Source organism: Bradyrhizobium sp. 27S5 (genome assembly GCF_037217225.1).
GTDB lineage: Bacteria > Pseudomonadota > Alphaproteobacteria > Rhizobiales > Xanthobacteraceae > Bradyrhizobium > Bradyrhizobium septentrionale.
On record NZ_CP147714.1, the window covers coordinates 4,223,268 to 4,277,270 of the forward strand.

Consider the following 54,003-nt stretch of genomic DNA (forward strand, 5'->3'; position numbering starts at 1 on the left):
CGGCGTCGTGCTGGTCGGCACCTACACCTCGATCTTCATCGCGGCGCCAATCCTGATCTATCTTGGTGTTCACACCACGCGGGGCGAGGCGCAGGATGCGCCGGCCAAGAAGCCGGACGCGGCGGCAGCCAAGAAGTAGCCGGTCATGAACAACTCCTCGGACGCTCCCCATCTTCCGAGGTCGGCGCCGATCGAGGCTTACGGCAAGGGCGGCTTCGCGTTCGCCGATATGTCGCACCGCGGCTCGCTGCTGTGCCTGCCTGACGCGATCTGGGCCTGGCCGGTGACCAGGCCGCAGGAGATCGACGAATATTCGCTGCAGAAGGTGTTCGCATCAGCCAATGCGATCGACACGCTGATCGTCGGCACCGGCACCGAGGTCTGGGTACCGCCAAAGGGCCTGCGCGAGGCCCTGCGCGCGGTGCGGGTGGTGCTCGACCCGATGCAGACGGGGCCTGCGATCCGCACCTACAACATCATGCTTGGCGAGCGGCGCCGCGTCGCGGCGGCGCTGATCGCGGTGCCATGAGCGCGGCGGAGGCGCCAAAGGACGGCGCGGCCTTCTGCGCCGATCTGGTGCGCACCCATGACTTCGTGCGCTACGCGTCGACCCTGTTCATGCCGGGTCCGGAACGCCGGGCGCTGCTTGCGCTCTACGCCTTCAACATCGAGGTCTCGCGCGTGCACGAGCAGGTCAGCCAGCCGCTGCCCGGCGAGATGCGGCTGCAATGGTGGACCGACATGCTGGCCGGGGCGGGGCATGGCGGTGTCGAAGGCAATCCGGTCGCAGCCGAACTGCTGCAGGCGATCCGCAATCACCGCCTGCCGGTCTCGCCGTTGTCGCAGCTGGTCGAGGAGCACCAGTTCGATCTATACAACGACCCGATGCCGTCGCTGGCCGCGCTCGAGGGCTATCTTGACGCTACGGCGTCTGCGCTGTTCTCGGAGGCCACGCGCATCGTGGCGCGGCCATCGGAGGCGATCGATCACCTGGCCCGTCATGCCGGCCTTGCCCAGGGCATGGCGCAGGTCATCGCGGCGCTGGGCCGCGACGCCTTGCGGCAACAGCTGTTTCTGCCGCTACCGCTGCTTCAGCAGCACGGCAGCAGCAAGGAAGAGGTGTTTCTCGGCAAGCCGACGCCGAACATCCGTGCGGCGATCGATCAGCTCGCGGACGAGGCGCAGGCCCATCTCAAGACCGCATTCGGGCTGCTTGCGGATGTCCCGTCGGGCGTGCGGCCGATCTTTCTGCCGCTCGCTCATGTCAGGCGCGAGCTGAACCGGGCGAAGAGGGCCGACAACGATCCGTTCCTGCCGCAGCCGGTCTCGCGCCTGCGCACGCTCTGGACCTTGTGGCGAGCTGCGCGCACCGAGGAATTCGGTCGCTAAAGCATCATCCCGAAAAGTGTGAAGCGGTTGCGCGGAGGTGATGCTCAACTTTGCTCTTTCGCGATGTGCTTGGTGAAGATCCGGATCGTTGCGCCCCTGACCACCGGACCGCTTTCAAAGATGTCGGACGCGATCATCTCGATGGCGTCGCGCAGCGCAACGAATTGCGCCTGCCGGGCCAGGCTCGGTGTTCCGCGCGTGCCGGCCAGCTCGTCCATTGCGGCATCGCTGATCTGGCATTCAATTTCCTGATCGCCGTGCATCATGGTGAATCCGAACGCCAGGCGTTCGGAATTATATCCCCCGATACGGCCACGGGTGAGTGGCATTAAGCTTGTTCCTTGAGGCGCGCTAGCCCCGCAAGATTGGCGCGTCGAGCTGCGTTTGTCGAGAGTGTGCGCGCTAAAGCGCGATGAGATTGGGTTGGATCGTCGTCGCGCTTTAGCTTGTTGTTTGAGCATGATCTTTTCGGAAAACCGCTTCGCACTTTTCCGGATCATGCTTTAGCGCGCCGGCCGATCCATCTCGGCTACTTCAAAATTGAAGCGATCGCGCAGATTCTTGCGCTGCTCGAGGATGTCCTTGAGGAACTCGCGATCGGCGTCGCTGCGCATCATCGGCTCGATCAGGTCGATCTGGTTCATGGCGACGAGCTGCAGGATTTCGGTGCGCGGCTTGCCGGCCGCATCGCGCGGCAGCGCATGCACGATCTGGATGTGTTCGGGCGGCTTGACGCCCTTGGCTGCAGCAAGCTCGCTGCGCAGCGTCCGTTCCAGCGCGGACTGGTCGGCCTCGACGAAGGCGTAGAGCCCGACGCCGACGCGCCGGTCGGCAAAGGCGACGATCGCGGTGTCGCGCACATCAGGATTCCTGCGGATCAGATCGACCAGCACCGGGGCGTCGTTCACCAGCCGCCGGCCGCCGCCCTCGCGGTCGGTGAAATTGAAGATGCCGCGGGTCACAGCCTGATAGACCTTCTTGCCGGTCCTGAGCCAGATTCTGGCGACCGCCGACTTCTTGGCGAGCACCTTGCGCTCCTTCGGCGTCAACGCCTCCGGCGCGTAGCTACGCTTGTGCTTCAAGAGATGCCGCAGATCCTCATAGGCCGCGATGCGGAACAGCCGGCTTCGGCTCTTGAAGCAGGCGGCGAGCTGGAAGTCGGTGAGGTAGGCGCGGCCGTCGCGGCCGACCAGCCAGTTCTGCTCTTTGGCGAGGTCGTTGTGGCAGATGCCGGCGCGATGCAGTTTGCGCAACGCGGCCTTGGCGGAGCGGAAATAGGCAACGTCGCCGTGCGGCTTCGCCAGATGCAGCGCCGCGCCGTCGATGAAGCCGCGCACCAGCGCGCGCTTGCCGGCCCACAGCAACTTGGGGCCGACGTCGAGGTCGCACGCCAGCGTCAGCGCGCGGCGTTCGCGCGAGAACAGATGCAGCGCCACGAGGAACGACCAGAACGGCACCTGATCGAGCCGGCGCAGCACGCCGTCGACCTCGCCGTCATCGGCGCGGAAGCGGCCGCGCTCGACGGTCGAGAACACATCGCGCTTGAGCAGGACACCCTGGCGCCATCGCGCCGACAGCGTCGCGTCGTCGTCTTTCGGCAAGCTCATGATGGTCAGGCCGCCGCTGCAATGCGCAGGTGCTCTGCGATCCAATGGTCGAGGTCGGCGAGCGCCCGCGCGCTGATCGCCTGCTTCTTGGCGACCGTCTTCTCGTTGCCGCGCAGTCGCGAGCCGTCCGGCTTCTTGGTCGGAGGACTGGCCAGCGGCGGGAACAGACCGAAATTGATGTTCATCGGCTGGAACGAGCGCGGGCCGGATTCGATGGTTTCGATATGGCCGCCGGTGATGTGGCCGAGCAACGCGCCGAGTGCGGTCGTGGCCGGCGGCGGCGTCAGCGCGGCGCCGCGCGTGTCGGCGGCGGCGCAGAGCCCGGCAATCAGGCCGACGCTGGCCGACTCAACGTAGCCCTCGCAGCCCGTCATCTGCCCGGCGAAGCGCAGCCGCGGCTGCGCGCGCAGCCGCAATTGCCCGTCGAGCAACTTTGGCGAATTGAGGAAGGTGTTGCGATGCAGGCCGCCGAGGCGGGCGAACTCCGCCTGCTCGAGGCCCGGGATGGTGCGGAACACACGCTGCTGCGCGCCGTGCTTCAGCTTGGTCTGGAAGCCGACGATGTTGTAGAGCGTGCCGAGCTTGTTGTCCTGCCGCAGCTGGACGATCGCATAGGGCTTGACCGTCGGATTGTTCGGATTGGTCAATCCGACCGGCTTCATCGGCCCGTGGCGCAGCGTTTCGTGACCGCGTTCGGCCATCACCTCGACCGGCAGGCAGCCGTCGAAATAGGGCGTGTTGGTCTCCCAATCCTTGAAGTCGACCTTCTCGCCATCGAGCAGCGCCGCGACGAAGGCGTCATACTGCTCCTTGGTCATCGGACAGTTGATGTAGTCGGCGCCGGTGCCGCCCGGGCCGACCTTGTCGTAGCGCGACTGAAACCAGGCCACCGACATATCGATGGAATCCTTGTGCACGATCGGCGCGATCGCGTCGAAGAACGCGAGCGCGCTCTCGTCGGTCAGCTGCCTGATGGCGTCGGCGAGCGGCGCCGAGGTGAGGGGACCGGTGGCGATGATGACGTTGCTCCAGTCGGCCGGCGGCAGGCCGGCGACTTCCTCGCGGCTGATCTCGATCAGCGGATGTTCGTTCAGCGCCTTGGTAACGGCGGCGGAAAAGCCGTCGCGGTCGACCGCCAGCGCGCCGCCGGCGGGCACCTGGTTGGCGTCGGCCGAACGCATGATCAGCGACCCCAGCCGCCGCATCTCGGCGTGCAGCAGCCCGACCGCGTTGTTGGCGGCATCGTCGGAGCGGAAGGAGTTCGAGCAGACCAGTTCGGCGCAGCCTTCGGTCCTGTGCGCCTCGGTCATCCGGTGCGGGCGCATTTCATGCAGGACGGCGCGGATGCCGGCATTGGCGACCTGCCAGGCGGCTTCCGAGCCGGCGAGCCCCGCGCCCACGATGTGCACGGGTTGGGAAGAGGATTGATGCGGTGTCATCGCGCAGCGTTAGCGCGTTTTGATTCCATATGCATCTGAAACCGCGCCAAAAACGATAACGCCCGCTGCAGGAGCGGGCGTTATCCGTTCATCAGATGGCTTGCGGCCGATTAGCCGTTGTAGGTACCGGCGGCAACGCGCGGAATGTCCGAGCGGTCGAGGCCGATATCGGCCAGTTCGCGATCGCTGAGCTGGGACAGTTCGCTGACATTGCGCTGATAATCCCGGAAAGCCTGGATCATGCGGATGAGCGAGAGCAACATGGTAGTCTCCTAGTAGTTCCGATTCAGCTTTTCAACGCCTCATCGTTGAAGTGAATATAGATGATATGGTGCAGCGCGGTAGTTCCAATGGTGCGATGCAGCTAAGCTCAAAACGCATGGCGGAGGTAAGCTTCGATTAACCGTTCCGGGTATCGCGGGCCGCTCTCCGGACGGACGTTCCCTAGGAGCTGTATCTCCCGGAGAAATATTCCTGAGATCAGTAGGTTAAGAGAATTTCAGCATATCTAAAGACTTTGCTTATGTGGTAATTAAGGACCGTTCAATCAACTTCTGGCGCACCCATTAGAGACGGATCACTTCGATGTGTTCCATGCGTGATTCGCATGCAGAATCGTGACGTAAGAATGATCGTCAGTTCATTGTATTATCTCGACGGCGCTGAATGATTGCAGCGTCAATCGGTCGCATTGATTCGAGAGGTAATTCGATCCTGTGGCTGCCTCATATTTGGCTTTCGGTCGGCATGTTGCGCAGATCGACTTGCTGATTACCGGAAACGCGCTTCGGTTGAAGTGAACAGCTGCAGCAAAGCTAATGCGGCGGCGCTTCCTTACGGGCATGTAATCAAAACACTATGCAACGCATGCGCGATCCGCGCGCAACGCTCATCACATTTGGATCGCACGAAGTTCATTCTGAACGCTGCCGGGAACAGCGATAAATCGTTCTGCAGATTCCGCAATCACGCTGGTTTCTGTTCAAGAACAAAAGATGGAACATCTCATGATCAAGACATTGATCGCAGCAGCCACCGTAGCTGCCGTTGCTTACGCCGTCGCTCCCGCTCAGGCCGCACATCATCATCATGCGGGCCTCGGCTGCAGCGGTGACAACCTCGGCAAGACCGAAGCCGCTGTCGAAGCTATGGCCGACAACGAGGTCAAATTCGCGGCGGAGAAGGAAGTCTCGCTCGCCCAGGACGCGATGCTGAACAACAAGTGGGGCGCTTGCGGCGCGCACCTCAGCAAGGCTGCAGAAGCCAGCATGGCGAAGTAAGCTTTTGATCGTGGCGATAAGGGCCGATTGCCTGGGGCGATCGGCCCTTTTTGATTCATCCGGGCAGGATCAGCGCTGATCGAACCAGCGCCGAAGTTCGGGCTTCTCGTCTTGGCTGTCGTTCCTGGCTCGCCGCCACGCAAGCCGGTCCGAGCTCCAAAGCGCTATGGCGCCTTGGCGAGTTGGGTCGCGAAGTAGCCGATCGTCCGAGCGTAAATCTCGCTCTTGTTCCACTGCTGGATCACCGCAAAATTATCGCTGCCCGGCTCCCAGCCCTTGCCCTGCTTCCAGCCATGGCTCTTCAGGAAATTCGCCGTCGACGCCAGCACGTCGGGCACGTTGCGCAGGAGATCGCGCTTGCCGTTGCCGTCGAAGTCGACCGCGAACTTGATGTAGGACGACGGCATGAACTGGGTCTGGCCGAGCTCGCCAGCCCAGGCGCCGCGCATCTCCTGCGGCGCAAGATCGCCGCGCTCGACGATGCGCAACGCATCCATCAGCTCGGCCTTGAACATGTCGGAACGGCGGCAATCATAGGCGAGCGTCGCCAGCGAGCGCATGGTCGCAAACTTGCCGGTGTTGACGCCGAAATCGGTCTCCAGCCCCCAGATCGCGACCAGGATTTCGCCCGGCACGCCATAGGCCTCCTCGATTCGCGACAGCACCGAGCCGTAGCGCTTCATCATGTCGGAGCCGCGGTTGAGCCGGGGCGGCACCATGCGGCCGGAGAACTGCTCGAACGTCTGGCTGAACACCTGCTGCGAATGGTCGCGCGCCAGGATCGCCTTGTCCTGCGTGACGCCATTCAGTCCGGCCTGGATCGCGTTCTGCGAAATGCCCTTCGCCGCAGCCTCCTTCCCGAAATCATCGAGCCAGGATTCGAACGTGCCCGTGCCGCACGGGGCGGCGAGCGCAGACGCCGTCGAGGTCACGAGCCACGCGCCGATGGCGAGCGTGCGAAAGGAAAGGTGAGAGGTCATCGGGCAATTCACTCCGGAGTCTGCGATGTCATCGATTGGTCGCGGAATCCGGCGGTATGTTCGCGGCAACAGCGGCCAAAACAAGGCTCTTGATCGATCGATTTATCTCAGATGGCGCTGCAAATGCCACGCCAATCTCAAATCCATTTGACGGTCAGGACAACAAAACCGCCGGCCAAGCATCGGCCGGCGGTTGCTTTGACGTTCACGAGTTCACATTCGGCCAGCGCTTACCCGCGATCGCTGCGTCGCCACGGGAACAGGTTGGCGGGGAAGTCCGCGGCGGGCTTGCGCTCGCGCGGCTCGGGAATCACCGGCCGCGCATTCGGGTCCTTGACGATGACCTCGCGATAGAGATGCCAGGTGGCGTGACCAAGCAGCGGGATCACGACGGCAAGCCCGAGGAAGAACGGGATCGAGCCCAGCAACAGTAGCACCGCGACGATCAGGCCCCAGGCGGCCATCGGCACCGGGTTCTGTGCCACGGCGCGCATCGACGTCACCATCGCTTCGCCGGCGCTTGCCTGGCGGTCCAGCATCATCGGGAAGGCGACCACGCTGATGCACAGCGCCACGAGCGCGAACAGGAAGCCGACGCTGCAGCCGACCACGATCAGCCACCAGCCTTGCTGGGTGGTCAGCACGCGCGCGGCAAAATCGGGGATGTTGGCCGCGGTCTCATAGCCGAACACCGCCGTGTAGATCGCTTGGGCGGTCGCGATCCAGGTCACGAACAGCGCGAACAGCAGCGTTCCGACCCCGAGCATCGCGCCGAACGACGGCGACCGGAATACCTCCAGGGCGTCCCACGCGGACGCTTCCCCGCCGTCCTCGCGGCGGCGGCTCATCTCGTACAGACCGATCGCGGCAAACGGGCCGAGCAGGGCAAAGCCCGCGGCCAGCGGAAACAGCAGGGGCAGCACGGAATAACCGTGCACCGTGCGCGCCAGCACGAGGCCGAGCACGGGATAGATCAGACACAGGATGATGGCGTGGCTTGGCACCGCCTTGAAGTCTTCCCAGCCGAGACGCAGCGCATGATGCAAATCGGACAGGCCGATGGTGCGGATCACAGGCGCAGACGCGGTGCCTTGTCCGCTCGGCGTCATCGATGTGACATTGCCTTGGTATTGACTGGCCATGGTCGTTGTCTCCCTCTGGACGGTCGCATTTTGCGCCCGGCACGCGGGCACAAACGTACCGCCTCTCGAAACGATCACGAGTAAGCCAGACGCGAAAGACAAAGCAGGGAACTGGCCGTGTCGCGAACTGTGCATTGAGGCTACTCCCAAACCGCGCCAAAAGCACTCACGCTTAAGTGAAATGTCGCATTGGCAGGCTATGGTGGGGGCGATACACTTTATCGGCGACCTCGGTCAGGCGTCCCAGCGCCGTCTGGCCTTCACATCTCAACTCTCTTGGGAGCGAACGATGAGCATTTTCGGAAAAATCATGGGCGCGATCTTCGGCAGCAGCGCGAGTGCCGCGCCCGCCGGCGGCACCACCTCAGCTCCCGCCGGAGGATCCGGCAGCACGTCGCCGTCTCCCGCCGCAGTGCCCGCCGGTGCGGCGCCCGCCCAGTCCGTTGACGTCGCCCCGATCCTCGACAAGGCGGTCGCCGCGAAGGGCGAGAAGCTCGAGTGGCGGACCTCGATCGTCGACCTGATGAAGGCGCTCGACATCGATTCCAGCCTGTCGGCCCGCAAGGAGCTCGCCAAGGAGCTCGGCTATTCCGGCGACACCAGCGATTCCGCCAGCATGAACATCTGGCTGCACAAGCAGGTGATGGGTAAGCTCGCCGCCAATGGCGGCAAGCTGCCTCCTGATATCAAGCACTGACGGGACAGCGATCCCGCACACGGCCAGGGCCCGCGCCAGCGCGGGCCCTTTTTTATGCGGCGGCGAACATCTATAGATCGGCCAACAACAAGGAGAACGCTCATGACTGATCTCGACCGCCGGACCATGCTTGCGACCGGCGCCTTTGCACTGGTCGGCGCCGCCGCGCAATCCGCGCCGGTCCACGCGCAGGCCGGACCGAAGGCGATATTTCCGGTGCCGGCGGTGACGATCCCGATCGTCGGCGAGGCCGAGGTGTTCCAGGTCCGCCGCATCTACTGCATCGGCCGCAACTATGCGGCGCACGCGATCGAGCGCGGCTCCGATCCGACGCGCGAGCCGCCGTTCTTCTTCCAGAAGCCGACCGACGCGATCCAGAACGTCGCCGTTGGTACCGTCGCCGATCATCCCTATCCCTCGCTGACCAAGAACTACCACCACGAGGTCGAGCTGGTCGCGGCGCTGAAATCCGGCGGCACCAATATCCCTGCCGAGAAGGCGCTCGATCACGTCTATGGCTACGCGCTCGGGCTCGACATGACGCGGCGCGATCTGCAGAACGGCATGGCCGCGGAGAAGAAGCCGTGGGAGATCGGCAAGAGCTTTGACCACGCGGCGGTGCTTGGGCCGATCCACCCGGCTGATAAGACCGGCCACTTCACGCAAGGCGCGATCTCGCTCGCGATCAACGGTACGGTGCGGCAGAGCTCGGATCTGAAGAACATGATCTGGAGCGTCGCCGAGCAGATCGCGAAGCTGTCCGAGGCGTTCGAGCTGAAGGCCGGCGACATCATCTATTCCGGCACGCCGGAGAATGTCGGCCCGGTCGTCAAGGGCGACGTGCTGCTCTGCAAGCTCGAGGGCTTGCCGGACATGTCGATCAAGATCGTCTGACGGACAAGGCGCTAGCCCGCGAGATCCGCATATTCCGGATGCTTGCCGAGATAGTCCACCACGAAGCCGCAGCCGGCGATCACCTTGTGGCCGTCGGCGCGGATCAGCTCCAGCGCCCCCTTGACCAGCTCCGAGGCGATGCCGCGGCCGCGCAGGGCGCGGGGCGTCTCGGTATGGGTGATGATCACGGCCGACGGCGTCCGCCGGTAGTTCGCAAAGGCTGTACCGCCCTCGGTGTCGAGCTCGAAGCGCCTCTCGGCCTTGTTGTCGCGGACGGCAGCCATCGCAAAATCCCGGTTGATTCACAGGCCCTGATCTAAGCGCGTGAACCCGCCGGTGCAAAGCCGCGACCAACCCGCAAATTGGCATTTGTGGATTGACGATATGCGCATTTTGGCCTGCCTGACCGCCGCATTGCTCGGCGCCGCCCTGACGCTGCCAAATCCGCGGCAAGCCGCCGCCGGCGACGATCCGAACTGGCAGGCCTGCGTCGGCCTGACGACGGCGCCGGGTGACCGTGTGACGGCCTGCAACGCCGTGATCGACGGCAAGACCGAGACCGGCAAGCGGCTGGCCGGGGCCTATTGCAACCGCGGCCACGGCCTGACCGAGAAGCGCGAGCTCGACGCCGCGCTCGCCGACCTCAACGAGGCGATCAAGCTCGATCCTGCCTACGCCTGCGCCTATTCCAATCGCGGCCGCGTCTACGCCTTCAAGCGCGATCTCGATCATGCGATGGCCGACTACGACGAGGCGATCCGTATCGATCCGACCTTCGCGCTGGCCTACAACAATCGCGGCGACGCCTGGGCTACCAAGGGCGATCTCGACCGTGCGCTGGCCGATTTCAGCCTCGCCATCAAATACAATCCGCAGCTCGCCACCGCCTATGGCAATCGGGGCTTTGCCTATTTCCGCAAGCGCGATGCGGCGCATGCGATCGCCGACTACACCACTGAGATCAAGCTCGAGCCCAACGTGCTCGCCTATATCAACCGCGGCAATGTCTATCGCGACATCAATCAGCTCGACCGCGCCGCTGCCGACTATGGCGAGGCGGCGAAGATCGCGCCGACGGACGCGCGCGGCTGGCGCAACCGCGGCCTGATCCGCCTCTATCAGGACGACATCAAGGGCGGGATCGCCGATTACGACAAGGCGCTGCAATACGATCCGAATGACGCCTATTCCTGGAGCAACCGCGGGCTGGGCAAGATGCAGCTTGGCGACAAGAAGGGGGCCGCGGCCGATTTCCGCAAGGCGCTCGAGCTGCGCCCGGATCTCAAGACCGCCCAGGAGGCGCTGGAGCGCCTCGGCGCGGCGCGGTGAGGTTCGATCCGGTCGGCCGGCGCTTCTGCCGCGTCGCACACAGCCCGCCAGGGCCTTGCGGGCCGATACGGTTCGATTAGGTTTGATATCAGACATACGCCCCTGACGCGGCCGGATGGTCTGTCGGTACGGAGTGGCCGCTGACGTATGCCCCTTGTCGCAAGGAGGTTGGTCATGTCGAACAATCGTTTCTTCAACATACATCGCCCCTGGGAGGACTGGGTCGGCATGCTGCTCGGCGTGCTGATCATGGTCTCGCCCTGGTTTCCGATGCAGGTCAGCGGCGCCGTCGATATCGAGCGCAGTCATCTCGTCCTCAACAGCTTCATGGTCGGGATGCTGGTGCTGGGCGTCTCCCAGCTCGAATATGTCGCGCTGCATCGCTGGGAGGAGGTGGCGAGCATCCTGCTCGGCCTCTGGCTGATGGCATCGCCGTTGGTCTTTGGCTACTCCGAAGACCAGGCGCTGCAGTTCTGGCACATCCTGCTCGGCGCGCTGGTCGCCATGATCGGCGCGTTGCAGCTCTGGCAGGACTGGAACCTGAGCGAGCAGGAACTGGCCAGGCATCCGCAGTAGCGGTCCGGTCCAAGACCAACGGATTGACCGCCGCCGCGGTATCATGGCGCTGCGGCGGTCGGGCCTTGCCGAAGGCCGCGGCTTGGCGATAAACCGGACAGCACCATCCCTTTGCCATCCCCTTGCGGCGCTTGAAGACGCCCGGTTCTGACCGAGGAAATACCCGATGACCGTCCTGATCCTGCCCAGTCTGTTGTGCGTGTTGGCGGGGCAGCAATGAGCGGGGAGGCTTCGACCGCGCCGCGCGGCGGGATCGCGCGGGTGTCGCGCCGGGTGATGAACCTGGCCTACATCCTGACCCAGAACGCCCGCCGCCACGGCGATCGCCCCGGCTTCATCTGGAACGAGAAGGCCTGGTCGTGGCGCCATATCGACCAGAACGTCTCGGCGCTGGCGGCGGCGCTCGCCGCGCGCGGCATCGTCAAGGGCGACCGTATCCTGGTGCATTCCAAGAACTGCGACGAGATGTTCTGGTCGATGTTCGCGGCCTTCCGGCTCGGCGCGGTCTGGGTGCCGACCAATTTCCGCCTGATGCCGGACGAGGTCGCCTATCTGGCGGCAGCCTCCGGCGCCAAGGCGTTTCTGTGCCACAGCGATTTCCCCGAGCACGCCAAGGCGGCCGCCAATCCCGCGCTCGAATTCGTCTGGCGGATCGGTGAGGAGGGCACGTTCGGCGAGGCGACGCTCGGTGACGTCATCGCCAAACACGCCGGCGCTACGGTCGAGAACGTCGCGGTCGAGTACGACGATCCCTGCTGGTTCTTCTTCACCTCCGGCACCACCGGCCGCTCCAAGGCCGCAGTGCTGACCCATGGCCAGATGGCCTTCGTGATCACCAACCATCTCGCCGACCTGATGCCCGGCACCACCGAAGACGACGCCTCGCTGGTGGTGGCGCCGCTGTCGCATGGCGCCGGCGTGCATCAATTGGTGCAGACCGCGCGCGGCGTGCCGACCATCCTGCTGCCGTCGGAGAAATTCGACATCGCGGAGGCGTTCCGCCTGATCGCCAAGCACCGCGTCAGCAACATGTTCACGGTGCCGACCATCCTGAAAATGATGGTCGAGCATCCCGCTGTAGACCAGCACGATCATTCCTCGCTGCGCTACATCATCTACGCCGGCGCGCCGATGTATCGCGAGGACCAGAAGGCGGCGCTGAGCAAGCTCGGCGGTGTGCTGGTGCAGTATTTCGGGCTCGGCGAGGTCACCGGCAATATCACGGTGTTGCCGCCGGGCCTGCACGATCCCGAGGACGGCCCGCATGCGCGGATCGGCACCTGCGGCTTCGAGCGCACCGGCATGCAGGTCTCGATCCAGGGCGACGACGGGTGCGAGCTGAAGCCGCACGAGACCGGCGAGATCTGCGTGATCGGCCCCGGCGTGTTCGCCGGCTATTACGACAACCCAGAGGCCAATGCGAAGGCGTTTCGCGACGGCTGGTTCCGCACCGGCGATCTCGGCCACATCGATGAGGAGGGCTTTGTCTACATCACCGGCCGCGCCTCCGACATGTACATCTCCGGAGGCTCCAACATCTATCCGCGCGAGATCGAGGAGAAGCTGCTGACGCATCCTGCGGTCGGCGAGGTCGCGGTGCTCGGCGTGCCCGATCCGTTCTGGGGCGAGGTCGGCGTCGCCGTCTGCGTCGCGCGCGAGGGCACGGAGGCGGTCGCGGAGGCGGAGCTTGCGGCGTATCTCGCGCCAAAAGTGCCGCGCTACAAGATGCCGAAGCGCTTCTTCTTCTGGGAGGCGCTGCCGAAGTCCGGCTACGGCAAGGTACCGAAGCGGCTGATCCGCGACGAGCTCGAGGCGCGCGGGCTGCTCGAGGTGATCGCCAAATCGACGGGTGCGTGAGGCGATGCGCAGCATCGCCCAGCCTGGCGCTCCCACCCCCGAGCGCATCCAATGGGTCGCCGCGCGCGGCCGCGCCTTTTCATTCGTGCTGGAGGCCGGCATTCCCTTGCTCGAGGCCGTGCGCCGCGGCTTTGCGGCGGAAGGATTTGCCGGCGGCGTGCTGAGCACGAAGGCCGGCGCGCTCGGCCCGTTCGCCTATGTGATGCCGGCGCTGTCGAAGGATGGCGTCAACGCAGCGTTCTACAGCGACACATTCCGCCCTGATGGCGTGACGCGGCTCAAGCTCGCGGCGCTGACCTTCGGCGAACGAGACGGCGCACCGTTCTTTCACTGTCACGGATTGTGGACCGAGGCCTGTGGCCGCTTCAACGGCGGCCACATGCTGCCGGATGAGACCATCGTCGCCGAGCCGTTCGAGGTGAATGCGTTCGGGATCGACGGCGCGACGTTTCTGGCGGAGCCCGACAGCGAGACCAATTTCAAGCTGTTCGGTCCGGTCGCAACCGAGCCGCGCGGGGCGAAGACCACGCGCCATGCCTACGCGTTGCGGCTGCGGCCGAACCAGGATTTTGCCTGCGCGCTGGAAGGCTTTTGCCGCCAGCACGGCATCCTGCGCGCGCGAGTTCATGGTGGTGTCGGCTCGACCATCGGCGCCATCTTCACCGACGGCCACAGCGTGGTGCCGTTCGCGACCGAGCTTGCGGTGACGGCAGGCGAGATTGCGCCTGATGCGGATGGCCGGCTGCACGCCGAGCTCGACATCGCGCTGGTCGATTATCTCGGCGGCATCGCCGAGGGACATCTGGTGCGCGGCGATAATCCGGTGCTGATGACGATGGAGCTCGCACTCGAGGTGCTGGAAGAGACGGAGCGGCCTTAGGGGTGGGGTGAGCTTTCTCCCCACGGTCGTCCCGGCGAAGGCCGGGACCCATACTCCGCAGCAGTAGTTGTGAGAGGGACTCGTCCTTCCAGCGTCGCGCAACAATAGTCATTCGTGGTTATGGGTCCCGGCTCCCGTGCGCAATTGCGCACTAGGCCGGGACGACATCGAATTTGTTGCGCGGTCTGCGAGTAGAACGTTGCTTCGGAAGCGAGGTCTATTGGAATGGCGTGGGGATATGGTTTCGCTTCCGAACCGCGGGGAGTTCGAAGCTCTGGCTGAGTTTGATCCCGGCTATCTGCAACGAAAGTCGCAAACGGCGTAACCCACTTGCGCGCCGTAGCGCGCTTGAAACGAAAGCCCGCGGCCGACTAGAATTGCGAGAAAGGGGGGCGTCCTGGGGTAGGAGGCTCGTCGATGACGCCACGTTTTGCTTTGATCGTTTTTTCAATTGTATTTGGCTTGGCAGTTGCATTCGCCGCGATCACGACGTCCAGGCATATTGCGGCTTCTCAGGCTGCCACCACCGCGCGCGCAACTTGATCGCAGCGACCACAGGGCAAGCGCCGCCGCCTGGTCAACTCAGGCGACGACGCCCGTCTGAGGGCCTCAGGGCGAAGCCCGCGCTCAGCGTAGGCAGCTGTTGTGAACGGTTCGTATATCGGCGGGCGATGCGACCGTGGTTCCCCTAGAACGAAGCGTATGCGTTTCGAAACGCAATCGCGCCGGCAATTGATCGCGGCCGCGTGCGCACGGCATGGCCGTCGTTGCCGCTCTGTACGATCCACTGGCCGTTCTGCTGGCCCACGATCTTGCCAACGTGGTGACGCCAAACCACGATCGTGCCGACCGAAGGGCCACCCGCATTGCTGCCGTATCGCGCCCAGGATCGCGCCAGGTTGAACTGCGGACCCGGATCGCTACCGACCTGGGTGCGCATGAACCATCCGCACCACGCGGCTGGACGGCCGGAATGTGCATGATGCCGATGACGGTGATGGCCGCGGGCTTCGGCGGCAGAGGAAGCAAGGGCCGAAAGCACGGCAACCGCAGTCAGAAGTTTACGCATTACAAAGTCCTTCTTGTTGTTGGCAGAGGATCCTTGGTGTGGGGGGGGGGCGCAGCGACGATCTGCGTTTGGTAGCGAAGGGACCGCATCGGTCCGGCGACGCTCGCGAGGCGGGAACATGGCCCGCTCAGGCCTTTAAGAAATGGGCTATGGCCAAAATATGGCCGGGGTTCCGCGTCCGGCGCGTGTCTGCCACCGTATCGTTCCCGTTACGTTCTTGACGGTGCCTTGGCCATCTGAGACCCTGGTTGCCGCTGAGCGCTGGGAGGCAGGACGAATGGCCAGAGGACGAAACCGCCCGATCAACATGCCCGCGCCCTACCTGCGGCGGGTCTGGCTGGAGCCTACGCGGATCCCCGACCGCGAGGCTTACCCGTTCGTGCTGCCGCTGCTGCGCGACGATTTCGAGCTGAGCTTCGACAAGGCCATCACCATCATCGTCGGCGAGAACGGCACTGGCAAGTCGACGCTGCTCGAGGGGATCGCCGTGCTGGCGGGCTATGACGACGCCGGCGGCGGCAAGGGCTATCGGCCGGTCGACCACGGCAACGCGGTCGAGAAAATGGGCGGCTCGCTTGCGGCCGCGCTCCGCGCGAGCTGGCTGCCGAAAATCACCAAAGGCTGGTTCTTCCGCGCCGAGAGCTTCTTCTCGGTCGCCAGATATCTCGACTCCGTCGCCAGCCCCTATGCCGACTTCCTATCGCATTCGCATGGCGAAGGCTTTTTGCGCTTCTTCGAGGAGCGCTGCCAGCGGCAAGGCATCTTCATCTTCGATGAACCGGAATCGGCGCTGTCGCCCGCGCGCCAGATCGAGTTCCTCAAGCTGCTGCACCGGATGAACTGTAGCGGCCACTGCCAGGTGATCATGGCCACGCATTCGCCGGTCCTGATGGCCTATCCCAACGCGACGCTGTTGCGGCTGACGAAGTACGGGCTCGAGCCGGTAAACCTGAAGGATACGGATCACTACAAGGTCATGCGCGAATTCTGCGACGACCCAAAGGGGTTCGTCGACGCGGCGATCGCCGAGTGAGGGGGGCCAGGCAGGCTTGCCTCCCGGGGAAGAAGGAGCCCGCGACTTCGCTCTGGTGCTAGCAGGCGGTCCCCGATCCGGTCTAAACCTCGACCCATAAGCTTCGGCACGCGCTTGGCGGCAGACCGACAGATCAGGGAGACGACATGAGGAGAGCGATCGCGAAGGTTGGCGTCGTGGTGGCGGCATTGGCCGTGCTGGGGGCCGCCTGGGCCCACGGGCCGACCCGGCAGAAGGTGCGGGAATCCATCGAGATCGACGCGCCGCAGGCCAAGGTGTGGGCGGTGATCGGCAATTTCCAGGACATGAGCTGGCTTCCCGGCGTCAGCAAGACCGAGGGCGAGAAGGGCAACGAGATCGGCGCCACGCGGCGGCTGACCTTGGCGCCCGGCGCCACCGTCGACGAGGAGCTCTACAAATACGAGCCGGACATGATGAGCTACTCGTACCGGATCACGGCGGTCGACGTGAAGGTGCTGCCGGTCACCAATTATTCCTCGACGCTGTCGCTGTCGCCGGCGCCCGGCGGCAAGACGAAGCTGGAATGGACCGGCGCGTTTTACCGCGGCTTTCCGAACAACGACCCGCCGCCGGAACTGAGCGACGAAGCCGCGGTGAAGGCGGTGAGCGGGCTCTACCGCACCGGCCTTGAGGCGTTGAAGAAGAAGATCGAGAGCGGCAGCTGAGCATGCGGGCGATCGTTGTCGCGGCGCTGCTTGGCCTCGGCGCCGCCCATGCCGAGGAGGCGTTCGTCACCAACCAGCTCAGCGACGATCTCACGGTGGTCGATCTCGCGACGTCAAAACCGGTCGCGACCATCGCGATCGGCGGCAAGCCCGCCGGCGTCGCCGTCAGCAATGACGGCCGCTTCGCCTATGTGACGAGCCCCGACGCCAAGGCGCTGACCGTGGTCGACGCGTCAGCGCGAAAAGTGGTCGGCCGGGTCGATGTCGGCGGCGGGCCGCTCGGCATCGCGGTGTCGCCCGACGGAGCAACAGTCTATGTCGCCGACTGGTACGCTGCCGCGGTACGGGTGATCGATGCCAGGGAGCAGCGGGTCGCCGCCAGCATCGCGGTCGGTGCATCGCCATCCGGGCTCGCCGTGACGCCGGATGGCCGGCTGCTGCTCTCGGCGGACCGCGACGACGACAGCGTGTCTGTTATCGATACCTCGACGCGGGAGCGGAGAGGGATCGTGAAGGTCGGCACCCGCCCGTTCGGCGTCACCATCGATGCCGAGGGCAAGCGTGCCTACACCGCCAACGTCGGCTCCAACGACGTCTCCGTGATCGACATTGCGACCGCCCGCGAGCTCGGCCGCGTCCATGTCGGCCTGCGCCCCTATGCGGTGGGGCTGGCGCAGGGCCGCGGTTTCGTCACTGACCAGTATGACGGCAAGGTCAGCGTGTTCGACCTCGCGACCTTGCAGCCATTGAAGCGGATCACTGTCGGCGATTACCCCGAAGGCATCGAGGCGACGGCCGACGGCAAACGGATCGTGGTCGCGAACTGGGAGAGCAACACGCTCAGTGTGATCGATGCCGCCGAGCTGAAGGTGGTCGGCGAGATCAAGGTCGGCGACGGGCCAAGGGCGTTCGGGGCGTTTCTCAGGAGGACGGAGCAGGGGCTGTAGCCCGCATGAGCGAAGCGACGTGCGGGACGATTTGACGCGATCTTCCCGGATATCGCTGCGCTCATCCGGGCTACTTGTCTGCACATCCGGCGTGCGCTGGTGCTATAATCTCCGCCGAACAAGGGAAGACAGGGAGGATGCCATGCATCATACCTTGGTGCCCAGCGACCGCGTCGAGCATGTCTGCGTGTTCGGGCGCGACGGCACGAAGCTCGGATCGATCGAGCGGCTGATGCTCGACAAGGTGAGCGGAACGGTGGCCTACGCCGTGATCAAGACCGGCGGCGTGCTGAGTACCCACCACCACTATCCCGTCAGATGGACCGCGCTGCGATTTGATCCCGAGCGGCAGGCCTTCGAGGCCGAGGTGACGCTGGAGGACCTGCGCACAGGGCCGTCCGAGTTGGACGGCGACGCGTTCGACTGGGGCGACCGCTACACGCACCCGAATTACTGGGCGGTGTAGCGAGAGGCTGAGGTTGTCCGAACGTCGTAGCCCGCATGAGCGAAGCGACATGCGGGATCAGCTGTCATCGTTGACAGCAGGTCCCCGGATATCGCTTCGCTCATCCGGGCTTCTGTAACGGGCCTTTGTAAGTCAATCCCTTTTTGCGTGATCCACTCGCCGGGCACTTGCTTCTGTACGGGATCGGCGCGAAGGCCGTCGCCTGATGGGGTGCATTGAGGAGCCGGCCGGCCAATCTACGGAAGCGTGGTTGTGAGCCACTTCCCGGATGGCGGCCTGACCGGATCCATCGTCCCGGCGCAGGGACCTCGCTCAGGGAGAGCCTGGTGTCGTGGCCCGCCCAGAACCGATTGCTGCTCCTTGCTTAGGTTGCCGAGGCCTTGGCCATCGGGTTGAACGGTTTGGCGTCGGCGAGCATGCGATGCAGAACGACGGCGAGCTTGCGTGCGAGCGCCACCTTGGCCTTGCGCAGGCCTGCGCGCCGGGCGATCCGCATCGCCCAGCCTTTCAGCGCCGAGCAGTTCCTGACCGGCTTGGTCAGCATGACGTGAGCCGCCTGATAGAGCGCCTCGCGCACGGAGGCATCGCCGATCTTGCTGATGCGGCCGGTATAGTCGGTTTCGCCCGATTGGTACTTCTTCGGGGTGAGGCCAAAATGCGCTCCCGTCGCCTTCGAGGACCGGAAGCGCTTCGGGTCGTCGACCGCCGCGGCGTAGGTAAGCGCCACGATCGGGCCGACGGACGGTGTCGTCATCAGGAGGCGGGCTTGAGGGTGCGACCTGGCGAGCTTTTGGGTGTGCTTATCCAGGCCATTGAACTCGCGCCGCAGCACGGCGTGGGCTTCGAGCAGCGCCTGTGCCACGATCTCAAGTCCGGGATGGCCCGCTACGAGCTCCCGGATGCGTTCGGCGAACGTGCGCTCGGTGGTCGTGCCGACCTTCAGACCGAAGCCGCGGAGCACGCCGCGCAGGCTGTTCTCGATGTCGCGCAGCTTGGACTGCAGCAGCTTGCGTGCCGTCAGAACCGCCCGCGTCTCCTGCGCTTCGATCGACTTGCAGTGCACCGGCCGGAACCAGCCCAGCCGCATCAGTTGCGCGATCCCGCGGGCATCGTTGCGGTCCGACTTCACCGGCATCGCCTTGAAGGCATCGCGGACGTGCCGCGTCTCCAACAGTTCGACTGCCAGGCCCGCATCCCGCATCGCTGCGTAGAGCCATTGCGACAGCGGACCAGCCTCCAGCCCGATCCGTTCCAGCACCAACCCCAGCGACCGCAACCAGGTGATCAAGGCCTCCGGCTCACTCGCAACCCTCGCCTCGCGCAAAATCTTACCTGTCCCATCGACAAGGCAGACGCTCGAGCATTCCAAAGACACGTCGATTCCTGCATAGTGGTACATGGTCGTCCCTTAATGATGCTTGGAGCGGGCTTGCCCGACTCCGTTTATTGACACCATCAGTTTGAGGGACGACCGCCTTCCAACCAACAGGCCGCTCGCGAGCGCGCTTCCAAATCGCGCCGTAGCGAGCGGGCGGCCGGCCCGTTACCCCATCTACTTGCTTGCTATACGATCGCGGCAAGTCGTTCCCTGATGTCGCGGTAACTTGACCCTATGACGCCGAGCTTCGGATGATACCGCAGTCCGGATACCTCTTTGTCCGCGGCAGCAAGAGCCGTGCGTGCGGCGTTCCTGGCCGAGTCGGTCAGTCCGCAAGCACTCTGAATGAGGGCGCGGCTGCCGTAGAAGCGGAACGCAGTAACTGGAAACAATGGTGGTTGACTTCCGAACTCATCAAGTATCGCGAGGGCCGTCTCGTAGTAGTTCGAGAGTTCGTTTGTCGCGACGATCCACACAAAATCAAGCCATGCCCATGTCTGATTATTTGGCTTGATGCGCATCGTCTGGATCGCGCGTTCATAGTACGCGAGGGCGCCCTCAATGTCCCCCGACGCGGCAAGACAGTCGGCTTTTGCGGAGAGCGCTTGTACGAATCTGATCGAATCTGAGTAACGATCGATCACGTAGTCGAAAAGCTCTATCGCGCTGGCGTAGTATTGAGGGCCTGTCTCCAATAGCGTGAAGCCTTGGATAAAGACATACTGCGGCCGATTTTGTTCTCGCGCTTTGCGCAAGCGGTGCCAAAATTCGGTCTGATCTTCTTGCGACCAAGATTGCCTTCGGAACCAGTCAACACCCATTGAAAGACCAGTCAGAAGTGTATTGACGCGTCGGGGACGTCAGGGATCCCCAAACTACTCCGCCGCCTCGCTCGCGCTGCTCTTCCTCGGCTTGCTGTTCGCCTTCTTCAGCACCGGTGCCAGGAATTTGCCGGTGTAGCTCCTCGGCGCCTTGACGATGTCCTCCGGCGGGCCCCAGGCGACGATCTCGCCGCCGCCGTCGCCGCCTTCGGGGCCGAGGTCGATCACCCAGTCGGCGGTCTTGATGACCTCGAGATTGTGCTCGATCACGACGACCGTGTTGCCCTGGGCGACCAGCTCGTGCAGCACCTCGAGCAGCTTTGCCACATCGTGGAAGTGCAGGCCGGTGGTCGGCTCGTCCAGGATGTAGAGCGTGCGGCCGGTGGCGCGCTTTGACAGCTCCTTTGCCAGCTTGACGCGCTGGGCTTCGCCGCCGGACAGCGTGGTGGCCTGCTGGCCGACATGGATGTAGTCGAGGCCGACGCGGTGCAGGGTCTGGAAGGTCTCGCGCACGCGCGGCACCGCCTTGAAGAATTCGGCGGCTTCCTCGACCGTCATGTCGAGCACGTCGGCGATGCTCTTGCCCTTGAACAGCACCTCCAGGGTCTCGCGGTTGTAGCGCTTGCCCTTGCAGGTGTCGCAGGTGACGTAGACGTCGGGCAGGAAGTGCATCTCGATCTTGATGACGCCGTCGCCCTGGCAGGCCTCGCAGCGGCCGCCCTTGACGTTGAAGGAGAAGCGCCCGGGCTCGTAGCCGCGCGCCTTCGCCTCCGGCAGGCCGGCGAACCATTCGCGGATCGGCGTGAAGGCGCCGGTATAGGTCGCGGGGTTCGAGCGCGGCGTGCGGCCGATCGGCGACTGATCGATGTCGATGATCTTGTCGATGTGCTCGAGGCCCTCGATACGGTCGTGCGGTGCGGCGCCTTCGCTGGCGTTGTTGAGCTTGCGGGCGATCGCGCGGTACAGCGTGTCGATCAGCAATGTCGACTTGCCGCCGCCGGAGACGCCGGTGACACAGGTGAACAGGCCGAGCGGGATCTCGGCCGAGACGTTCTTCAGATTGTTGCCGCGGGCGTTGATCACCTTGATGGTGCGCCGGTGGTTCGGCGGCCGCCGGTCCGGGATCGCAACCGACAGCTCGCCGGTCAGGTATTTGCCGGTCAGCGATTTCGGGTTGCGCATGATCTGGTCGGGCGTGCCTTCGGCCACGATGTGGCCGCCATGCATGCCGGCGCCGGGGCCGATGTCGAGCACATAATCGGCGAGGCGGATCGCGTCCTCGTCATGCTCGACCACGACGACCGTGTTGCCGAGGTCGCGCAGCCGCTTCAACGTGTCGAGCAGGCGGGCATTGTCGCGCTGGTGCAGGCCGATCGAGGGTTCGTCCAGCACGTAGAGCACGCCAGTCAGTCCCGAGCCGATCTGCGACGCCAGGCGGATGCGCTGGCTCTCGCCGCCCGACAGCGTGCCGGAGGAGCGCGACAGCGTCAGGTAGTTCAGGCCGACGTCGAGCAGGAAGGTCAGGCGCTCGCGGATCTCCTTGAGGATACGCGCGGCGATTTCGTTCTGCTGCGCGTTGAGTGCCGCCGGCACCGTCTCGAACCATTCGCCGGCGCGCCTGACTGAGAGCTCCGAGATCTCGCCGATGTGCTTAGCCCCGATCTTGACGCACAGCGCCTCCGGCTTCAGCCGGTAGCCGTTGCAGCCGGCGCAGGGCACGTCGGAGAAATACTTGCCGAGCTCCTCGCGCGCCCACTCGCTCTCGGTCTCGCGGTAGCGGCGGTTGATGTTGGTGATGACGCCCTCGAACGGCTTCTTGGTGTCGTAGGAGCGGACGCCATCCTCATAGGAGAACTTGATCTCGTCGTCGCCGGAGCCGTGCAGCAGCGCGGCCTGCACCTTCTTGGGCAGGTCCTTCCACTTGGTGTCGAGCGTGAACTTGTAGTGCTTGCCGAGCGCGGTCAGGGTCTGGATGTAATAGGGCGAGGAGGATTTCGCCCAGGGCGCGATCGCGCCCTTGCGCAAGGTCAGCTCCTTGTCGGGGATGACGAGATCCTCGTCGATATGCTGTTCGACGCCGAGGCCGCCGCAGGCCGGGCACGCGCCATAGGGATTGTTGAACGAAAAGAGTCTGGGCTCGATCTCGGGGATCGTGAAGCCCGAAACCGGACAGGCGAATTTTTCCGAGAACAGGATTCGTTCGGGGCCGCTCTTGTCGTGGATCTTTGCGGTCTTCTTCTTGTCCTCTTTCTTCTCGTCCTGCGCAGCCGCCGCCGGCGCGTCGGCGTATTCGATCACGGCGAGGCCTTCGGCGAGCTTCAGCGCGGTCTCAAAACTTTCCGCGAGGCGCTGCGAAAGGTCGGGGCGCACCACGATGCGGTCGACCACGACGTCGATGTCGTGCGGGAATTTCTTGTCGAGCGCGGGCGCCTCCGACAGCTCGTAGAAGGTGCCGTCGATCTTGACGCGCTGAAAGCCCTTCTTGAGGTACTCGGCGAGCTCCTTCTTGTACTCGCCCTTGCGGCCGCGCACGACCGGCGCCAGCAGATAGAGGCGGGTGCCCTCGGGGAGCGCCAGCACGCGGTCGACCATCTGCGAGACGATCTGGCTCTCGATCGGCAGCCCAGTGGCCGGCGAATAGGGCACGCCGACGCGGGCCCACAACAGGCGCATGTAGTCGTAGATCTCGGTGACGGTGCCGACGGTGGAGCGCGGGTTCTTCGACGTCGTCTTCTGCTCGATCGAGATCGCAGGAGATAAGCCGTCGATCTGGTCGACGTCGGGCTTCTGCATCATCTCGAGGAACTGGCGCGCATAGGCCGACAGCGACTCGACGTAGCGGCGCTGGCCCTCGGCATAGATGGTGTCGAATGCGAGCGACGACTTGCCGGAGCCGGACAGACCGGTGAACACGACCAGTCTGTCGCGCGGAATCTCGACGTCGATGTTCTTCAGATTGTGTTCGCGCGCGCCGCGGATCGTGATGGCGCGCGATGAGGAGCCGGCGTTCTGTTGGCGCTTCGCCTTGAGCACTTCATCCATTGCGACAATTCCGGGCGCATGATCGGGCGCCTTTTGGGCGCGCATCGCCGGTGATGCCGGGACCTTGCGCCGATGGGTGAGAAGACTGGAACGTAGGAAGAACGGCGGCAGATTTCCAGTGCTGAGTCGTCTCCATCAACGGATAGTTTGCCTGATGGCAGCAGCCGTCAGCAGGGCTGGTTCCCAGGCGCAAAAAAGGCCGGCGCGAGGCCGGCCTTTCCGAGACCTTGCGGTCTGTCGTTCACTCAGTACTTGGCGACGATCGGGCCGCCGAAGTGATAGTTCACGCCGAACTGGACGCTATGCAGGTTGAGGTCGCCGGAGGGCACGCCGAAATAGTCCTCGCTGCTCAGGCTGCGATACAGGTACTCGCCCTTGATCGACCACTGCGGAGCGATGAAGGCCTCGATGCCCGCGCCGACGGTCCAGCCGGAGTGGAAGTGGCTCTGCGAGGTGGTCAGGCCAAAGCCGCTAAGGGTGAGCTTGTTGTCGATCCAGGCGTAGCCGCCGGTGCCGTAGAACAGCACCTTGTCGCGAAGCCGAGGCGGCCACGCACGGTGCCGAGCGCGTCGGTCTTGCTCGTCGCGGTGATGCCGAATCCGGTGGCGGAAGCACTGACGTCAGCCCAGCCACCGTCGGCCTCGAGGCCGTACACGATGTTGCTGGTCTGCCAGTTGTAGCCGATGGTGCCGCCGGCGAAGCCGCCTTCCATCTTCGGATTGCCGGAATCCTCGCTGGCATAGCCACCGAAGCCGCCGATGTAGAAGCCGGTCCAGTTGTAGATCGCGGCCGGCGGCGGAGCCTTCACGTAGGGGGCGCGTGCAGCCATGTCGGCGGCCATCGCGGGTGCAAGAGCGCTCAGTGCGAGCATGCCGGCCGATGCCAGCAAAACATTCCTGATTTTCAAAGTCCGAGTCCCGTTTTCTTGCCCATTTTCTTGTGGTCACTTCAAACATTCGAAGAGAGCGTCACAGCATTGCGTGACGATCACATGTTTCTACACAGAGATCGCGGAGGTTGTGTAACCAGGAAACCACAATGCACGGAAAACGAGCGCGCGAGGTGCGCACGTACCAATAGGAGAGTTGGCACGAGGCTGGCTCGATGGAAATCAACCGTCGCGCGGACGGTATCCGGCTCAGTATTTGAATCGATCGCGCAAACAAAAAGGCCGGCGCAACGCCGGCCTTTCGTCTGGATCAGATCCGCTGCGTGCGATCAGTAGCGCGCAACGACCGGGCCACCCCACTTGTAGTTCACGCGGACGGTGACGAGGTCGACGTCCTGGCGGTCGCGGATGGTGCTGAACAGCGCGCCATTCGGGGTGGTGAGGTTGTAGGTTTTGTCCTGCATGAACAGGTGGTCGTATTCGATACCGGCGGTCCAGTTCGGCGCGAAGCCGACTTCGATGCCGGCGCCGATGGTGCCACCCCAGCGGGTGTCGGTGGCGCGGCCGCCGAGCGCGCCGGTCGGCGTGAAGTAGGTGCTGAAGCGGTTGTCGGTCAGCGCCGCACCGCCCTTGGCGTAGAGCAGCACGTTGTTGACCGCGTAGCCGATCTGGCCGGTGAACAGGCCGAACGCGTCGATCTTGCTCTGGTTGGTGAACAGGCCCGGGAAGATCGCGCTGCCGTTGCTGCCCTTCAGGTCAGCCCAGTCGCCCTGCGCTTCGAGGCCGAACACCCAGGTGCCCGCCTGCCAGCGATAGCCGATCTGGCCACCGGCGACGCCGCCCGTCGCATCGTGGCAACCATCCGATCCGATGAAAGTGCCGCCCGGGAGCTGATCCCAGCAATTGTGGCTCGAACCCCAACCGCCGTTGGCGCCGATATAGAAGCCGCTCCAGTCATAGACGGCGGCGATCATCGGCGGCGCCTTGGTGTAGGGGCGGGCTGCCAGATCGGCTGCCGCCGCAGGCGCGGCGAACGCAATCAGAGCAACGGTCGCGAGCAAAAACTTCTTCATCATCAATCCCCAGCTTCCCAAATCGGCTTCCAACTGGTCCCGAAGCACGATCTCAGACGCGAGCGCCCGCGCCATGGTTGGAATCTATACGCTGATTCAACCGGAAGCGCCGTCTCCCAAATGCAACACTCGCGGAAGAAGTGCCGACAGAACAAGATACTGATTTTATTGCAATTAGTCTGAGTGATCGCCGCGAGGCGACCGCTGATCCCGTGACCGGCGGCCGCGCCAACGCCGTCGCCGGCTGCTACGGCAGGTTGTGGTGAACAAAACTGGAACAATGCCGGCGGCGGTGCTATATCTCGATCTCAATAATCGTGGATAACCGCGCGACGGCAAAGGCGTCGGGCCGGCGCCGGCGTATAGGGTCATCCACGACGCCTGCAATGTAAGTGGCGAAGGTTGAGAGTGGCGGCCGATGTCCGGCGCCCGGTTTTTGAGTGGAGATGATGCGATGGCGGGAAGCGTGAACAAGGTGATCCTGGTTGGGAACCTCGGCAAGGATCCGGAAATCCGGCGGACGCAGGACGGCCGTCCGATCGCAAATCTGTCGATCGCCACTTCGGAAACCTGGCGCGACAAGGGCACCGGCGAGCGCAAGGAAAAGACCGAGTGGCACCGCGTCGTGATCTTCAACGAAGGTCTCTGCAAGGTCGCCGAGCAGTATCTGAAGAAGGGCGCCAAGGTGTACATCGAGGGTCAGTTGCAGACCCGCAAATGGACCGACCAGAGCGGCGTCGAGAAGTACTCGACCGAGGTCGTGCTGCAGGGCTTCAACTCCAACCTGACGATGCTCGACGGGCGCAGCGGCGGAGGCGGTAGCTTCTCCGATGATGGCGGCAGCGATTTCGGCTCGGCCGGACCGGTCAGCTCGGCGCCGCGCCGTGCAGTCGCCGCAGGTGGCCGCAACAGCGATATGGACGACGACATCCCGTTCTGACGGGATCGCGCCTCCCACATTCTGTCAGGCGTCACCCCCGTGAAGATCATTTCCCGGGGCGGCGGTACGACGCGCGAGGGAGGTCCTTTGTGTGGATTATGAGGATAACCTCGTATCAATCTGATATTACGTGATTGTCGGAAGAGGCCTTCGGGGGTTCCCCGTGCTTTGACACAGGCTGATGTGAATGATATTTACATCGGCCTGCGGCGAGCGATGCCTGGCCGCGCGCATCACCCGAGGGCCGCTATCATGAGCCTCGCGCCATTGCTCGACGCTGCGCCTGCGATCCCGCTCCATGCCTTCGCGGCGATGGCCGCCTTCGTGCTCGGCTCGATTCAGCTCGCCGCACCGAAGGGCACGCTGCCGCACCGGACGCTCGGCTGGATCTGGGTGATCCTGATGCTGATCGTCGCCGGGAGCTCGTTCTGGATCCACCAGATCCGGCTGCTGGGCCCGTGGAGCCCGATCCACCTGCTGTCGATCTTCTCGCTGGCGATGCTGGTGCTCGGCGTGACGGCGGCACGGAGCCACAATGTCCGCCGCCACAAGTTCACGATGATCGGCATTTTCTTCGGCGCGCTGGTCATTGCCGGGCTGTTCACCTTCATGCCCGGGCGGATCATGCATGCCGTGATCTTCGGCCAGTAACTGAGCGAAAAAGGGCATTGCGAAGCCGTTCCGCCCGGTCTTCGTCAGCTCGCATTCGCCACGCAGAGCGGGCCCGCCGGGAACCTGCAATGTCGCCGGTAAGTGCATGAAAAAACGAAGGGAAAAACGGCTTGCCGGAGCCGCGTAAGGGTGGTTATCAGGCCCTCGATACGCTATATGATTCCCCAGCAGAACTGACCGGATTTCCCCTTTGTCCGAACCCGAAGACGACAAGCCCGGCGAGCCGCCGGTGCCCTCAGATATTCGTCCCGTTTCCATTCTCGACGAGATGAAGAAGTCCTACCTCGATTACGCGATGAGCGTGATCGTGTCGCGTGCGCTGCCCGATGCGCGCGACGGGCTGAAGCCGGTGCACCGGCGCATTCTCTACTCGATGCATGAGCAGGGACATACGCCGGACAAGAAGTACGTAAAATCCGCGCGCGTCGTCGGCGACGTGATCGGTAAATATCACCCGCACGGCGACCAGTCGATTTACGACGCGATGGTCCGGATGGCGCAGGACTTCTCGCTGCGCGTGCCGCTGATCGACGGACAGGGCAATTTCGGCTCGGTCGACGGCGATCCGCCTGCGGCCTATCGATATACCGAGGCACGGCTGACGAAGGCGGCGCTCGCCGTTCTCGCCGACATCGACATGGAAACCGTCGATTTCCAGCCGAACTACGACAATTCCGAGCAGGAGCCGTCGGTTCTGCCGGCCAGGTTCCCGAACCTTCTGGTCAACGGCGCGGGCGGCATCGCGGTCGGCATGGCGACCAACATCCCGCCGCACAATCTCGGCGAGGTCGTCGACGCCTGTGTGGCGCTGATCGACAACCCGGCGCTTTCGATCGACGAGCTCATCAACATCATTCCGGGACCGGATTTCCCAACCGGTGGCGTCATCCTGGGACGCCAGGGCATCCGCTCGGCCTATCACCTCGGCCGCGGCTCGATCGTAATGCGCGGCAAGGTGGCGATCGACACCATCCGCAAGGACCGTGAAGCGATCATCATCACCGAAATTCCCTATCAGGTGAACAAGGCGACGATGGTCGAGCGTATCGCCGACCTGGTGAAAGAGAAGAAGATCGAGGGCATTGGCGATCTGCGCGACGAGTCCGACCGCGACGGCTATCGCGTCGTCATCGAGCTGAAGCGCGAAGCGGTGCCCGATGTGGTGCTCAACCAGCTCTATCGGTTCACGCCGCTGCAGTCGAACTTCCCCGCCAACATGCTGGCGCTGGATTCCGGTCGTCCGCAGACGATGAATCTGAAGGACCTGCTCACCATCTTCGTCGCGTTCCGCGAGCAGGTGGTGACCCGGCGGACCAAATTCCTGCTCGGCAAGGCGCGCGACCGCGCCCATATCCTGGTCGGCCTTGCGATCGCGGTCGCCAATATCGATGAAATGATCCGCGTCATCAGAACCTCGCCCGATCCGAACACGGCGCGCGAGTCCCTGATGTCGCGCGACTGGCCGGCGCGCGACGTCGAGGCGATGATCACGCTGATCGACGATCCCCGGCATCGCATCAATGACGACGGTACGCTCCGGCTGTCGATGGAGCAGGCCAAGGCCATCCTCGACCTGCGGCTGCAGCGCCTGACCGCTCTGGGGCGGGACGAGATCTCCGAAGAGCTCGACAAGCTCGCGGCGGAGATCGCCGACTATCTCGACATCCTGCGGTCTCGCGCCCGCGTTCAGGCGATCATCAAGACCGAACTGGCCGAGGTGAAGCAGCAGTTCGCAACCCCGCGCAAGACCGTGATCATCGAGCAGGAAGGCGAGGTCGAGGACGAGGACCTGATCCAGCGCGAGGACATGGTCGTGACGGTGTCGCACGCCGGCTATGTCAAGCGCGTGCCGCTCTCGGCCTACCGGGCGCAGCGCCGCGGCGGCAAGGGCCGCGCCGGCATGCAGACCCGCGACGAGGATTTCGTCTCGCGCCTGTTCGTGGCCTCCACCCACACGCCGGTGCTGTTCTTCTCCTCGCGCGGCCAGGTCTACAAGGAGAAGGTCTGGCGGCTGCCGATGGCAGCGCCGAACGCGCGCGGCAAGGCGCTGATCAACATCCTGCCGCTGGAGCAGGGCGAGCGTATCACCACGATCATGCCGTTGCCGGAGGATGAATCCTCCTGGGGCAATCTCGACGTGATGTTCGCGACCACCAGCGGCACCGTTCGCCGCAACAAGCTGTCCGACTTCGTCGATGTCCGCCGCTCCGGCATCATTGCCATGAAGCTCGGGGAGGGCGAGGCGATCGTCGACGTGCAGATCTGCACCGAACGTGACGACGTGCTGCTGACCGCCGCGGGCGGGCAGTGCATCCGTTTCCCGGTCACCGATGTGCGCGTCTTCACCGGCCGCACCTCGATGGGCGTGCGCGGCATTGCACTGGCCGACGCCGACAAGCTGATCTCGCTCTCGATCCTGCGCCATGTCGAGACGACCTCGGACGAGCGCTCGGCGTACTTGAAGATGCGCCGCGCGGTGGCCGGCGAGACTGGGGCCGAGGAGCCGGTCGAGGCGGAAGGCGAAGAGGCGGCGAATGCGATCCAGCTGTCGCAGGAGCGCTATGCCGAGCTGTCGGCGGCCGAGCAGGTGGTGCTCACGGTCTCCGTCAACGGCTTCGGCAAGCGGACCTCGTCCTACGAGTACCGCACCACCGGCCGCGGCGGCAAAGGCATCGTCGCGATGAGCGTCAACAACCGCAACGGCAATTTGGTGGCGTCGTTCCCGGTCGAGGACGCCGACCAGATCATGCTGGTCACCGACAAGGGCCAGCTGATCCGCTGCCCGGTGGCCGACATCCGCGTCGCCGGCCGCTCCACCCAGGGCGTGATCGTGTTCGACACCGCCGAGGACGAGCACGTGGTCTCGGTCGAGCATATTCCAGAAGAGGAAAACGGCGCGAACGGCAACGGCGAGTAAGGCCGTTCTCGAACGTGGTTCGTTGCATGCGGCTCGAGGTCAGGCCCCCGCCGCGGGTTGATACATGCCTGATTGCCTGGGCGGGCCGGGCTGCGCCTGTGCGTCGTTTCGCCGAGCTTGAGGCACTTGCTTCTCTGTTCGTCGAAAAGCGACCCGCTCAGGGCGTTTGGGAGGCAGATAGCATTGTGAACAGTGCGTTATCGCCGTCTCTTTGCGCTGTTTCGCGTGACGTCGCGTAGCCGTGCACGAGCTCAAGACCGCCTTCGGAAATATACCATTTCCAGCGCGTGGGCTCGTTCTGCGCAATCACGGTAACCTCAAGGAGGCGAACGCGGCTTTGTTTGGCCATCTTGCCGATATGCGTCCTGGGCGGCCCGTCTGCCAGTGCGGCCGATTTGGTCGAGCAGGGGTTATCTCTTCTTCTTCGGCGGCGGCGGTGGCGGATCGATCTCGGCGATTTTACGCAGGCAATCGGCTTCGGTGTCATGCGGGCCCGTCACGAATGTTCCGCTGACCTTTGTGGAGTACCAACCGGAAATCACGCCGAGGCGGACGGACTCTTCAGTCTTGACGTGGCGAGGCGAGAGATTTTGCATCAGGGTCTTTCGGTGAGCGCGTTCCGAAACTGTGTCGAACGCACGGAGGAGGCTTTCAAGCATCCGACTCGAACATTCGTCGGGTTCGAGTCGCGCTGGCAAGCCGCGCCAGCTCGGCAAGCGCTGCCGTTCCTGCGCGCTATTGCGGCAAATAGCCATCATTTTCTCGCGCGATGCGGGTATTTGTCCGACGAGGCAGATCGTACCTTGTATTCGCCCGCTTCGTAGCCATGTCGGTGGTGCAAAGAGGATGTATTTCGGATGAAGCTTCGCGTCGGATTCGAAATGCACTACGAGTTCCCGCAGCCGACGCCCATCATCATGGTGCTGGGCACGCACTTCACGCGCGCGTCCGACATCATCGTCCCCGACTACCTGACCACTACCCCCTCAGTGCCGATCACGCCGTATCGCGACGGATTCGGCAATTGGTGCAGCCGTATCGTTGCGCCGGCCGGTCCGATGCGGCTGGCGGCCGATGGCGTCGTGCGCGACAGCGGCGAGCCTGATCCGGTGTTTGCTTCGGCCGGCCAGCACGCGGTCGAGGACCTGCCGTCGGACACGCTGGTCTATCTGCTTGGCAGCCGCTATTGCGAGACCGACCGGCTGTCGGAAATCGCATGGAAGCTGTTCGAGGCCACGCCGCCGGGCTGGCCGCGGGTCCAGGCCATTTGCGATTTCGTCCATCGCCACATCACTTTCGGCTACGAGCACGCCCGCGCCACCAAGACGGCGTGGGAGGCCTTCAACGAATGCAAGGGCGTGTGCCGCGACTACGCGCATCTCGCTATTGCCTTCTGCCGCTGCATGAACATTCCGGCGCGCTATTGCACCGGCTATCTCAGCGACATCGGCACCCCGCTGCCTTGGGCAGCCGGTGATTTCGCCGGCTGGTTCGAGGCCTATATCGGCGGGCGTTGGCATATGTTCGATCCGCGCAACAACGTGCCGCGGATCGGCCGGGTTCTGATCGCACATGGACGGGATGCGTCCGACGTTCCGATCACGCAGACGTTTGGGCCAAACACGCTGATTTCGTTCAAGGTCTGGACCGACGAGGCCGCGTCGTGACGGATCATCCCCAAGCCCTCAGTTCGGACGAGTTCGCCTCCCTGGTCGAGGTCGGCAAGGGCGAAGCGCAACGGGAGATTCCCCAGTTGCACTGGGAGCGCCTTGTCGGTCTCGGCTACGCAGTCAGACGGCTCGGTGAACTCGGCCTGACTGCATCCGGCATTCGTCGTCTCGCGGCGGGCGAATAGACCTTCAGGCCCTTCGATGTCGACGTCCGATTTGGGTCAATGAGCCAAGCCCTGACCGGCCGAATTCTCGAGTTCTCTGGTGAGGCCGGAGAGCGCGTCCGCCCGGCCGATCTGGGCGAACCAGCACCAGAGCTCGAGCGTGCAGGCGAGCCGGTAGAGCGCGATCGTGGCTTCCCAGTCGGGGCGGTCGCGGGTGCCGTGGCCCGCGAGCAATCCGTCGCGCTTGGGCGCATCCTTCGGCGTGAAGTAATAGAGCGCCTTGGCGATATCCATCAGGGGATCGCCGGCGGTGGCATTCTCGAAATCGACGATGCCTGAGAGTTGCGGTGTGCCTTCCGGCGTCACCAGCATGTTTCCGGCATGGAGATCGTAGTGGCACAGGCGGGGCCGGTCGGCGGCGTCGAACAGGTCGCTGCGTGCGGCAATGCTGTGCCGGAGCCGCCCGGCCAGCGCCGGGTCGCCGCCGCGCGTGCAAAACTCCGTCAGCTTTCGCTCGAACTGGGCGGACATGTAGGCGCGGTTGGTCGGGTGCGGCGTCCAGACCCCGCGCGGGCCGATATAGCCGAAGCTGTCGAGCGTGACGTCGTTGATGCGGCGGAGCGCTTCGCCCATGGCGGCGTAGATCACAAACAGTTGCTGATCAGTCAGGGCCGGCTCGCGGCCGCCGAGCACCACGCCGTCGAGCTTCGTCATCAGCACGAAGCTGAGGTCGATCACCGAGCGCGTGTCGTCGGCGACGAGAATACGGGGAACAGGGATGTCGACCGCGCGCAACAGCCCTAGGACGTGGACCTCCTTCGCCATCTTCCATTGCAGCTGCGCCGGGTAGACCTTGAGGATGCAGCCCGGCGCGTCCGCCAGCACGATCTCGAGGATCGTGCTGATCTCGCCGCCGCGCAGCTCGATGACGTCGCGCACCGTTGCGCCCGGCGCGACTCGGTTGATGATGGCCTGCGCCTGGTCGATCGAGACCGCCAGCCGCGGCTTCAGCTGAAGGGGCGGATCGTCTGACATTCCCGGAGATCACTCGTAGATGGGGTAACGGGCCGGCCGCCCGCTCGCTACGGCGCGATTTGGAAGCGCGCTCGCGAGCGGCCTGTTGGTTGGAAGGCGGTCGTCCCTCAAACTGATGGTGTCAATAAACGGAGTCGGGCAAGCCCGCTCCAAGCATCATTAAGGGACGACCATGTACCACTATGCAGGAATCGACGTGTCTTTGGAATGCTCGAGCGTCTGCCTTGTCGATGGGACAGGTAAGATTTTGCGCGAGGCGAGGGTTGCGAGTGAGCCGGAGGCCTTGATCACCTGGTTGCGGTCGCTGGGGTTGGTGCTGGAACGGATCGGGCTGGAGGCTGGTCCGCTGTCGCAATGGCTCTACGCAGCGATGCGGGATGCGGGCCTGGCAGTCGAACTGTTGGAGACGCGGCACGTCCGCGATGCCTTCAAGGCGATGCCGGTGAAGTCGGACCGCAACGATGCCCGCGGGATCGCGCAACTGATGCGGCTGGGCTGGTTCCGGCCGGTGCACTGCAAGTCGATCGAAGCGCAGGAGACGCGGGCGGTTCTGACGGCACGCAAGCTGCTGCAGTCCAAGCTGCGCGACATCGAGAACAGCCTGCGCGGCGTGCTCCGCGGCTTCGGTCTGAAGGTCGGCACGACCACCGAGCGCACGTTCGCCGAACGCATCCGGGAGCTCGTAGCGGGCCATCCCGGACTTGAGATCGTGGCACAGGCGCTGCTCGAAGCCCACGCCGTGCTGCGGCGCGAGTTCAATGGCCTGGATAAGCACACCCAAAAGCTCGCCAGGTCGCACCCTCAAGCCCGCCTCCTGATGACGACACCGTCCGTCGGCCCGATCGTGGCGCTTACCTACGCCGCGGCGGTCGACGACCCGAAGCGCTTCCGGTCCTCGAAGGCGACGGGAGCGCATTTTGGCCTCACCCCGAAGAAGTACCAATCGGGCGAAACCGACTATACCGGCCGCATCAGCAAGATCGGCGATGCCTCCGTGCGCGAGGCGCTCTATCAGGCGGCTCACGTCATGCTGACCAAGCCGGTCAGGAACTGCTCGGCGCTGAAAGGCTGGGCGATGCGGATCGCCCGGCGCGCAGGCCTGCGCAAGGCCAAGGTGGCGCTCGCACGCAAGCTCGCCGTCGTTCTGCATCGCATGCTCGCCGACGCCAAACCGTTCAACCCGATGGCCAAGGCCTCGGCAACCTAAGCAAGGAGCAGCAATCGGTTCTGGGCGGGCCACGACACCAGGCTCTCCCTGAGCGAGGTCCCTGCGCCGGGACGATGGATCCGGTCAGGCCGCCATCCGGGAAGTGGCTCACAACCACGCTTCCGTAGATTGGCCGGCCGGCTCCTCAATGCACCCCATCAGGCGACGGCCTTCGCGCCGATCCCGTACAGAAGCAAGTGCCCGGCGAGTGGATCACGCAAAAAGGGATTGACTTACAAAGGCCCGTTACAGAAGCCCGGATGCAGCGAAGCGAAATCCGGGGGCTTGCGATACGGCCGTCACTTGTCCCAGATTGCGCTTCGCTGCATCCGGGCTACGCAGAAGTTGAAATCAGATCTCGATCTCCGTGCCGAACTCCACGACCTGACCGGTCGGCACGCCGAAGAATGCCGCCGTCCGCTCCGCATTGCGCTGCAGGAAGGCGAACAGCGATTCCCGCCACACCCACATGCCCGGAACGTCCTCGCGCGGGATGATGGTCTCGCGGCCGATGTAATAGGTCACGTCGGAAAGATCGATGCCAGGCAACTTGCTCTGCTGGCAGGCGAGCTTCAGCCCCTCATAGATCGTCGGATACTGCATGAAGCCATAATGCAGGATGATCCGCGTGATGCCCGGGACGATCTCGACCACCTCGGCGCGCTCCTCATCGGAAATCCTCGGCCGCTCCTCGATCAGCACGGTGACCAGCAGCACGCGCTGATGCAGCACGTGGTTGTGCTTGACGAACTGGGTCAGCGCGAGCGGCACGCCGTTGGGGGCCGACGCCAGGAACACGGCGGTGCCGGGCAGGCGGGCGCTGCATTTGTTGACGGCGGTTTCGATCAGATCCTCTTCAGGCTGCCGCAGCTTGCCGCGCGCCTTCTCGACCAGCTTCACGCCGCTGCGCCAGGTCAGCATCAGGAACGCCACCGCGGCCGCGAGCAGCAGCGGGAACCAGCCGCCCTCGAACAGCTTGGTCGAGTTTGCCGCAAAGAAGATCGCGTCGATGATGAAGAAGAAGCCGTTCACCGCGATCACGATGATCGGCGAATAGCCCCACTGGATCGCGACCAGCGCGGCGAGCAGGGTGGTGATCGCCATCAGCAGCGACACCGCGATGCCGTAGGCGCCGGCCAGCGCGTCCGAGGTGCCGAACGCCAGCACCGCGCCGAGCGTCCCGGCCGCGAGCAGCCAGTTCACCAGCGGCACGTAGATCTGGCCGATCGCATCGCTCGTGGTGTGCTCGATATGCATGCGCGGCAGGAAGCCGAGCTGGATCGACTGCTGGGTCAGCGAGAACACGCCGGAGATGATGGCCTGCGAGGCGATCACGGTGGCGATGGTCGCGAGCAGGACGAGCGGGTAATGCGCCCAGTCGGGCGACAGCTGGAAGAACGGGTTGTCGATCGCGGTCGGGTCGGTGATCAGGAGCCCGGCCTGGCCGAAATAATTCAGCACCAGCGCGGGCAGGCAGATGGCGAACCAGGCGAGCCGGATTGGAAAGCGGCCGAAATGCCCCATGTCGGCATACATCGCCTCACCGCCGGTGACCGCGAGGAAGGCGGCGCCGAGAATGGCAAAGCTGACGTGAAAATCCTGATGGATCAGGAAATCGAATGCGTAGAAGGGGCTCAGCGCAACCAGCACGCCGGGCGCCTTGACGATGCCGTGAATGCCCAGCACTGCGAGCACCCCGAACCAGAACAGCATCACCGGGCCAAATATCTTGCCGATGAAGCCCGTGCCCTGCTTCTGCATCATGAACAGGCCGATCAGGATGACGACGGTGACCGGCACCACGGCCGGCGCCAGCGATGGCGCGTCGACCTTCAGGCCCTCGATCGCCGACAGCACCGAGATCGCCGGCGTGATCGCGCCGTCGCCGTAGAGCAGCGCGGCGCCGATCAGGCCTACGACCAGAAGATGGGCGCGCCAGGTGCCGGGCGCCGCGTTGCGCGCCGACAGCAGCGCCAGCAGGGCGACGATGCCGCCTTCGCCGCGGTTGTCCGCGCGCAGGATCAGCAACGCATATTTGACCGAGATGATGAGGATCAGCGCCCACAGGATCAGCGAGACCACGCCGAGCACCGCGCTCTCGGTGAGCGGTCCGCCATGGGTGGCGGCCTTGGCGGCTTCCTTGAGGGCGTAGAGGGGGCTGGTTCCGATGTCGCCATAGACGACGCCCAAGGCACCGAGGGTGACGGCAACCGGGATCGGACTGCTCGGAGGGTGGCCAGAAGAAACGATCGCGGGCGTACTCGTCACGGCAATCCCCTGATGGCTTGCGCCCGCCGGATCATCCGGACGGGCGCCTTAGACGATAGTCTGCGACGGGACGCCGCAAATTACCATTGGGATTTGTGTGACGGCCTGAGGCTGACGAGGGCTGTCCGTTCCGGTGACGTCGGAGCGGTGTCTGCTTTGCTTGGAAACGAACTACGGGGTGCGGTCGGCGGTGACGAGGCGGGCTTCGCGAACCACCGTCTTGGTGCCGGCGGAGCGCAGGCAGGAGGCCTCGAAATTCGGCCAGGCCTGCTGCGAACAGTCCTTGCCGACCAGATGGATATCGAGACGATCGGCCTTGGCGAGCGGCCGCGGAGTGGAGGCTTCGACCTGCGGAGCAAAGCCCGGCAGAATGGTGAGCGCGGCGGCGATGAACGCGGCAACAGCGATGGCGGAAAATGCCTTGATCATGACGGTCCCCATGTGAACGAGCCCCCCGGGCCCGTCGTTTCGTTGTGCAATCTCTACCGGCCGCACGTTTCCTGGTGTCTTCGCCACCGCGGGAAATGGTTTCGTCGGGGGCCGGCTTTGTTTCGTCCGCCAGCGGCCGACGAAACATTCACCCACGTAGACGCTGGCATCCCAGGACTCGTTCACTGGACGAGCGACAAAATGTTCTGTGGGTATCGATGGAACCAAGGCCGCTTGCCGGGGCGAGCGGGGCGGGTTAGGAGGGGCTATGCCCCGTATCGCGATCTATCCTGGTTCCTTCGATCCCGTGACCAACGGCCATCTGGACGTGGTCCGACAGGCCGTCGGCCTGTGCGACCGCCTGGTGGTTGCCGTCGCCATCAACGCCGGTAAAAAGCCGCTGTTCACGACCGAGGAACGGCTGGACATGCTCCGCGAGCTGTGCGGCCCGATCGCCCAGCAAGCGGGCTGTGCCTTGGATTGCACCACCTATGACAATTTGACGGTGACGGCGGCGCGCAAGCTCGGCGCGACCATCATGATTCGCGGCCTGCGCGACGGCACCGATCTCGACTACGAGATGCAACTCGCCGGCATGAACGAGGCGATGGCGCCCGAGGTGCATACCGTGTTCGTTCCGGCGTCGGTCGCGGTCCGCCCGATCACCGCCACACTGGTGCGCCAAATCGCCCAGATGGGCGGCGACTTCTCTGCATTCGTACCGTCATCGGTCGCCGCTAGCCTGAAGGCCAAGTTCGCCGGCTGACCCCGGCTGCCTGCCACATCCCGAACGTCCAGAGATCCGGAGTTTCCATGATCCGCATTCTTGCATTCGTTGCCGCGCTGCTTTGCGTCGTGCCCGCGGTCGCGCAACCGCTGCCCGCCGGTCTCGACAAGGCCAATGCGATCGTGATCGACACCACCAAGGGCCGCATCGTCATCAAGCTGCGCACCGACATCGCGCCGAAGCATGCCGAGCGCATCAAGCAGCTCGCGCGCGAGGGCTTCTACGACAACGTGCCGTTCCATCGGGTGATGGACGGCTTCATGGCGCAGACCGGCGACGGCCAGAATTTCAACGGCACCGGCGGCTCGAAATATCCGAACCTGAAGCAGGAGTTCTCGCAGGTTCCGTTCAAGCGCGGCATCGTCGGCATGGCCCGGCGCGGCGATAGCGTCGACAGCGCCAATTCGCAGTTCTTCATCATGTTCGCCGACGGCTCGAGCCTCAACGGCCAGTACACCGTGATCGGCGAGGTGGTGTCGGGCATGGACGTGGTCGACAAGCTGAAGAAGGCGCCTGCGGGCTCGCCCAGCGGCAGCGTCACCGATCCCGACAAGATGGTGAAGGTGCAGGTCGCATCCGACGTGAAGTGATCCGCGATGGCGGCGCGCAGCAGACCACTTGCCTGGTTCGCCGCGCCGCTCGCGGTGTGGCTCGCGCTGACCCCATCGATGGCGGCCGAGCCGGAGCAACTCAATACGATCAAGGATGTGGTGCTGGCCATCCACCGCTGCTGGCGGCCGCCACCGGCAGACAAGGCCGGCCCGATCGACATTACCGTCATTGTCAGCTTCAACCGCGAGGGCGCGATCCTCGGACATCCGAGGATCAGCTATGAATCGCAGGAAGCGACCGACAATGACCGGATCGCATACCGGGTCGCGGTGATGGAGGCGTTGCAACGCTGCACGCCGTTGCCATTTACCGAGAGTCTGGGCGGCGCGGTGGCTGGCCGTCCGTTCGCGATCCCGTTCAGGAACAAGAAGTATCCACCCCGAAGCCAGGAGAAGCGAGCATGGCTGCTACCGAAAATACTCTGATCCTCGAAACCACGCAGGGCCCGGTCACGATCGAGATGCGCCCGGATCTCGCGCCGGGCCATGTCGCGCGGATCAAGGAACTGGTGCGCGAAGGCTTCTACGACGGCATCGTGTTCCACCGCGTGATCGACGGCTTCATGGCGCAGACCGGCTGTCCGCAGGGCACCGGCATGGGCGGCTCCGGCAAGAAGCTGAAGGCCGAATTCAACAAGGAGCCGCATGTCCGCGGCACCGCCTCGATGGCCCGCGCCGCCAATCCGGATTCCGGCGACAGCCAGTTCTTCATCTGCTTCGACGACGCCTCCTTCCTCAACGGCCAGTACACGGTCTGGGGCAAGGTCACCGAGGGCATGGAGAATGTCGACAAGATCAAGCGCGGCGAGCCGGTGAAGGATCCGGACAAGATCGTCAAGGCGCGGATGGCCGCCGACGCGGCTTGACCTAAGACACTCCGTCATTCCGGAGGCCGCGTCTTGCGCGGCCATCGGGAATCTCGAGATTCCGGGTTCACGCTTCGCGTGCCCCGGAATGACGCCCGATGAGGCGCCGCGAGACAATGCGCACCGATCTCTTCGACTTCGAGCTCCCGCCTGACAGCATCGCGCTCCGCCCCGCGAGCCCGCGTGATGCCGCGCGGATGCTGGTGGTGCATCCCGACGGCGTGCTGCGCGACGCGACCATCGCCGACCTGCCGCATTGGCTGGAGCCGGGCGATCAGATCGTCGTCAACGACACCAAGGTGATCGCGGCCCAGCTCAAGGGCCGCCGCATCGGACGCGAGACCGAGCCGAAAATCGAGGCGACGCTGATCAAGCGGCTCGATGGCTCGCGCTGGCAGGCGCTGGTGAAGCCGGCGAAGAAGCTCAGCCCCGGCGACACCATCCGCTTCGGCAATGAGGGCAAGGTCTGCCTGCTCGGCCATCTCGATGCGACGGTCGAGGCCAAGGGGCAGGAGGGCGAGGTGACGCTGTCATTCTCGTTCCATGGCCCCGCGCTCGACCAGGCCATTGCAGATGTCGGCGTCACGCCGCTGCCGCCCTACATCGCCTCCAAGCGCACGCCCGACGACCAGGACGTCAGCGACTACCAGACCATGTTCGCCGCCAATGAAGGCGCGGTCGCAGCGCCGACGGCGGGGCTGCACTTCACGCCGGCGCTGCAGGCCGCGTTGCGCGATCGCGGCATCGAGCTGCATCGGCTGACATTGCATGTCGGGGCAGGGACGTTCCTGCCGGTCAAGGTGGACGAAACCGCCGAGCACAAGATGCATGCCGAATGGGGCTGCATCACCGCCGAGACCGCCGCCGCGCTGAACGCTGCGCGCGCCAGAGGCGGCCGGGTCATCGCGATCGGCACCACATCGCTGCGGCTTCTCGAAAGCGCTGCCAATGCCGACGGCACGATCCAGCCGTTTGCGGCGGAAACCTCGATCTTCATCACGCCGGGCTACCGCTTCCGCGCGGTCGATATCCTGCTGACAAACTTCCATCTGCCGCGCTCGACGCTGTTCATGCTGGTCTCGGCCTTCTCAGGCCTCGAGACGATGCAGCGCGCCTACGCGCACGCGATCAGGGACGGCTACCGGTTTTATTCATACGGCGATGCCTGCCTGCTGTTTCGCGCGCGGGACTAGCGCGCCGATCGGCAGCGGAAGTCGATTGCTTGTGCGCCGTTGAATCGGCCGGCAGCGGCCGCGGTCAGACCCAGCCGCCGTCGACGATGTAGTTCTGATTGGTGCAGGCGCCGCTGTCGTCGGCGGCGAAGAACAGCACGACGCGCGCGATGTCGTCAGGCACCAGCTTGCGCTTGAGGCATTGGCGCTCCATGAGCTCGGTCACGCCTTCCGGCGTCAACCACATCTCCTGCTGCCGTTGCGTCATGATCCATCCGGGAAGGATCGAATTGACCCGCACATTGTGCGGTCCGAGATCGCGAGCGAGCGCGCGGGTCAGGCCCTGAATCGCCGATTTGGCCGTGGTGTAGCAGGGCATGTTGCCCTGGCCGATCACCCAGCTCACCGAGCCGATGTTGACGATCGCACCGCCGCCGGCCTGTTTCATGTCAGGCGCGATCGCCTGGGCGCTGAAGAACTGATGCTTCAGGTTGACGGCGATCCGCTCGTCCCAGAATTCGGGTGTGACGTCCTCGATCGCGTGACGGTCGTCGCGCGCCGCGTTGTTGACCAGGATGGTGATCGGCCCGAGCACCTCGCGGATAGCGGCGACCGCGCGGCGCAGCGCGCCGATGTCGCGCAAATCGCCGTGCGCGAAGTGCACGCGGGCCTGTGCCGGCAGGCTGGACAGCAGCTGGTTCGAGGCCGTCGCATCGATGTCGATGAAGCCGACCCGTGCGCCCTGGGCGACGAATTGGCGGACGATGGCCTCGCCGATGCCGGAACCGCCGCCGGTCACCAGTACGGTTCGGTCCTTGAGGCTTGGATAGATCGCGCCATGCATTGGCATTCTCTCGGTTTTGCGCCTGAACGGCGTCTGTTGCGTTGCTGCGGCTGAAAGGCGCCGCAGCTTGCGATAATCACTCGGCAGTTTCCATGCGGTTTCGATCCACGACTCGCAGCGTCCGCCGCACCATGCCGTCGACAATGGCCGCGGATTCGCTCGGGCGCACATAGATCGCGGTGGACTTGAGCAGCCACGGCAGCACCGCCTGCTCGAGCCGCTCCTCATAGGCGTGGCGCATCATCTCGAAGGCCTGCAGGCCGGGGCCCGCGAGAATGACGTGATGCGGGCGCAGCACCGAGATCGTTGCGGCGACCGCCTCGGCAAGCGAACGGCCTGCCGCCTGGAATAGATGCTCGAGGCGCGGATCGCCGCCCTGTGCGCGCTCGCGCAGCAGCGCCATCTGCGGCTCGGACGGCTGCTGCGACGCCGCCGGCGGCAGGTCGAGAAAGGTGCGCGCGTCGCGATAGAGCGCATAGTCGGCGAGATAGGCCTCGATGCAGCCGCGCTGGCCGCAGCGGCATTGCGGACCGTCCGGCGCCAGCTTGACATGGCCGATCTCGCTGCCGGCGTCGGCGCCCCAGCGGGCTTCACCGTCGAGGACGACGCCCATGCCGACGCCGTGGCCGACCACGATGGTGGCCGAAAGGCCCTGCGCCAGCGCCGGCTCCGCGGCGGTCAGCGCCAGCGCAACGGCGACCGCGTCGTTCGCCATCACCGGCTCGATGCCGAACGCCTCGCGGATCGGCTTCGCCAGATCGACGTCGGTGGCCGACAGCGCCGGGCTCCACAGCTGCCGGCCCGTATCTGCGTTCACGATGCCTTGCAACGCGATCCCGATTCCCAACAGCCGATGGCGCGGCGTGGCGGTTGCATCGAGCATCGCATCGATCTGCGCGACGACGAGGGTGCGCAGCGCGCTCGCATCGAGCGCGCGTGTCGGGAGCTCAAGCCGGGATTGCGCCACGGCGGAGCCTGAGAAATCCGCGATCAGCGTCTCAATCATGTTCATGCGCAGCGAGACCGCGACGACGCGACCGAACTCCGGATTCAGGGTCAGCAGCACCGCCGGCCGGCCACGGCGGCGGAGTGTCAGCCCGTCGGCATCCTCGTCGTCGCTGTCGTCAGGCCAGGACACCGTCTCGGTCTCGGCCTCGCGCAGCACCTCTTCGGCGATCAGTTTCGAGGTGATGGCTGAAATGGCCGGGAAGCTCAGCCCCGTGCTGCGTGCGAGCTCGACACGCGGCAATGGCCCCTGACGTCGCAGGACCTCCACGAGACGTCCGCGATTCGATCCGCGGGTGACGGCTGAAACACGCTTCGACGGCTCGGTCTGCTCAATCATCTCGCTTCTTTAATTCTGTTAGAGAAATTAATCAACGCGCACGGCGCCAAGTGTAATCGAAAAGGCACAGTCAGATGCGATCTACCGGGCCATATCTACTATCATCGTACCTTGTGCACTATTCAAGCTAGAAGATGAGGGTCAAAACATCCTTGACTGCATGTTTTTCCCTTCTTAGTTTCTTCGCTAAGTAAATAAAATAAGCGCAACAAGCGCGATGCGTGACGCCCCTCACACCGGGGGGATCAAGGGGAGGTACATATGAGAAGCCCAATGAAGAAATTGGTCTTGCCGCTGCTGGCGAGTGCTGCCGCGCTCGCGATGGCCGCAGGCGTGGCGCAGGCCGAGTCGAAAAAGACCATCGCGCTGGTGACAAATGTGGCGGCCGACTTCTGGACCATTGCCGGCCGCGGGCTCGAGAAGGCGCAGAAGGAGCACCCGGACTACAACATCGAGCTGATCGTCACTAACGAAGGCACCGCGGCAGGCCAGCGGCGCGAGCTGGACGACCTCCTGGTGCGCGGCGTCGCCGGCATCTCGATCTCGGTCGACGATGCGCCGCACGCAACCGAACAACTCAACAAGGTTGCGGCCAAGACCGTGCTGATCACGACGGATAGCGACGCGCCGCAGAGCAATCGTGTCGCCTATATCGGCACCGACAATGTCGCGGCCGGGCGGCAGGCGGGCGAGGAGATCAAGAAGGCGCTGCCGAATGGCGGCAAGATCGCGCTGTTCGTCGGCACGATGGACGCCGACAACGCCCGCGAGCGCGTGCAGGGCATCAAGGAATCGATCGCCGGCACCAAGGTCGAGCTGGTCGACGTTTTCACCGACCAGGTGGACTTCGCCAAGGCCAAGGCGAACATGGAAAACGTGCTCGTCAAATATCCCGACATCGCGCTGTTGTCCGGGCTGTGGAGCTACGAGACGCCGCTGATCTACGACGCGGTCAAGGCGGCGGGCAAGGCCGGCAAGGTCAAGATCGTCGGCTTCGACGAGGACCAGCGCACCTTGCGGGGCATTTCCGACGGCACGATCGAATCCACGGTCGTGCAGCAGCCGTACGAGTTCGGCTATCTCTCCGCGACCAACATCATCAAGACGCTGAACGGCGACAAGTCCTGGATTCCGAAAGACAGCAAGCTGATCGTGCCGACCAAGGTGATCAGCAAGTCCAACGTCGCGGAATTCACCGCATACCTGAAAGAACTGCTGAAGAAGTAACTTCAGTGTGTCTCACCGCCCGGCCGCCACTGGCTGCCGGGCGTCGTGCGGAAGGAAACGACGAATGGCGGAGACGCTGCTTGAACTCGCCGGCATCAGCAAGACCTATCCCGGTGTCAGGGCCCTCGACGATGTCAGCCTGCGCGTCTACCGCGGCGAGGTGCTGGGCCTGATCGGCGAGAACGGCGCCGGCAAATCGACGCTGATGCGCGTGCTGGGTGGCGTGATCGCGCCGAGCGAGGGTGTGATCCGGATCGGCGGCAACGACCATGCCCGGATGACGGTGAGCGAGGCGACGCGATGCGGCATCGCCTTCGTGCATCAGGAGCTGAACCTGTTCGAGAATCTCGACGTCGCGGCCAACGTCTTCATCGGGCGCGAGAAGCTCACCGGCGGTCCGCTTAAGCTGGTGGACAACGCCGAGATGCATGCCCGCGTGGCGCCGCTGCTCAAGCGGCTCGGCGCCGATTTCGCGCCGGACACGCTGGTCGACAGCCTGTCGATCGCCGAGCGGCAGATGGTGGAGATCGCCAAGGCGCTCTCGATGGACGCACGCGTGATCATCATGGACGAGCCGACCTCGAGCCTGACGATCTCGGAGACCGAACGGCTGCTGGGGGTGATTGCCGATCTGAAGGCGCACGGCATCTCGGTGATCTATATCTCGCATCGGCTGTGCGAGATCATGACCTGCGCCGACCGCGTTGCGGTGCTGCGCGACGGACGCACGGTGGGCGAGCTGGCGCGTCACGAGCTCAGCCATGCCGCGATGATCCGGCTGATGATCGGCCGCGACCTGAACACGCTCTACACGCCGCCGAAGCAGCCGCCGCAGCAGGGCGGCTGCGATATCAGCGGCGTTGTGACCAGCGCCTATCCCGACCAGGAGATCAATCTGTCGGTGCGGCGCGGCGAGATCCTCGGCCTGGCAGGGCTCGTGGGCGCCGGCCGCACCTCGCTCGCCCGCGCGGCGTTCGGCATCGACCCGCTGCTCGGTGGCGAGATCAGGATCGACAACGCGCCGGTCGGTGTCAGGTCGCCGAAGGATGCGATCAGGCAGGGGATTTATTTGGTGCCGGAGGACCGTAAGAAATCCGGGCTGGTGCTGGAATTGCCGATCCGGGAGAACGTGACGCTCGCGAACCTGCGCAAATATGCGCGGATGTGGCTGGTCAGCGGCGCGGCCGAGCGCGAGGTCGCGAAACAGCAGGCGAGGAGACTGTCGATCAAGGCGCCGAGCGTCGATATCGAGGCGGTGACGCTCTCCGGCGGCAACCAGCAGAAAGTCGTGCTGGGCAAGTGGCTATCTATGCAGCCGCGCGTGATGTTCTTCGACGAGCCGACCCGGGGCATCGATGTCGGTGCCAAGAGCGAGATCTACACGCTGATGCGCGAGCTTGCCGACCAGGGCGTCGCGATCGTGATGATCTCCTCGGACATGGAGGAGGTGATCGGCGTCTCCGACCGCGTGGCGGTGATGCATGAAGGCGCCGTCAGCGGCGTGCTCGAGCGCGAGCAGTTCAGCGAATACAACGTGCTGCGGCTGGCGATCGGTCAAGCACTCGAAACCACGGAAGCCGCTGCGCCATGATGAAGAAAGAACTCGGACTGCTCATATTGCTGGCGGTGATCTCCGCGATCACGGGCGCGATCAATCCGGCCTTCCTGTCATGGGTGAACCTCTTGAACATGGCCAATCTGATCGGCCTGTTCGGCGTGTTCGCGCTGGGCGAGGGGCTCGTGATCATCACCGGCGGTATCGATCTTTCGCTCGGCTCGATGTTCGCGCTGCTTGGCGTCGTCTTCGTCGACCTGCTGACGACCTATCAGCTCGACTGGCCGCTGGCGCTGCTTCTGGTGCTGCTGGGCGGGCTCGGGCTCGGCGGCATCCAGGGGTTCCTGATCACGCGGCTGAAAATGCAGCCCTTCATCGTGACGCTGTGCGGGCTGTTGATCTATCGCGGCGTCGCGCGCTACTACACCAGCGATTCGACGCGCGGCTTCGGCTACGGCGATGAAGCCAAGACACTAAGCGACATCGCCTCCGGCAACGTCGCTGGCATCCCGAACACCTTCATCCTCCTGATCATCCTCGCGCTGATCCTCGGCGTGCTGCTGCACCGCTCGGTCTACGGGCGCTGGCTCTACGCCGTGGGCAAGAACGAGGAAGCGGCGCGCTTCTCCGGCATCAGCACCAATATCGTGATTGCGACGGCATACATCATCAGCGGCGGGCTCGCCGGGATCTCCACCGTGCTGTTCGTGTTCTACACCAACTCGGTCTCGCCGAGCTCGTTCGGCAATTTCTACGAGCTCTATGCGATCGCGGCTGCCGTCCTCGGCGGGTGCAGCCTGCGCGGCGGCGAGGGATCGATCCTCGGCATCGTGCTGGGGACGGCGCTGCTGCAGGTGCTGCAGAATCTGGTGAACATCCTTGGCATCCCCAATTCGCTAAACTTCGCGGTGATGGGGACGGTCATTCTGCTCGGCGTGCTGGCGGATCAGCAATTGCAGGCGCGACGCCGGCGCAAGGTGGCGCTGGCCGGCCTCACCCGCAGCGCGCCGCGATCGAAGGAAAGCACAATTCTGCAAAGCGCGTCATCGCACGGCGCGGCTGTGTTGCCGACGAGTACGGGCGACCAGGCATGACAACTCGATAAGAAAAAACGCGACCGGACTCAGGAATATGGTCGCGGTTCCCTGAGTAGAGGAACAAGGGGAGGAGTTCGATGCGCAAGATTGATGAATCGCACGACGCTCGCGCGCAGCTACGCCGGCTCGCGGACAGACCCTAACGCAGTGTTGAGGGGTTTTAGTGCGCGCGCAATTGCTATCTAAAATTGAAAAATAATAACGCTACAACAAGCGCGTTCCGGACTTAAGGGCTTTGGGCGGGGACGCGACAGGAATCAGACAAGGCCCGGGACGGTGGGAGGATAGAATGTTTCGTGGGCCTGTGAGCGTCGCACGCGCGTGCGGCGTCGGGATTGCTTTGTCATCGTTGTTGAGTGGCGGCGCACACGCGGCCGATCTCCTGACGAAAGCTCCGCCGCTGCCTTACGTTGATCCCGCCGATGATTTCTGGACACGGCCGTATTTGTTCGGGGATCTCGGCAGGACGAAGCTGAAGGAGCAGGGCATCTCGCTGGCCCTGACGCTGGGCGACGAGGCCGTGACCAACATATCGGGCGGCAACAAGAACACGGGGGCCAACGCCGGGCAGCTGTTCTTCCAGGCCAAGTTCGATATGGCGAAGCTGGCCGGCATCCAGGGCGGCCTGGTCGGCCTCACGCTGGTCGACCGCTTCGGCCGCAATCTGAATGACGAGGCTGGCATTCCGGCCTTGCAGCTGACCAACGAAGTGTTCGGCCGCGGCAACATCCTGCGCCTGACCGAACTGTACTACTCGCAGAAGCTCTTCGATGATCGCCTCGAACTCAAGGGCGGCCGTCTTCCGGTCGGCTCCGATTTCTTCTTCGGCCTGTGCGAGTTCATCAACCTGACCTTCTGCGGCGGGCAGCCCGGCAACATCCAGGGTGGCTACATCTATAACTGGCCGGTGAGCCAATGGGCCGGTGTGGTCCACTACAACTTTGCCAAGGAATTCCAGCTGTCCGTCGGCGTTTACGACGCCAACCCGAACTATCTGACGACGTCGGATTCCGCGACCTACTTCCTGCCTGGTGTCCCCGGCTCGAGCCCCGCCTCTGGCGTGCTGGTGCCGGTCGAACTGGTCTGGGCGCCGAGCGGTCCGTTGAACGGGACCTGGCGGTTCGGCGGCTGGTATGACAGCGCATCGACGATCGATGGCGGCCTCCCGGGCATCATCGTGATCTCGCCGGGCACCGGCGGTGTCCCCGACCAGAATCTCGGCGATCAGCGCGGCCGCTACGGCGTCTATGAATCGATCCTGCAGCGGTTGACCGTTGAGGGTCCGAAGGCGCAGGGCTGGTACACGTTCCTCAATACGACCGTCGCCGATCACAGGACGTCGTACCAGGACTACCAGATCGCCTGGGGCTTCAGGCACACCGGAACGTTCGCCTCGCGTCCCGAGGACGAAGTCGGCTTCGCGGTGGGCACGACCCATGTGAACTCGGCGGCGCTCACCCTGAATGCCGGCGGCAACGAAGTGCCGATCGAAGCCTGGTACGGCTGGCAGGCGACCGGCTGGATGAACCTCAAATTCGACGCCCAGTATGTCATCCATCCCGGCGGACGCGGATACAACGCCGCCGGCGTGAAGACCGACAACGCCTGGGTTCTTGGTCTGCGCACCCTGGTCCACTTCTGATCCGGTGGCGGTCTGCCGGCATACCCGAGCGAGGCGAGCGATGCATAGCGCCTTCGTGCGCGCGATTGAGGGCTTACGTGCGAGGCTCGAGCCTCGCACAGAGATAGCGGACCGCTTTTGCGCCGCCGTCGATGGTGGTCCGGCCGACTTCCTCGAAGCCAAGCGAATGATGGAGTGCGTCTGATATCGGATTCGGTGGCTGGACGTTGACCTCGCACACGACACGGCGATGACCGCGATGTGCGGCCTGCCGGAAGACCTCGCGGTAGAGCTTGCGCGCCAGTCCGTGCCGCCGCCACGCCGCCCCAACGACGATTCGATCGACGTAGAGGAATTGCTCCATCCGGCCGCGGAACCAGCCGAAGTGAGCGCCGTCGTAGTTGTCGCCGTGCTCAAACGCCAACAGCATCGCGGCGGCCGGCGGAATGAACAGCGCGATCGTTGCGGCATCGATCAATTGTCCGAACCTCGCAGCCGTGAGCAGGGACGTTTCACTGGCACTGGCGTTGTTCAGTCGCAACAACTCCTCGCGCCCGGAATGAGCGTGCAGGTCTCTGATCTCGAGCTGTTCGGATGAGGAATGCATGTCGGGAAGGATTCCGTCGGCAAGCCATCGGAGTGGGTTACGGCTGCGCTCGACCCGCGCTGCGATGCGACTGGGGCATGGCTGTCAGACGTCAACCTTGAACCCGAGGTCAATTTCGGACGCAGGCAAGCCTCCGCGCAAACCCCAATTGTCGGGTGGAACTTCGATCAGAACGGTCTTGATCTCATTCGCGGGTACTCCGAGGGCGGAGAGGTTCGCCACCACGGCGCTGTAGAGGGCTTTCTTGGCTTCCAGCGATCGTCCGGAAAACAGGAAAATCTCGATGCGTGTATAGCGCTCCGATCGGCCCGTTGGAACGATCCGGGCGGCGTCATCATGGAGGTCGAGCACGACATCGCGGTCGTAGTCAGGGATTTTCAGCGCGGCGAGCAGGGCGTCCTGGACGGCTCCGATCACCTAGGCCTCGATGCCGCGGGCCCAAATGCCGGTCGTGATCCGAGTGCTTGGCATGATACGTCCTGCTCTTGCTTGTCGGGTTGAGGGTGGGCATCGCGCTGGCGCCTTGCCCACCCTCCATTATCGCTCACGCCATCGCGCGTTCGGGCAAGAGCTCGGCGATCTGCACCGCGTTCAGCGCGGCGCCCTTGAGCAGCTGATCGGCCGCGACGAACATCGAGATCGAGTGGCCGGAAGGATCGCTCAGATCCTTGCGGATGCGGCCGACCAGCACGTCGTCCTGACCGGAGGCGTCGATCGGCATCGGGAAGTAGTTCTTGGCGCGATCGTCGACGATTTTGACGCCCGGCGCCTGCGCCATGATTGCGCGGACCTGGTCCTCGGTGATCGGCTTCTCGCATTCGAAGGTGATCGCCTCGCAATGCGCGCGCAGCACCGGCACCCGCACGCAGGTCACGCCGATCGCGATCTTGTCGTCCTCGAAGATCTTGCGGGTCTCCTTGATGACCTTGGTCTCTTCGTCGTTGTAGCCGGTCTCGGGGTCAACAGCCGTGTTGTGGTTGAACAGGTTGAAGGCGTAGGGGTGCGGCATCACCTTAGGCGTGTAGACCTGTCCGTTGAGACTGGCGCGGGTCGATTCGACGAGCTCTTCCATTGCAGCAGCACCGGCGCCGCTCGCGGCCTGATAGGTCGAGATGATCACGCGCTTCATGCGGTTCTTCTGGTGGATCGGCCATAGCGGCACCAGCGCGGTGATGGCGGCGCAGTTCGGGTTGGCGATGATGCCCTTGTGGTCGCGGATGCGGTTGGCATTGATCTCGGGGATCACCAACGGCACGTTCGGATCCATCCGGAACGCCGAGGAATTGTCGACCACGACCGCACCGGACTTCACTGCCAGCGGCGCGAACTTCTTCGAGATGCCGCTGCCGGCCGAGAACAGCGCGATGTCGACACCCTCGAAGGCGCGCTCGGTCAGCTCCTCGATCACGACCGGCTTGCCGCGGAACGCGACGGTCTTGCCGGCCGAGCGGGCGCTCGCCAGCGCCTTCAGCTTGCCGACGCGGAAGCCGCGCTTGTCCATGGTGGCGATGAATTCGGCGCCGACTGCGCCGGTGACGCCGACAATCGCGACGACGGGATCGTTACTCACTTTGTCCTCCATTCGGGGTTTGAGCGTGATCTTGTCGGAAAACCGGTTTCCACTTTTCCGGATCAGGCTGTGCTGCAGACAACAAAAAGCCCCGGACCTTCATCAGGCGGGGCTTCGGGTAGAGATGATGCGGTTCGACCGACTACGCGCGCACGCCTCCCGAGGCCCCGGAGGGCTTGGTGGTTTTGGTGGTGCGTTTGGTCGCGGTGATCATGGTTCGGACTTATGCGGCAGAGATCGGCGTCCGTCAACGGCTTTTGGGCGAAAATCTGGCAGGCCTCACCGTCGCCGTGCGCCGGGCGGCTCAAGGATCACCTCTTTCAGATCGCTGCCGGCGAGCACCACGATCACGAAATTCAGCTTGCCGCGCTCGCGCATCAGGCCGCCGCTGATCGCCTTTCCCGAGGTCGAGCGTTCGGCGACGCGCACCGCATCCGACAGACGGTGCCGGAGCGCCTTGAGCACGACGAGGTTGCCGCGGTCCTCAGCGCCCAGCGACGTCAGCGGCGAGGCGGCCTCGCCACCCACCACTTCACCGGTCGCAGCGTCGATGGCGTGGTGCCAGATGCGATCCTGCTGCATGGTCTTTACTCGGTAGACCGCGGGAAGCGATGCGCCGTCAAAGCTGATGTCGGCGGTGATCGCACCGGAGTGCAGCGCTTCCGCAATCGCCATCGCCTTGCGCAACGAGATCTGGGCGGCCTGGAAGCTGTCGAGCTCGCGGCGAACCGCATGCACGTCGAGCGCGTTGTCATTGTCACGCGGGGTGAGGGCCGCGGCAGCCGAACTCGTGATCGCATGGGCCGGCGCCGCGAAGGGCAGGGCCAGCAGCGCGGTTGCAAGCAGCCGCGTTCCCAATGCCAAATACCTCAATGCGCGCAATCGTCCTGTCCTCATCGTCGAACCTGTATCGAACTTTGCGCGTTGCCCGCGCTTGCAGCGGCCGGGCGGGCCGAGAAAGGTGCGGCCGACCCCGGTTAGTCAGAGGTCGGCCGCCGAACGTTCAGACAGAGCGATGGCGGCAGCCCCGTCGTGACGGTCGAAGTTACAAGTCGGCGCCAAAACCCTTGGGGGGCTGATCCGGATTCTGCGCCTCGTTGCAACTAAACAATACGGTTTCGTTCTGTTTCGTTCAAGGCTCATCACGGCAACGTGTAAGACGATGCAACGATCCTATAAAAACTGTCAGCGGGCCGGCCGGCGGCGCCCCTTTGCTACCTCTTTGGCCGCCTCCTTGGTGGCCTCGCGCAGCCGATCCTGCGGCCCGACGGCGCCGGCGAGGAACAGCCGGATCGAGACCTCCATCCGCGTCTCGGCGGTCTTCATGTCGATCGGGATCCCGAAGGTCGCCATCCGATGGGTGTGGCCGACCACCATGTTGAGGAAGGTCTCGGCCGCGATCGTGGTGTCCTCGAGATCGAGGGCGCCCTTGTCGACCAGGTGGTCGAAGAAATCCGCCGTCGTGGACACGGCCTTCGACCAGCCCTCGTCGACGGCAAGCTTGGCGACCTCGGGGAAGTTGATCGCCTGCGCGGTCAGGATCCGGCTGAAGGCGATGGAGTCCGCGCTGCAATTCAGCACCAGCAGCTGGCGCCCGAGATCGATCAGCCGCTCCTCGACCAAACCATCGCAATTGCCGTCGCCCTGCATTTCGGCCGCAGCAGCTGCGAGCGGAGCGAGCCAGCGGGCAATTTCGCGCCGGAGCACCGCGGCGAACAGGCCGCGCTTGTCGCCATACTGTCCATAGACGGTGGGCTTGCTGACGCGGGCGGCCTCGGCCACCGCATCGATCGACGTCGCATCAAAGCCACGCTCGAGGAACAGGCGGGTGGCAACCTCGATCAGCCGCTGGTCGCGCTCGATCGCGGCATCCCGGGTCGGCCGGCCGCCGCGTGACTTGATCACGCCGCGTTTGGCCGGCTGTTTGGCGCCCTTGGCCTTGGTTGCGGTCAATCCCATTGCCCATTCATCTCGTTGTGCGTCGGACGGGTCTGTCCGGTCTATAACCCGCGCGGTACGGATTCGTCCATTCGGTGGTACCGGAGGCGGGCCGCTCATGGCGGCGTCGCGGTCCAGGCGTACCCCGCGGCGGCCTTCTCGTATCCGTACTGATACAGCGCGCGCATATAGGCCGTATCGAAGCCTTGCGTCTCCGGCGCCGGATAATCGCGCTCGATATAGGACAAATGGAAGCCGAGGCGGTTGCGCTGGGCGAAATCATAGGTCGAGAGGATCACGGAGCGGGTTTGCGCCTGTGTGATCGCCGAAATGCTGCGGGAGGCGACGTCGATCGTGGAGTTCGACACCAGCTCGAAGTTTCCCTCGAGCTTCTTGTTGACCAGGATGTAGATGTTCATCCGGCTATTGGCCGGCCAGCTGCGCTCCCGGAACAGGAGTGCGTCCGGCAGCGTCAGCACCGGTGCCGTCACGCCGCCATCGACATGCATCTCCTGGAAGCGTTTTCCCTGGCCCTCGGCATCGATCATGATCGGCGGAAACACCAGCGGGATGCTGGCGGAGGCGGCCATCACGTCACGAAACAGCTGCAGCGCCTCGGGCGTTCCCACAGTGGCGATCCGCCCCATGTCCCAGATCACCGTGCGCTGGGTGTCGAGATCGGTGGTGACGATCAGGAGCTTTCGGCCCTTGGCGTCTTCGCGCGCCACCTCGCTCAGGATGTCCTGGCCGACATAACGCGCCACCAGCTCGCGCAGCCGCTTGTTGCCGAACAGGCCGGAGCCGAACAGCACCCGCATCAGGCTCGGGTCCTGCAGCAGGCTTTCCGCGATGCCTGACGTGTACACCTCCTTCAGCGTGTCATCGTAGCGCGGGCCAAGGAACGCAAAGGGCGCAATGAGTCCGCCGGTGCTGACGCCGGAGACGACCGAGAAGGCCGGGCGATTGCCGGAAGCGGTCCAGCCGTTGAGGACACCCACGCCGTAGGCGCCGTCGGCCCCGCCGCCGGAGAGGGCGAGATAGGTCTTGATCGGGGCGACGTCGCTCTTGTCGAGCCGGAACTTGGACGCCGGCTCGTCGGCGTAGCGGCGCAGCCCGTCGAGATCGAGCACCCGTGAATTGACGGCGTCGGCCGCCGTGTAGGGCGTCCGCGGCAGCGAGCTGCAGGCCGCCAGCGCGAAGGCGAGGCCGCACAGCAGAGCGGCATGCCGGATCGCGCCGGCAGCCGTCGTGCGAGGGCTGATGCCCCGAGGCCGGGCGCTAGGGTGTGAAAACATCTCTGCCAGTCACGTCTCTGCGTGGATTGGGCACGGCGGGAAGCCCGTTGCCTCATTATCGACATAAAACGATACGGTTTCGTTTTGTTTAACGTGGTGGCTGGCCCGAAGCAAGCGTCGATCCGGGTGCCGGCGTTCACGAAGTCGGGCGAGAGGCGTTATCCGACGGGTTGATCGGGCGTCAGTGACACGCAATAAGCAGCCGCATGAATCTTCCCAATCAGTTCGAGCTATTGGCAACCGACGGCGCTGCCCGCACCGGGCGCCTGACCACGCCGCATGGCCTGGTGCGGACGCCCGCGTTCATGCCGGTCGGCACGGCCGGCGCGATGAAGGGCATGCATTGGCGCGAGGTGCGCGATGCCGGCGCCGATATCGTGCTCGGCAACACCTATCATCTGATGCTGCGGCCGGGTGCCGAGCGGATCGCCGGGCTTGGCGGCCTGCAGCGCTTCACCGGCTGGGGCGGTCCGATGCTGACGGACTCCGGCGGCTTCCAGGTCATGTCGCTCTCGGAGCTGCGCAAGGTGACCGAGAAGGCCGTGACCTTCCGCTCGCATATCGATGGCGCCAAGGTCGAGCTGTCGCCGGAGCGCTCGATCGAGGTGCAGCTTCTGCTCGGCTCCGACATCGCGATGCAGATGGACGAATGCGTGCGGCTGCCCGCCGAGCGCGCCGACATCGAGCGGGCG

The 54,003-nt window shown here is 64.4% G+C and carries 55 protein-coding genes and 2 pseudogenes (2 of these 57 running past the window's edge); 32 read left to right on the plus strand and 25 right to left on the minus strand.

The window, feature by feature from the left end; all coding sequences use genetic code 11:
* The 3 genes in view from secF to WDM24_RS19495 are tightly spaced (at most 6 nt apart) and all read left to right on the plus strand, a layout consistent with a single transcriptional unit that may run on beyond the window.
* Positions 1 to 139: the 3' portion of a protein translocase subunit SecF gene (gene secF, locus WDM24_RS19485; protein ID WP_166295815.1), read on the plus strand. Its footprint begins 890 nt before the window's first position; only the last 139 of its 1,029 coding nucleotides appear in the window; its start codon lies beyond the left edge, outside the window; the stop codon is at positions 137 to 139.
* 6 nt (positions 140 to 145) lie between these two features.
* Positions 146 to 529: an Mth938-like domain-containing protein gene (locus WDM24_RS19490; protein WP_338700883.1), complete on the plus strand. Its 384-nt coding sequence runs from the start codon at positions 146 to 148 to the stop codon at positions 527 to 529.
* Positions 526 to 1,389, plus strand: a complete 864-nt coding sequence (locus WDM24_RS19495; protein ID WP_166295809.1) for a phytoene/squalene synthase family protein — start codon at positions 526 to 528, stop codon at positions 1,387 to 1,389. Before WDM24_RS19490 ends, WDM24_RS19495 begins: the two co-directional genes overlap by 4 nt.
* 44 nt (positions 1,390 to 1,433) lie before the next feature.
* On the opposite strand, the gene WDM24_RS19500 is transcribed toward WDM24_RS19495, so the two are convergent.
* From WDM24_RS19500 to WDM24_RS19515, 4 genes are all read right to left on the minus strand, one after another.
* Positions 1,434 to 1,655, minus strand: coding sequence for a DUF1488 family protein (locus tag WDM24_RS19500; protein WP_338832133.1), 222 nt, complete (start codon positions 1,653 to 1,655; stop codon positions 1,434 to 1,436).
* Positions 1,656 to 1,892: 237 nt separating this feature from the next.
* Positions 1,893 to 2,996, minus strand: coding sequence for a serine/threonine protein kinase (locus WDM24_RS19505; protein ID WP_338832134.1), 1,104 nt, complete (start codon positions 2,994 to 2,996; stop codon positions 1,893 to 1,895).
* A gap of 5 nt (positions 2,997 to 3,001) precedes the next feature.
* The gene (trmFO, locus tag WDM24_RS19510; protein WP_338832135.1) at positions 3,002 to 4,435 is read right to left on the minus strand and encodes a methylenetetrahydrofolate--tRNA-(uracil(54)-C(5))-methyltransferase (FADH(2)-oxidizing) TrmFO; all 1,434 of its coding nucleotides are present in this window, start codon (positions 4,433 to 4,435) and stop codon (positions 3,002 to 3,004) included.
* A 110-nt stretch (positions 4,436 to 4,545) separates the two neighbouring features.
* The gene (locus WDM24_RS19515) at positions 4,546 to 4,698 is read right to left on the minus strand and encodes a DUF1127 domain-containing protein (protein ID WP_016846063.1); all 153 of its coding nucleotides are present in this window, start codon (positions 4,696 to 4,698) and stop codon (positions 4,546 to 4,548) included.
* Positions 4,699 to 5,430: 732 nt separating this feature from the next.
* On the opposite strand from WDM24_RS19515, the gene WDM24_RS19520 reads away from it, so the two are divergent.
* Complete coding sequence (locus tag WDM24_RS19520; protein ID WP_029082674.1) at positions 5,431 to 5,715, plus strand: hypothetical protein; 285 nt, start codon at positions 5,431 to 5,433, stop codon at positions 5,713 to 5,715.
* A gap of 164 nt (positions 5,716 to 5,879) precedes the next feature.
* Here WDM24_RS19520 and WDM24_RS19525 read toward each other — a convergent pair whose 3' ends face one another.
* Both WDM24_RS19525 and WDM24_RS19530 read right to left on the minus strand, forming a co-directional pair.
* A complete protein-coding gene (locus WDM24_RS19525; RefSeq protein ID WP_338832136.1) occupies positions 5,880 to 6,695 on the minus strand; it encodes a lytic murein transglycosylase in 816 nt (271 codons plus the stop codon).
* A gap of 230 nt (positions 6,696 to 6,925) precedes the next feature.
* Positions 6,926 to 7,837: a DUF2189 domain-containing protein gene (locus WDM24_RS19530; protein ID WP_338832137.1), complete on the minus strand. Its 912-nt coding sequence runs from the start codon at positions 7,835 to 7,837 to the stop codon at positions 6,926 to 6,928.
* Between the two features lie 289 nt (positions 7,838 to 8,126).
* Here WDM24_RS19530 and WDM24_RS19535 point away from each other — a divergent pair, with 289 nt between their 5' ends.
* Together WDM24_RS19535 and WDM24_RS19540 are read left to right on the plus strand one after the other, a co-directional pair.
* On the plus strand, positions 8,127 to 8,534 hold the full coding sequence (locus WDM24_RS19535) for a DUF3597 domain-containing protein (protein WP_338832138.1): 408 nt from the start codon (positions 8,127 to 8,129) through the stop codon (positions 8,532 to 8,534).
* Positions 8,535 to 8,636: 102 nt separating this feature from the next.
* Positions 8,637 to 9,428 (plus strand): fumarylacetoacetate hydrolase family protein, encoded by a 792-nt coding sequence (locus WDM24_RS19540; protein WP_338832139.1) that lies wholly within the window; start codon positions 8,637 to 8,639, stop codon positions 9,426 to 9,428.
* A gap of 11 nt (positions 9,429 to 9,439) precedes the next feature.
* On the opposite strand, the gene WDM24_RS19545 is transcribed toward WDM24_RS19540, so the two are convergent.
* Positions 9,440 to 9,712 carry a GNAT family N-acetyltransferase gene (locus tag WDM24_RS19545; protein ID WP_166295791.1) on the minus strand — a complete coding sequence of 91 codons (273 nt, stop codon included), beginning with the start codon at positions 9,710 to 9,712 and terminating at the stop codon, positions 9,440 to 9,442.
* Between the two features lie 100 nt (positions 9,713 to 9,812).
* On the opposite strand from WDM24_RS19545, the gene WDM24_RS19550 reads away from it, so the two are divergent.
* The 5 genes from WDM24_RS19550 (at position 9,813) to WDM24_RS19570 (ending at position 14,613) form a co-directional block, all read left to right on the plus strand.
* The gene (locus WDM24_RS19550) at positions 9,813 to 10,757 is read left to right on the plus strand and encodes a tetratricopeptide repeat protein (RefSeq protein ID WP_338832140.1); all 945 of its coding nucleotides are present in this window, start codon (positions 9,813 to 9,815) and stop codon (positions 10,755 to 10,757) included.
* Between the two features lie 174 nt (positions 10,758 to 10,931).
* Entirely contained in the window at positions 10,932 to 11,333 is a 402-nt protein-coding gene (locus tag WDM24_RS19555; RefSeq protein WP_166295786.1) for an SPW repeat protein, read from the plus strand.
* Between the two features lie 216 nt (positions 11,334 to 11,549).
* Positions 11,550 to 13,190 carry an acyl-CoA synthetase gene (locus WDM24_RS19560; protein ID WP_338832141.1) on the plus strand — a complete coding sequence of 547 codons (1,641 nt, stop codon included), beginning with the start codon at positions 11,550 to 11,552 and terminating at the stop codon, positions 13,188 to 13,190.
* A gap of 4 nt (positions 13,191 to 13,194) precedes the next feature.
* Positions 13,195 to 14,070 (plus strand): PCC domain-containing protein, encoded by an 876-nt coding sequence (locus tag WDM24_RS19565; protein ID WP_166295780.1) that lies wholly within the window; start codon positions 13,195 to 13,197, stop codon positions 14,068 to 14,070.
* A 417-nt stretch (positions 14,071 to 14,487) separates the two neighbouring features.
* Positions 14,488 to 14,613 (plus strand): hypothetical protein, encoded by a 126-nt coding sequence (locus WDM24_RS19570; RefSeq protein WP_338832142.1) that lies wholly within the window; start codon positions 14,488 to 14,490, stop codon positions 14,611 to 14,613.
* Positions 14,614 to 14,758: 145 nt separating this feature from the next.
* Here the strand turns inward: WDM24_RS19570 and WDM24_RS19575 are convergent, their stop codons facing one another.
* On the minus strand, positions 14,759 to 15,010 hold the full coding sequence (locus WDM24_RS19575; RefSeq protein ID WP_338832143.1) for a hypothetical protein: 252 nt from the start codon (positions 15,008 to 15,010) through the stop codon (positions 14,759 to 14,761).
* Positions 15,011 to 15,527: 517 nt separating this feature from the next.
* Here WDM24_RS19575 and WDM24_RS44515 point away from each other — a divergent pair.
* The 5 genes and pseudogenes from WDM24_RS44515 to WDM24_RS19595 all read left to right on the plus strand — a co-directional run.
* Positions 15,528 to 15,623: pseudogene (locus WDM24_RS44515) on the plus strand (AAA family ATPase); the annotation flags it as partial.
* A 78-nt stretch (positions 15,624 to 15,701) separates the two neighbouring features.
* Entirely contained in the window at positions 15,702 to 16,172 is a 471-nt protein-coding gene (locus WDM24_RS44520) for an AAA family ATPase (RefSeq protein ID WP_414645763.1), read from the plus strand.
* A gap of 146 nt (positions 16,173 to 16,318) precedes the next feature.
* Complete coding sequence (locus tag WDM24_RS19585; RefSeq protein WP_338832145.1) at positions 16,319 to 16,858, plus strand: SRPBCC family protein; 540 nt, start codon at positions 16,319 to 16,321, stop codon at positions 16,856 to 16,858.
* Positions 16,859 to 16,860: 2 nt separating this feature from the next.
* Positions 16,861 to 17,805, plus strand: a complete 945-nt coding sequence (locus WDM24_RS19590; RefSeq protein ID WP_338832146.1) for a cytochrome D1 domain-containing protein — start codon at positions 16,861 to 16,863, stop codon at positions 17,803 to 17,805.
* A 142-nt stretch (positions 17,806 to 17,947) separates the two neighbouring features.
* Complete coding sequence (locus WDM24_RS19595; RefSeq protein WP_166205151.1) at positions 17,948 to 18,271, plus strand: PRC-barrel domain-containing protein; 324 nt, start codon at positions 17,948 to 17,950, stop codon at positions 18,269 to 18,271.
* Between the two features lie 364 nt (positions 18,272 to 18,635).
* Here the strand turns inward: WDM24_RS19595 and WDM24_RS19600 are convergent, their stop codons facing one another.
* The 5 genes and pseudogenes from WDM24_RS19600 to WDM24_RS19620 all read right to left on the minus strand — a co-directional run bounded on the left by WDM24_RS19600 (position 18,636) and on the right by WDM24_RS19620 (position 25,474).
* A complete protein-coding gene (locus WDM24_RS19600) occupies positions 18,636 to 19,670 on the minus strand; it encodes an IS110 family transposase (protein WP_338826979.1) in 1,035 nt (344 codons plus the stop codon).
* Between the two features lie 164 nt (positions 19,671 to 19,834).
* A complete protein-coding gene (locus WDM24_RS19605) occupies positions 19,835 to 20,470 on the minus strand; it encodes a tetratricopeptide repeat protein (protein WP_338832147.1) in 636 nt (211 codons plus the stop codon).
* A 54-nt stretch (positions 20,471 to 20,524) separates the two neighbouring features.
* Positions 20,525 to 23,512 carry an excinuclease ABC subunit UvrA gene (gene uvrA, locus WDM24_RS19610; protein ID WP_338700930.1) on the minus strand — a complete coding sequence of 996 codons (2,988 nt, stop codon included), beginning with the start codon at positions 23,510 to 23,512 and terminating at the stop codon, positions 20,525 to 20,527.
* A 245-nt stretch (positions 23,513 to 23,757) separates the two neighbouring features.
* Positions 23,758 to 24,413 (minus strand): annotated as a pseudogene (locus WDM24_RS19615) (outer membrane protein).
* 317 nt (positions 24,414 to 24,730) lie between these two features.
* A complete protein-coding gene (locus WDM24_RS19620) occupies positions 24,731 to 25,474 on the minus strand; it encodes an outer membrane protein (protein WP_166205149.1) in 744 nt (247 codons plus the stop codon).
* Between the two features lie 454 nt (positions 25,475 to 25,928).
* Between WDM24_RS19620 and WDM24_RS19625 the strand changes: the two genes are divergently transcribed.
* The 3 genes from WDM24_RS19625 to gyrA all read left to right on the plus strand — a co-directional run bounded on the left by WDM24_RS19625 (position 25,929) and on the right by gyrA (position 30,003).
* Positions 25,929 to 26,414, plus strand: a complete 486-nt coding sequence (locus WDM24_RS19625) for a single-stranded DNA-binding protein (RefSeq protein WP_029082655.1) — start codon at positions 25,929 to 25,931, stop codon at positions 26,412 to 26,414.
* A 252-nt stretch (positions 26,415 to 26,666) separates the two neighbouring features.
* Positions 26,667 to 27,065, plus strand: coding sequence for a DUF2306 domain-containing protein (locus WDM24_RS19630; RefSeq protein ID WP_166306783.1), 399 nt, complete (start codon positions 26,667 to 26,669; stop codon positions 27,063 to 27,065).
* A gap of 211 nt (positions 27,066 to 27,276) precedes the next feature.
* A complete protein-coding gene (gyrA, locus tag WDM24_RS19635) occupies positions 27,277 to 30,003 on the plus strand; it encodes a DNA gyrase subunit A (RefSeq protein WP_166295756.1) in 2,727 nt (908 codons plus the stop codon).
* 410 nt (positions 30,004 to 30,413) lie between these two features.
* On the opposite strand, the gene WDM24_RS19640 is transcribed toward gyrA, so the two are convergent.
* Positions 30,414 to 30,599: a hypothetical protein gene (locus tag WDM24_RS19640; protein ID WP_029082652.1), complete on the minus strand. Its 186-nt coding sequence runs from the start codon at positions 30,597 to 30,599 to the stop codon at positions 30,414 to 30,416.
* A gap of 261 nt (positions 30,600 to 30,860) precedes the next feature.
* Here WDM24_RS19640 and WDM24_RS19645 point away from each other — a divergent pair, with 261 nt between their 5' ends.
* Entirely contained in the window at positions 30,861 to 31,670 is an 810-nt protein-coding gene (locus tag WDM24_RS19645; protein ID WP_338832148.1) for a transglutaminase family protein, read from the plus strand.
* Positions 31,667 to 31,858: a hypothetical protein gene (locus WDM24_RS19650; RefSeq protein WP_166295751.1), complete on the plus strand. Its 192-nt coding sequence runs from the start codon at positions 31,667 to 31,669 to the stop codon at positions 31,856 to 31,858. Before WDM24_RS19645 ends, WDM24_RS19650 begins: the two co-directional genes overlap by 4 nt.
* A 36-nt stretch (positions 31,859 to 31,894) precedes the next feature.
* On the opposite strand, the gene WDM24_RS19655 is transcribed toward WDM24_RS19650, so the two are convergent.
* On the minus strand, positions 31,895 to 32,872 hold the full coding sequence (locus WDM24_RS19655; protein WP_338832149.1) for an aminoglycoside phosphotransferase family protein: 978 nt from the start codon (positions 32,870 to 32,872) through the stop codon (positions 31,895 to 31,897).
* Between the two features lie 172 nt (positions 32,873 to 33,044).
* Here WDM24_RS19655 and WDM24_RS19660 point away from each other — a divergent pair, with 172 nt between their 5' ends.
* A complete protein-coding gene (locus WDM24_RS19660) occupies positions 33,045 to 34,079 on the plus strand; it encodes an IS110 family transposase (RefSeq protein ID WP_338826979.1) in 1,035 nt (344 codons plus the stop codon).
* A gap of 351 nt (positions 34,080 to 34,430) precedes the next feature.
* Here the strand turns inward: WDM24_RS19660 and WDM24_RS19665 are convergent, their stop codons facing one another.
* Positions 34,431 to 36,329: a potassium transporter Kup gene (locus WDM24_RS19665; protein ID WP_166306780.1), complete on the minus strand. Its 1,899-nt coding sequence runs from the start codon at positions 36,327 to 36,329 to the stop codon at positions 34,431 to 34,433.
* A 189-nt stretch (positions 36,330 to 36,518) separates the two neighbouring features.
* The gene (locus tag WDM24_RS19670) at positions 36,519 to 36,776 is read right to left on the minus strand and encodes a hypothetical protein (RefSeq protein WP_166295745.1); all 258 of its coding nucleotides are present in this window, start codon (positions 36,774 to 36,776) and stop codon (positions 36,519 to 36,521) included.
* 268 nt (positions 36,777 to 37,044) lie between these two features.
* Here WDM24_RS19670 and coaD point away from each other — a divergent pair, with 268 nt between their 5' ends.
* The 5 genes from coaD (at position 37,045) to queA (ending at position 40,233) form a co-directional block, all read left to right on the plus strand.
* Positions 37,045 to 37,542 (plus strand): pantetheine-phosphate adenylyltransferase, encoded by a 498-nt coding sequence (gene coaD, locus WDM24_RS19675; protein WP_166295742.1) that lies wholly within the window; start codon positions 37,045 to 37,047, stop codon positions 37,540 to 37,542.
* Positions 37,543 to 37,589: 47 nt separating this feature from the next.
* Complete coding sequence (locus tag WDM24_RS19680; protein ID WP_338700941.1) at positions 37,590 to 38,153, plus strand: peptidylprolyl isomerase; 564 nt, start codon at positions 37,590 to 37,592, stop codon at positions 38,151 to 38,153.
* 6 nt (positions 38,154 to 38,159) lie between these two features.
* Positions 38,160 to 38,600, plus strand: a complete 441-nt coding sequence (locus WDM24_RS19685) for a hypothetical protein (protein ID WP_338832150.1) — start codon at positions 38,160 to 38,162, stop codon at positions 38,598 to 38,600.
* Complete coding sequence (locus tag WDM24_RS19690; protein ID WP_016846097.1) at positions 38,576 to 39,040, plus strand: peptidylprolyl isomerase; 465 nt, start codon at positions 38,576 to 38,578, stop codon at positions 39,038 to 39,040. The genes WDM24_RS19685 and WDM24_RS19690 overlap by 25 nt, the downstream gene beginning before the upstream one ends.
* A 116-nt stretch (positions 39,041 to 39,156) precedes the next feature.
* Positions 39,157 to 40,233, plus strand: a complete 1,077-nt coding sequence (gene queA, locus WDM24_RS19695) for a tRNA preQ1(34) S-adenosylmethionine ribosyltransferase-isomerase QueA (protein ID WP_338832151.1) — start codon at positions 39,157 to 39,159, stop codon at positions 40,231 to 40,233.
* A gap of 64 nt (positions 40,234 to 40,297) precedes the next feature.
* On the opposite strand, the gene WDM24_RS19700 is transcribed toward queA, so the two are convergent.
* Both WDM24_RS19700 and WDM24_RS19705 read right to left on the minus strand, forming a co-directional pair.
* Positions 40,298 to 41,056 carry an SDR family oxidoreductase gene (locus tag WDM24_RS19700; RefSeq protein ID WP_338832152.1) on the minus strand — a complete coding sequence of 253 codons (759 nt, stop codon included), beginning with the start codon at positions 41,054 to 41,056 and terminating at the stop codon, positions 40,298 to 40,300.
* A gap of 76 nt (positions 41,057 to 41,132) precedes the next feature.
* Positions 41,133 to 42,401 carry an ROK family protein gene (locus tag WDM24_RS19705; RefSeq protein WP_338832153.1) on the minus strand — a complete coding sequence of 423 codons (1,269 nt, stop codon included), beginning with the start codon at positions 42,399 to 42,401 and terminating at the stop codon, positions 41,133 to 41,135.
* Positions 42,402 to 42,662: 261 nt separating this feature from the next.
* On the opposite strand from WDM24_RS19705, the gene WDM24_RS19710 reads away from it, so the two are divergent.
* The 4 genes from WDM24_RS19710 to WDM24_RS19725 all read left to right on the plus strand — a co-directional run bounded on the left by WDM24_RS19710 (position 42,663) and on the right by WDM24_RS19725 (position 47,922).
* Positions 42,663 to 43,628 (plus strand): sugar-binding protein, encoded by a 966-nt coding sequence (locus WDM24_RS19710; protein ID WP_338832154.1) that lies wholly within the window; start codon positions 42,663 to 42,665, stop codon positions 43,626 to 43,628.
* Between the two features lie 64 nt (positions 43,629 to 43,692).
* Positions 43,693 to 45,219, plus strand: a complete 1,527-nt coding sequence (locus WDM24_RS19715; RefSeq protein WP_338832155.1) for a sugar ABC transporter ATP-binding protein — start codon at positions 43,693 to 43,695, stop codon at positions 45,217 to 45,219.
* Positions 45,216 to 46,277 carry an ABC transporter permease gene (locus tag WDM24_RS19720; protein ID WP_029082637.1) on the plus strand — a complete coding sequence of 354 codons (1,062 nt, stop codon included), beginning with the start codon at positions 45,216 to 45,218 and terminating at the stop codon, positions 46,275 to 46,277. The genes WDM24_RS19715 and WDM24_RS19720 overlap by 4 nt, the downstream gene beginning before the upstream one ends.
* A gap of 292 nt (positions 46,278 to 46,569) precedes the next feature.
* Entirely contained in the window at positions 46,570 to 47,922 is a 1,353-nt protein-coding gene (locus WDM24_RS19725; RefSeq protein ID WP_338832156.1) for a carbohydrate porin, read from the plus strand.
* Between the two features lie 73 nt (positions 47,923 to 47,995).
* On the opposite strand, the gene WDM24_RS19730 is transcribed toward WDM24_RS19725, so the two are convergent.
* The 6 genes from WDM24_RS19730 to WDM24_RS19755 all read right to left on the minus strand — a co-directional run bounded on the left by WDM24_RS19730 (position 47,996) and on the right by WDM24_RS19755 (position 53,311).
* Entirely contained in the window at positions 47,996 to 48,508 is a 513-nt protein-coding gene (locus WDM24_RS19730) for a GNAT family N-acetyltransferase (RefSeq protein ID WP_338832157.1), read from the minus strand.
* Between the two features lie 84 nt (positions 48,509 to 48,592).
* On the minus strand, positions 48,593 to 48,925 hold the full coding sequence (locus tag WDM24_RS19735; protein ID WP_338832158.1) for a tautomerase family protein: 333 nt from the start codon (positions 48,923 to 48,925) through the stop codon (positions 48,593 to 48,595).
* Positions 48,926 to 49,052: 127 nt separating this feature from the next.
* Entirely contained in the window at positions 49,053 to 50,090 is a 1,038-nt protein-coding gene (locus tag WDM24_RS19740; protein WP_338832159.1) for an aspartate-semialdehyde dehydrogenase, read from the minus strand.
* Positions 50,091 to 50,357: 267 nt separating this feature from the next.
* Complete coding sequence (locus tag WDM24_RS19745; RefSeq protein ID WP_338700949.1) at positions 50,358 to 50,960, minus strand: PepSY domain-containing protein; 603 nt, start codon at positions 50,958 to 50,960, stop codon at positions 50,358 to 50,360.
* A 303-nt stretch (positions 50,961 to 51,263) separates the two neighbouring features.
* On the minus strand, positions 51,264 to 52,037 hold the full coding sequence (locus tag WDM24_RS19750; protein ID WP_338832161.1) for a TetR/AcrR family transcriptional regulator: 774 nt from the start codon (positions 52,035 to 52,037) through the stop codon (positions 51,264 to 51,266).
* A gap of 95 nt (positions 52,038 to 52,132) precedes the next feature.
* Positions 52,133 to 53,311, minus strand: a complete 1,179-nt coding sequence (locus tag WDM24_RS19755) for a patatin-like phospholipase family protein (protein WP_338832162.1) — start codon at positions 53,309 to 53,311, stop codon at positions 52,133 to 52,135.
* Positions 53,312 to 53,517: 206 nt separating this feature from the next.
* On the opposite strand from WDM24_RS19755, the gene tgt reads away from it, so the two are divergent.
* Positions 53,518 to 54,003: the 5' portion of a tRNA guanosine(34) transglycosylase Tgt gene (tgt, locus tag WDM24_RS19760; RefSeq protein WP_166295723.1), read on the plus strand. Its footprint extends 648 nt past the window's final position; the window shows 486 of its 1,134 coding nt (coding positions 1–486); the start codon lies at positions 53,518 to 53,520; the stop codon falls past the right edge of the window.

What these genes read in the sequence shown, in the direction of transcription:
- WDM24_RS19490 (WP_338700883.1), top strand. Translation starts at nt 146, where the DNA reads ATGAACAACTCCTCGGACGCTCCCCATCTTCCGAGGTCGGCGCCGATC.
- WDM24_RS19495 (WP_166295809.1), top strand. Translation starts at nt 526, where the DNA reads ATGAGCGCGGCGGAGGCGCCAAAGGACGGCGCGGCCTTCTGCGCCGAT.
- WDM24_RS19500 (WP_338832133.1), bottom strand. Translation starts at nt 1,655, where the DNA reads ATGATGCACGGCGATCAGGAAATTGAATGCCAGATCAGCGATGCCGCA.
- WDM24_RS19505 (WP_338832134.1), bottom strand. Translation starts at nt 2,996, where the DNA reads ATGAGCTTGCCGAAAGACGACGACGCGACGCTGTCGGCGCGATGGCGC.
- trmFO (WP_338832135.1), bottom strand. Translation starts at nt 4,435, where the DNA reads ATGACACCGCATCAATCCTCTTCCCAACCCGTGCACATCGTGGGCGCG.
- WDM24_RS19515 (WP_016846063.1), bottom strand. Translation starts at nt 4,698, where the DNA reads ATGTTGCTCTCGCTCATCCGCATGATCCAGGCTTTCCGGGATTATCAG.
- WDM24_RS19520 (WP_029082674.1), top strand. Translation starts at nt 5,431, where the DNA reads ATGGAACATCTCATGATCAAGACATTGATCGCAGCAGCCACCGTAGCT.
- WDM24_RS19525 (WP_338832136.1), bottom strand. Translation starts at nt 6,695, where the DNA reads ATGACCTCTCACCTTTCCTTTCGCACGCTCGCCATCGGCGCGTGGCTC.
- WDM24_RS19530 (WP_338832137.1), bottom strand. Translation starts at nt 7,837, where the DNA reads ATGGCCAGTCAATACCAAGGCAATGTCACATCGATGACGCCGAGCGGA.
- WDM24_RS19535 (WP_338832138.1), top strand. Translation starts at nt 8,127, where the DNA reads ATGAGCATTTTCGGAAAAATCATGGGCGCGATCTTCGGCAGCAGCGCG.
- WDM24_RS19540 (WP_338832139.1), top strand. Translation starts at nt 8,637, where the DNA reads ATGACTGATCTCGACCGCCGGACCATGCTTGCGACCGGCGCCTTTGCA.
- WDM24_RS19545 (WP_166295791.1), bottom strand. Translation starts at nt 9,712, where the DNA reads ATGGCTGCCGTCCGCGACAACAAGGCCGAGAGGCGCTTCGAGCTCGAC.
- WDM24_RS19550 (WP_338832140.1), top strand. Translation starts at nt 9,813, where the DNA reads ATGCGCATTTTGGCCTGCCTGACCGCCGCATTGCTCGGCGCCGCCCTG.
- WDM24_RS19555 (WP_166295786.1), top strand. Translation starts at nt 10,932, where the DNA reads ATGTCGAACAATCGTTTCTTCAACATACATCGCCCCTGGGAGGACTGG.
- WDM24_RS19560 (WP_338832141.1), top strand. Translation starts at nt 11,550, where the DNA reads ATGAGCGGGGAGGCTTCGACCGCGCCGCGCGGCGGGATCGCGCGGGTG.
- WDM24_RS19565 (WP_166295780.1), top strand. Translation starts at nt 13,195, where the DNA reads ATGCGCAGCATCGCCCAGCCTGGCGCTCCCACCCCCGAGCGCATCCAA.
- WDM24_RS19570 (WP_338832142.1), top strand. Translation starts at nt 14,488, where the DNA reads ATGACGCCACGTTTTGCTTTGATCGTTTTTTCAATTGTATTTGGCTTG.
- WDM24_RS19575 (WP_338832143.1), bottom strand. Translation starts at nt 15,010, where the DNA reads ATGCGCACCCAGGTCGGTAGCGATCCGGGTCCGCAGTTCAACCTGGCG.
- WDM24_RS44520 (WP_414645763.1), top strand. Translation starts at nt 15,702, where the DNA reads ATGGGCGGCTCGCTTGCGGCCGCGCTCCGCGCGAGCTGGCTGCCGAAA.
- WDM24_RS19585 (WP_338832145.1), top strand. Translation starts at nt 16,319, where the DNA reads ATGAGGAGAGCGATCGCGAAGGTTGGCGTCGTGGTGGCGGCATTGGCC.
- WDM24_RS19590 (WP_338832146.1), top strand. Translation starts at nt 16,861, where the DNA reads ATGCGGGCGATCGTTGTCGCGGCGCTGCTTGGCCTCGGCGCCGCCCAT.
- WDM24_RS19595 (WP_166205151.1), top strand. Translation starts at nt 17,948, where the DNA reads ATGCATCATACCTTGGTGCCCAGCGACCGCGTCGAGCATGTCTGCGTG.
- WDM24_RS19600 (WP_338826979.1), bottom strand. Translation starts at nt 19,670, where the DNA reads ATGTACCACTATGCAGGAATCGACGTGTCTTTGGAATGCTCGAGCGTC.
- WDM24_RS19605 (WP_338832147.1), bottom strand. Translation starts at nt 20,470, where the DNA reads ATGGGTGTTGACTGGTTCCGAAGGCAATCTTGGTCGCAAGAAGATCAG.
- uvrA (WP_338700930.1), bottom strand. Translation starts at nt 23,512, where the DNA reads ATGGATGAAGTGCTCAAGGCGAAGCGCCAACAGAACGCCGGCTCCTCA.
- WDM24_RS19620 (WP_166205149.1), bottom strand. Translation starts at nt 25,474, where the DNA reads ATGAAGAAGTTTTTGCTCGCGACCGTTGCTCTGATTGCGTTCGCCGCG.
- WDM24_RS19625 (WP_029082655.1), top strand. Translation starts at nt 25,929, where the DNA reads ATGGCGGGAAGCGTGAACAAGGTGATCCTGGTTGGGAACCTCGGCAAG.
- WDM24_RS19630 (WP_166306783.1), top strand. Translation starts at nt 26,667, where the DNA reads ATGAGCCTCGCGCCATTGCTCGACGCTGCGCCTGCGATCCCGCTCCAT.
- WDM24_RS19640 (WP_029082652.1), bottom strand. Translation starts at nt 30,599, where the DNA reads ATGCAAAATCTCTCGCCTCGCCACGTCAAGACTGAAGAGTCCGTCCGC.
- WDM24_RS19645 (WP_338832148.1), top strand. Translation starts at nt 30,861, where the DNA reads ATGAAGCTTCGCGTCGGATTCGAAATGCACTACGAGTTCCCGCAGCCG.
- WDM24_RS19655 (WP_338832149.1), bottom strand. Translation starts at nt 32,872, where the DNA reads ATGTCAGACGATCCGCCCCTTCAGCTGAAGCCGCGGCTGGCGGTCTCG.
- WDM24_RS19660 (WP_338826979.1), top strand. Translation starts at nt 33,045, where the DNA reads ATGTACCACTATGCAGGAATCGACGTGTCTTTGGAATGCTCGAGCGTC.
- WDM24_RS19670 (WP_166295745.1), bottom strand. Translation starts at nt 36,776, where the DNA reads ATGATCAAGGCATTTTCCGCCATCGCTGTTGCCGCGTTCATCGCCGCC.
- coaD (WP_166295742.1), top strand. Translation starts at nt 37,045, where the DNA reads ATGCCCCGTATCGCGATCTATCCTGGTTCCTTCGATCCCGTGACCAAC.
- WDM24_RS19680 (WP_338700941.1), top strand. Translation starts at nt 37,590, where the DNA reads ATGATCCGCATTCTTGCATTCGTTGCCGCGCTGCTTTGCGTCGTGCCC.
- WDM24_RS19685 (WP_338832150.1), top strand. Translation starts at nt 38,160, where the DNA reads ATGGCGGCGCGCAGCAGACCACTTGCCTGGTTCGCCGCGCCGCTCGCG.
- WDM24_RS19690 (WP_016846097.1), top strand. Translation starts at nt 38,576, where the DNA reads ATGGCTGCTACCGAAAATACTCTGATCCTCGAAACCACGCAGGGCCCG.
- queA (WP_338832151.1), top strand. Translation starts at nt 39,157, where the DNA reads ATGCGCACCGATCTCTTCGACTTCGAGCTCCCGCCTGACAGCATCGCG.
- WDM24_RS19700 (WP_338832152.1), bottom strand. Translation starts at nt 41,056, where the DNA reads ATGCATGGCGCGATCTATCCAAGCCTCAAGGACCGAACCGTACTGGTG.
- WDM24_RS19705 (WP_338832153.1), bottom strand. Translation starts at nt 42,401, where the DNA reads ATGATTGAGCAGACCGAGCCGTCGAAGCGTGTTTCAGCCGTCACCCGC.
- WDM24_RS19710 (WP_338832154.1), top strand. Translation starts at nt 42,663, where the DNA reads ATGAGAAGCCCAATGAAGAAATTGGTCTTGCCGCTGCTGGCGAGTGCT.
- WDM24_RS19715 (WP_338832155.1), top strand. Translation starts at nt 43,693, where the DNA reads ATGGCGGAGACGCTGCTTGAACTCGCCGGCATCAGCAAGACCTATCCC.
- WDM24_RS19720 (WP_029082637.1), top strand. Translation starts at nt 45,216, where the DNA reads ATGATGAAGAAAGAACTCGGACTGCTCATATTGCTGGCGGTGATCTCC.
- WDM24_RS19725 (WP_338832156.1), top strand. Translation starts at nt 46,570, where the DNA reads ATGTTTCGTGGGCCTGTGAGCGTCGCACGCGCGTGCGGCGTCGGGATT.
- WDM24_RS19730 (WP_338832157.1), bottom strand. Translation starts at nt 48,508, where the DNA reads ATGCATTCCTCATCCGAACAGCTCGAGATCAGAGACCTGCACGCTCAT.
- WDM24_RS19740 (WP_338832159.1), bottom strand. Translation starts at nt 50,090, where the DNA reads ATGGAGGACAAAGTGAGTAACGATCCCGTCGTCGCGATTGTCGGCGTC.
- WDM24_RS19750 (WP_338832161.1), bottom strand. Translation starts at nt 52,037, where the DNA reads ATGGGATTGACCGCAACCAAGGCCAAGGGCGCCAAACAGCCGGCCAAA.
- WDM24_RS19755 (WP_338832162.1), bottom strand. Translation starts at nt 53,311, where the DNA reads ATGTTTTCACACCCTAGCGCCCGGCCTCGGGGCATCAGCCCTCGCACG.